Genomic DNA, 55779 nt, shown 5'->3' with positions numbered 1-55779 from the left:
GACGAAGCGGCGCAGCAGCTGGTCCCGGTCCATCTCCTCGCCGACCTTGAGGGGGACCATCCGGTCGACGTACTCCTGCGGGGTGCCGAGGCCGTAGATGCAGGACACGGAGGCGACGACGATCACATCGCGCCGGGTGAGGAGCGAGTTGGTCGCGGAGTGGCGCAGCCGCTCCACCTCCTCGTTGATCGAGGAGTCCTTCTCGATGTAGGTGTCCGACTGCGGTACGTACGCCTCGGGCTGGTAGTAGTCGTAGTACGAGACGAAGTACTCGACGGCGTTGTTCGGCAGGAGCTCGCGGAACTCGTTCGCCAGCTGGGCGGCGAGCGTCTTGTTCGGCGCCATCACCAGGGTCGGGCGCTGGAGCTTCTCGATCATCCAGGCGGTGGTCGCCGACTTGCCGGTGCCGGTCGCACCCAGCAGGACGACATCCTTCTCACCTGCACGGATGCGCTTCTCCAGCTCGGCGATGGCCGCCGGCTGGTCGCCGCTGGGCTGGTAGGGGCTGACGACCTCGAAAGGCGCCACCGTGCGTTCGATCTTCGATACGGGCCGCATGAGTCCACCGTACGACCCCCCACTGACACTCACGCAGCCGCGCGGGTCCGCGGCGCTGTGGCAGGTCCGGCCGGGCGCGTCCGGCGGACGGGGCGGAAGTCCTCCTTTCTGGTCCGTTTGTCGTAGTTCGGTGGCGGCCCGGTGATCTTCAACCGCATGATCGCCGTAGAGGTCCCCCGTGTAGTGCAACGCCGCAACGTCTGCCAGTCCGCACGCGTCTGACGCAGGAACAGGGCTCCCGAACCGAGGAGAACGCACATGTACGTCCGACCCGCCGCCGCGGCCGCCGCCGCATTCCTGGGCTTCACCCTGACCCTGCTGGGCGGAACGGCCTCGTCCGCCGCCACCGGCCCCTCCGCCCCCTCCTCCCCCTTCGGCTCCACGGGCCCGCGCGGCCCCGCCGGCCCCGCCGGCCCCGCGGGATCCGCCGGTGCCCCGGGGCTGCTGGGCCCCGTGGTGTACGCCCACCGGGGAGCTTCGGCGTACGCCCCCGAGAACACGCTCGCGGCGATCGACCTCGCGATGCGGCTGGGCTTCGCCTGGGTCGAGAACGACGTCCAGCGCACCAAGGACGGCGAGCTGGTCGTGGTCCACGACGACACCCTGGCCCGGACCACCGACGTCGAGGAGGCGTTCCCGGACCGGGGGCCCTGGCGGGTCAAGGACTTCACGGCGGCGGAGATCGCCACGCTCGACGCGGGCAGCTGGTTCGGCGACGAGTTCGCGGGCGAGCGCGTCCCGACCCTGCGGGAGTACCTCGACCGGGTGCAGCGCAACCAGCAGCGGCTGCTGCTGGAGATCAAGAAGCCCGAGCTCTACCCCGGCATCGAGAAGCAGACCCTCCAGGTGCTGGACGAAACCGGCTGGCTCGACACGGACCACGTGCAGCGCCGCCTGGTCGTACAGAGCTTCAGCGCCGACTCCGTACGCCTCGTGCACGGAATGCGCCCGGACCTCGTGACGGCGTTCCTGGGCACCCCGACCGTCGCCGACCTGCCGAAGTACGCCCAGTTCACGGACCGGATCAACCCGTGGCACACCACCATCTCGGCCGACTGGGTGGCGGCGGTGCACGGTCTGCTGGGCGCCCACGGCAAGGCGATGGAGGTGGACACCTGGATCGTCGACGACGCGGCGACGGCCCGGAAGGTGCAGGGGATGGGCGTGGACGGGATCATCACCAACGCCCCGGACGTCGTCCACCAGGCGGTGCTCGGGTCCCTCTCTTACTAGGACTGTCGGACCCAGGACTGTCGGACCCTCCCCGTACGGTGGAGGAGTGGACAGCACCGAGCGGCCCCGCGGGCCGCACCTCGAATGGACCGTCGTCCCCAGCGACATCGGCTCCCTGCTCCTGGCCGCGACCCCGGAGGGTCTGGTCCGGGTCGAGTTCCACGCCGGGCCGGACCGGGTCGACAAGATGATCGGCTCGCTCGTCTCCCGGCTCGGCGCCGACGCCTGGCGCCCGCCGCCGGGCCAGGAGGTGCTGCTGGCCGAGCCGATACGCCAGCTGAAGGCGTACTTCGGGGGCACGCTCAAGCGCTTCGAGCTGCCGCTGGACTGGCGGCTCAGCTCCGGCTTCAACCGGCAGGTGCTCCAGGAGCTGGACCGCTCGGTGCCGTACGGGGCGGTCGTCGGGTACGGGGAGCTCGCGGCCCGGGTCGGCCAGCCGGGCGCGGCCCAGGCCGTGGGCAACGCCATGGGGTCGAACCCGCTGCCGCTGGTGGTGGCGTGCCACCGGGTGGTGGAGAACGACGGCGGAATCGGCGGCTTCGGCGGCGGGGTGGAGACCAAGCGCACCCTGCTGGCCCTGGAGGGCGTCCTGCCCCAGCCCCTGTTCTGAGGGGTGTGTCCCCCGTTCCGTCCGGCCGTAAGGGGTGGGAAACTGCCGCGGTGACTACTGCCACCGCCACTGCCTCCGGCCGCACCGCGCCCGTACTCCGCCCTGCGCCGCCGCGACGGGGGTGTACGGCATGACCGCGATACCCGGCACCGACCGCCCGGCCCCGCCCGTGGGCCCGGCCGACCTGCCCCGGCTCCAGCGCCGCGTCTCCGGGGTGCTGATCGCGAGCCAGATGCTGGGCGGCGTCGGCGTGCCGATCAGCATCGCCCTGGCCCCGGTCCTCGCGACGCAGGTCAGCGGCACCGAAGCGCTGTCCGGCTTCGCCTCCACCGCCGCCGTGATCGGCACGGCGGCGGTCTCGCTCCCGCTCGCCGCCCTGATGACCGCGCGCGGCCGCCGGCCGGGTCTGGTCCTCGGGTACGGGATCGGCGCCGTCGGCGCGGGTCTGGTGGTCCTCGCCGCCGCGATCAAGAACTTCCCGCTGCTGATGCTCGGCATGGCCGCTTTCGGAGCCGCCTCCTCCGCCAATCTCCAGGCCCGCTTCGCGGCCGCCGACCTCGCGGCCCCGGACCGCCGGGCCCGGGCGGTCTCCCTCGTGGTCTGGGCGTCGACCCTGGGCGCGGTGCTCGGCCCCAACCTCTCCGCCCCGGCCGGCCGCAGCTTCGCCGGCACCTCCATACCCGAGACGGCGGGCCCCTTCGTCTGGGCCGGCGCCGTCTTCGTCCTCACCGGCACGATGCTCGCCCTGTTCCTGCGGCCGGACCCGCTGCTGACGGCCCGGGCGCTGGCCTCGCCCGCGGAGCAGGCCAAGGGCGGCCGCTCGCTGCGCGCCGGGTTCGCGGCCGTCAAGGCCTCCCCGCGGGCGCGGCTGGCCCTGGTCACCGTCGCGGTGTCACACACCGCCATGGTCTCGATCATGGTGATGACCCCGGTCGACCTGGGACACCACGGGGCCACGCTGGAGCTCGTCGGCCTGGTGATCAGTGGTCACATCGCCGGCATGTTCGCCTTCTCGCCGGTCATGGGCTGGCTCGCGGACCGGGTCGGCCGGCTGGCCGTGATCGGCCTGGCGGCCGGCCTGCTGTCGGTGGCCGCCCTGCTCGCGGGCACCGCCGGGCCGAGCCACGCGCAGAGCGCGATCGGCCTGTTCCTGCTGGGCCTCGGCTGGTCCGCCGGCATGGTCTCCGGCTCGGCCCTGCTCACCGACTCGGTCCCGCAGGCCGCGCGGGCCGCCGTACAGGGCCTGAGCGACCTCACGATGAACACCTGCGCGGGCGTGGGCGGCGCGGCCGCCGGCCTGGTCATGTCCCACGCCGGCTACGGCTGGCTGAACGCGATCGGCGCGGCCCTGCTGCTGCCGATGGCGGCGCTGGCCCTGTTCACCGCGCGCCGCCACCCCGCCGCCCCTGCCGCCCCTGCCGCTAGTAACTGATGTGGTAGGCCTTGCGCAGCGTCTCGTGGACGGTCCAGGTGGTCTTGTCGCCCTCCCGGAGCACGCAGGCGGAGCCGGGGCCCACCTCCAGGGTCTCGCCGCCCTCGACCTCGATGGTGGCGCGGCCGCTGACCACGACGAACAGCTCGTCGGCCTCGGTGTCGGTGACCACGCCCGGGGTGATCTGCCAGATGCCGCGCACCTGCGTGCCGTCGGGGGACTCCCACAGCACCTTGCCCGTCACGACGGGCTCCCCGGAGAGGATCTGGCCGGGATCGAGGTCCTCGACCTCCAGTTCGGCGTCCGGTACGGATACGGCGAACGAGGCGGGACCGTGCTCACTGGTGCTCATGCCGAGTCACCCTAATCCGCCCGTCCGGCGCGGCGCGGTGGCCACAACGTCCATGCTCCGCCCGCCGGACAGGTCAACCTGTCCAGCCGGTCACGGTGCCGCGCCCTGTCGGTTCGCCGTACGGGCAGGCGTTTGAGGTCCGGAATCCCGTGCCATGGATGGGACATGCACACATCACCCGAGATCCCCGTCCTGTCCGAAGAGGTCCGCGAGGCGCTCGACCGGCGCCGTCCCGTCGTGGCCCTGGAGTCGACGATCATCGCGCACGGCCTGCCCCGCCCCCGCAATCTCGCCGTGGGTACGGAACTTGAGGCGCTGGTGCGCGCCGAGGGAGCGGTTCCGGCCACGATCGCCGTCGTCGACGGTGTGGCGTACGCCGGCCTGGACAAGGCGCGGCTGGAGCGGATCGCCGGCGGCGAGGGGGTGCGCAAGCTCGGCCACCGGGATCTGGCGCCCGCGCTCGCCACGGGCGCGACCGGTGCGACGACGGTGTCCGCGACGGCGTTCCTGGCCGCGCGGGCCGGGCTGCGGGTGTTCGCCACGGGCGGGCTGGGCGGCGTGCACCGCGAGTACGCGCAGACGCAGGACGAGTCGGCGGACCTGGCGCTGCTGGCGCGGACCCGGATCACGGTGGTGTGCGCGGGGGTGAAGTCGATCCTGGACGTGCCGGCCACGCTCCAGCGGCTGGAGACGCTCGGGGTGGGGGTGATCGGGTACGGGACGGAACGTTTCCCCGGGTTCTACCTGGCCAGTTCCGGCGAACCGGTCGACTGGACCGTCCACCACCCGGCGGAGGTGGCGGCGGTCATGGCCGCTCAGGACGCGCTCGGCGGCCCCGAATCGGCGCTGCTCGTGGCCAATCCGGTGGCGCAGGCGCAGCAGTTGGATCCGGATCTGCACGACCGGGTCCTGGCCGAGGCCCTGGAGGAGTGCCACGCGCGCGGGATCACGGGGCAGGCGGTGACCCCGTTCCTGCTGGGGTTCCTGGTACGGGCGACGGGCGGGGCCTCGCTGGAGGCCAATCTGGCGGCGGTACGGGGCAACGTGGCGCTCGGGGCCAGGATCGCGGGGGCCTGGGCGGCGCGTCAGTGACGGGGCCCGCATCCGCCGGGAGGAGCGCGGCGGAGTCCGCCGCCGCACCCGGGGCGCTGCTGGTCGTCGGGGACGTGGTGACGGACGTCGTGGCGATACATCCGGAGCCGCTGGCTCCGGCCACGGACACCGCCGCGCGGATCCGGACGCTGCCCGGCGGCGCCGGGGCCAACGCCGCCTGCTGGGCCGCCCACTCGGGGGTGGCGGAGGTGCGCCTCCTGGCGCGGGTCGGCACCGAAGCGGCCCGGTGGCACGAGCAGTGCCTGCGGGATTCGGGGGTACGGCCGCGGCTGGTGATCGATCCGGCCGAGCCGACCGGGACGGTCCTGGCCCTGGTCGACAAGGACGCGGAGCGCACCTTCCTCACCGACAGCGGCGCCTCGCTGCGGCTCACTCCGGAGGACTGGGTTCCGGCCCTGCTGGACGGGGCCGCCCATCTGCACCTGTCCGGCTACCTCTTCTTCGCCGACAGCAGCCGCGAGCTGGCCCTGGTCGCCCTGCGGGCGGCCCGGGCCCGGGGCGTGCCGGTGAGCGTGGACCCCGCCTCGGCGGGGTTCCTGGCCGGGCTGGGTCCGGAGCGCTTCCTCGATGCCGTGGCGGGGATCGGCGTACTGCTGCCCAACGAGGACGAGGCGCGGCTGCTGGCCGGGCTGCCGGAGCCGGCCGGGGCGGACGGGGCGGCCCGGGCGGCGGCGGAACTGAGCCGGCGGGTGCCGCTGGTGGTGGTCACCCGGGGTGCGGCCGGGGCGCTGGTGGCGGAGGGGGGCCGGGTGACCGCCGAGGTGTCCGCGGAGTCGGCGGAGGCGGTGGATTCGACGGGCGCCGGGGACGCGTTCACCGGCGGGTTCCTGGCGGCGCGGCTCGCGGGCGCGGCCCCGGCGGACGCGGCCCGCGCCGGGTGCCGCGCGGCCGCCCGGGCGGTGACCCGGCTGGGCGGGCGCCCGTAGGGGGCGCCCGTGGGTCGCGGGCGCCCGTGGGTCGCGGGCGCCCGTGAGTCGCGGGTGCCCGGGCCCTGGGTCGCGGGCGCCGCGTACGGATCGCTACGAGGTGTACTCCTCCTGGCCGAGGGTGTCGATCACGCCCGCCTTGTTCACGCTGTAGTGGAACACCAGGCCCTTGTTCGGGTGGGTCTCCAGCCACGAGGTGAGCTCGTGCGTGGTGATCGGCTTGTTCATGGAGCCGGAGAGGATCGGGGCGTGGGCGCCGATCTTGGCGTCCTCGGCGATCGGGATGTAGGTCTCCTCGCCCACGGTCTCGAAGGGGGTGGTGCCGCCCGTGACGGGGCAGCCCCAGTGGCCGTGCTTGACGATCAGGCTGTATGCGCCGCCCTCGGGGGTGTAGCGGTAGACGGCGATCTCGTTCGGCGAGACCGCGTCCTTGGAGGCGCAGGCGGGTCCGGGTGCGGGCGGCTTCGGCTTCGCCGGGGTGGTGGCGGTGGGGGCCGGCTTCTTCGAGGGCGCGGCGGCGGACGCGGTCGGCGCCGCTCCCGCGGGCGTGGCGGAGGAGGGGGCCGCGGCCGACGGGCTCGCCGGGCTCGCGCCGGGGCTCGTACCGGCGGCGCCCGCGTCACCGCCGTTGCCGTCGCCGTTGCAGGCCGTGAGGGCCAGGGCTCCGCAGAGCGCCAGCGCGGCGGCCGCGTGCCGTCGCAGCCGTCTCGGACCCTGAACCGCCGTACCGCGTCCGCCCATTGCCGTCTCCCTCTGCCAAGGCGCCACCGGGTGGCCGCCGTCGAAGCGTGGCGTCAACGTAGTGCGCGGCTGCGGCCGGGGGCGATGGCCGGATCCCGTTCGTCACGGGCCCGCGATGGCGTTGTTGCGGATCCCGTACGTCCGTGACGGGACGGGGGCGCGGAGGTCAGCCGGTGGGGCCGGTGAGACCGGTCCAGGCGGGGTGGCGGGGGTCGTCGGCCCGGACCACCGCGTCGGCCCGGGCCGCGGGGTCGGTCTCCTCCTCGTACCGGGCGAAGGCGGGCAGGGTCCAGCGGGCGGACTCCTCGGTGCGGCGGGCCAGCGCCCCCGGGGAGAGCCGGATGTGCACGCTGAGGTCGAAGGGGAACCAGTGGCCCAGCAGCAGCGGGCCGTGCACGATCACGACGCCGCCCGGCGGGAGTTCGGTGTACGGGCTGCGGGTCGCCCGGTCGGTCGCCGGGTCCCAGAGGTCGGGCAGCACCCGGCCGGTGCCTCCGGGGTCGGTCGGGCCGAACACCTCGCGCCACAGGGCGGCGGTGTCGTACCAGCCACCGAGGTAGGAGTCCACGTCCTCGCGGCCGAACTCGAAGCGGAGGGAGGCCGGGCGCAGGAATCCCCCGGCCGGGACCACCAGGACCGGGCGGCTGCGCAGGCGCAGGGCGTCGGCGAGGTGGTCGGCGAGTACGCCGGTGCCGGCGGCGGGCGCGCCGTCGATGCCCACCCGCTGCCACGTCCCCCGTTCCGCCGCTGACTCGTGTTCGTCGAGGTGACCGGCGAGCCGCTCGGCCATCCGCTGCCATGTGATCGCTTCCAGCTGCACGGGCCCATTGTCAGTGGTGGGCCGTAGCGTTTTTCACGAGGGATCACCGGCGGGAAAGAGCCGTTGGCCCGGCCTTGGGGAGGGGTCTGTCATGGCTCGCGAGACGACGTATCTGGAACTGTCGCAGGACGGCGGCGGGGCGCACAAGTTCTACGAGGTGACCGTGGACGGCGCGGCCGTCTCGGTGCGGTACGGACGCATCGGCGCGGACGGCCAGGTGCAGAGCTCCTCGTTCCCGACCGTCGAGAAGGCCCGGGCGGCGGCCGCCAAGAAGATCGGCGAGAAGGTCCGCAAGGGGTACGCGCCGGCGGTGGCGGGAGTGCGCGCGGCCCGGGCGGTGTCGCGCCGGCAGGTCACGTCGGCGCCGTCGACGGCGCGTGCGGTGGCCCCGGTGCTGTGGCGGTTCCGTACGGGCTCCTCGGCGTTCGGGATCCATGTGGACGAGGACCGCTGCTGGGTGGGGAACCAGGCGGGGGACGTCTACACGCTGAGCCACGAGGGCGAGGTGCTGGCCCGGTACTCGCTGCCGGACGGTGTGAAGTGCCTGGTGGCGGACGAGTTCTGGATATACGCGGGCTGTGACGACGGCACGGTGTACGACCTGTCGTCGAAGGTGCCGTTCGGGGCCTACGACATCGCGGCGGACGTGGACATCTTCTGGCTCGACATCCACGAGGGCGTGCTGAGCGTGTCCGACCGCAGCGGCGGGCTGACGGTCATCGACCACGAGGACGAGTTCCAGTGGTCGCGGCGCTCGCCTGGCTCAAACGCGTGGATGGTCCGGGCGGACGAGCGGTCGGTCTACCACGGGCACAGCAAGGGCGTGACGGCGTACGCGGCCGACGGCGGGACGCAGTTGTGGCACACGCCGACCAACGGCTCGGTGCTGTTCGGCTGGCAGGAGGACCACACGGTCTATGCCGCCACCGGGCGCCACACCGTGCAGCGGCTGGCGAAGGCGACGGGCGCCGTGGAGGCCTCGTACCAGTGCGATGCCGCCGTGTACGCGTGCGCGACCTCGCCGGACGGCCGGCACGTGTTCGCCGCCGACTACGCCTCCTCGGTGTACTGCTTCGACGCGGACGGGCAGCGGCTGTGGAAGCTCGGCACGGGCGGGGGTTCGGCCCTGTCCATGCAGTATCTGGACGAGCGGCTGTACCTGGTCACCACGGACGGGTCGCTGATCTGCATGGACGCGAGCGAGGCGGCGATCCTCGCCGCTCAGCGGGGCTCGGTCCCGACGGCCGTGGATGTGAAGTCGGCCGCCGCGCTGCCGGTGTTCACCCCGGCGGCCTCCGCTGCGGCGGTCGCGACCGTCTCGGTGGCGGCGGCCCCGGCCGGCGGCGTGGTGGTGGAGTGCGTGCAGCAGGGCGGCCGGATGCGCGTGCAGGTGGTGTCGGGCGGCTTCGAGCCCTCGTGGAACGTGCAGTTCCCGCGCGGGATCCGGGAGCCGGGTGCCCGGTACGTGGTCGACGGGCTGCACGCGGCCTCGGGCGGGTTCTACCGGGTGCGCGGGGAGATACGCCGCCTGGTCTGAGCGGGAGGGGGCCCGGCGGGCCGGGTCACGGAAGGCGGCCCGGGCAGGCACACGCCTCGGCGCCGGGCGGGGCGTCCGCGGGTATGGAGAAGGCCTCGTCCTCGGCGAGCGTGCAGGTCACGTACAACACGACCGGTACGGTGCCCAGGTTGCGGCCCAGGTGGAGGTGCTCGGCGCCGGGCGGTTCGACGAAGCTGGTGCCGGGGCGGTGCACGACGACCGAGTTGTCGTGCAGGATCCGCGTCAGCGTCCCGGACTTGACGAGCGCGATCAGCGGAACGCGGTGGAAGTGCCAGCCGGTGCAGCCACCGGGCTCTATGACGACCTCTCGGCCCGCGAGGCCCTCCGCACCGCCTTCCACGGCCCGTATGAGCCGTGCCGTCGGCTGCCATCCACCCATGTACGCACTCCTCCCCCATGGGCATCACGGCCTTACCGCAGCCCCAACGGCCCACGGTAGAGGGACATCCGGACATCCAGGAAAGTTGGCGAAACCTCAACCGCCATTTTCGGCAAGGTGATAAGCAGACCGGACAGCGGTATCACCTCGTCATGAGCCTCGTGGTGTTCGAGTCGCTGAAGCAGATCCACTGCGCGGAGTGCCGCCAGGGGCCGCTCCGGCATCTGGTCCGCGAGGCCGGCGTGCCCCGCTGCCTGGACTGCGCCGACCTCGGGCACCTGGTCTACCTGCCGCGCGGGGATGCCGCCCTCACCCGGCGGGCCCGCGAGGCGAGTTCGCTCTCGGCCGTCGTCGTCCGCTTCAACAAACGGCGTCGCCGCTACGAGCGCCTGGGGCTCCTGGTCGAGGACCCCGCCCTGGCCCGCGCCGAGCGCGCCTGCCTCGCGGACGCCGAGGCGCGGGCCCGCCGCCGGGAGCGCGACCGGCTGCGCCGCGCCGCCCAGGACACCCGGTTCACGGCGGCCTTCGCCGCCGAGATCGTGCGGCTGTTCCCGGGGTGCCCGGCCGATCGGGCGGTGGCGATAGCCACCCACGCCTCGCTGCGCGGCAGCGGCCGGGTGGGCCGTACGGCGGCCGGCCGGGCCCTCGACGAACAGGCGGTGTCGGTGGCGGTCCGGGCGGCGGTGCGGCACATCGACACCGAGTACGACGCCCTGCTGATGGCGGGCGTCCCGCGGTTCGCGGCCCGGGCCCGGCTGGCACCCCGGATCGACGCGATCCTGGACGCCTGGCGCACACCCGCGCCCCCGCTGCCGCCCCCCTCTGCGGACGCTCCGCAGCATGAGCGTCCGGGCTGAGAACGGGCGAGGGGACTGCGGCGCGGGTGAACGCGGCTACGGGGCCGTCGTCGGATCCGACGCCACGGCCACTGACGACGAGTCCCGGCAGGAACCGGAGCCCGCCGTCCTGCGCAAAGGATTCGCGCTCGTGCTGACCGCCGAAGAGATCACGAACCGGCTGACCGCAGCCGCACACGTGCCAGATGACGGCGACCGGGCGAGCGTTGCCTGATGCGGCACTAGCCGAGGCGGAAGCGGCGGTACAGCAGCACCCCGCCCAGCAGCAGCGCCCCGCCACCCGGGAGCAGATAGCCGACTCCGTCGGTCCCCGTGTGGGCGAGCGCCGGGCCGTGCTGCGGCTGAGGCGGCGGCGCGGGCCGGGTGACGGGGGGCTCGACGACCGGCGGCTGCGGCGGCTTGCCGCCGCTGGGCTCGTCGGTGTTGCCGGAGGTGTTGCCGGTGGAGCCGTTGCCGAGCCCGACGACGTTCACCGAGTTGCCGCTGATGTTGACCGGGACATCGACCGGAAGCTGGATCCCGTTGCCGGACAGCAGCCCCGGCGAATCCTTTCCTCGCCCATCGGCATGGGCTCCCCCGCCCGAGTGGGACCCCGTACCGGCCGCCGTCCCGGGTTTCGACGGATGCGAGAGCGCCGACCCTGGATGCGCGTCGCCGCCGCCTCCCGTGTTGGCACAGCGGTTGCCCGCGGCCGAGTTGAGCACACCGACCACGCTCACGGTGTTGCCGCACACGTTCACCGGGGTGTGCACCGGCAGTTGCACCAGGTTCCCGGACAGCAGCCCCGGCGAACGCTCGGCCTTCCCGCCCGCGTCCGCGTCGGCGTAGGCGAATCCGCTGACACCCGCGACCGCCAGTCCACCTCCCGCAACCACCGCCGCGATCAAGCCATTCCGACGACTGTGACGCATCAGTTTCCCTGCCTTCCGGAGGAGTTCGCGGGCGCTGCACCCGCACCGGAAACAACGCGGTAAACCCGTTCGGGTTATAGAGCCGGTAGGCATTTCACTCCATCGTGTACTGGGTAATGCCTACTTCATGACCGAACGCCCGCTGCTGCTCCTCGACGTGGACGGCCCCCTCAATCCCTTCCGGTCCCGCCTCGCCGGGCTCCGCGGGTACACGAGTCACCGGATGCGTCCGGCGGACTGGATGTCCCACCGGGACCCCGAATCCCGCAGCGCCCGGCGCGGTCTGCGGGTCCGCCTGCACCCCGCGCACGGGGCCCGTCTGCAGGCCCTGCCGTTCGAACTCACGTGGGCCACCGCCTGGATGCACCAGGCCAACACGATGATCGCCCCGCACATCGGACTCCCCGGCGATCTTCCCGTCATCGAATGGCCGGAACTCTTCGCCGACGACCCCGACGGTCTCTTCTGGAAGACCCGCCCGCTCCTCGACTGGGCCGCGGGCCGTCCCTTCGCCTGGGTCGACGACATGATCACCCCGCAGGACCGCGCCTGGATCGCGGCGCACCACCCCGCCCCGGCCCTCCTCCTCACCATCCACGCGCGCCACGGTCTGCGCGACCGCGACTTCACCACGTTGACGCGGTGGGCGGCGGAGGTCAGTGGCTCAGGGCGGTGAGGGGGTCCGGCGAGGGGGTGCCCGTGGGCCACCAGTCCTCGGTGTCCGGGCGGGACTCGTACGCGTACCAGAGGCCGTCGCGGCCCAGGCGGAGCTGGCGGGTGTGTGCGGTGAGGCGGTTGCGCTCGGGGCGGAAAGCGCCCCGGGAGGCGGCGAGGAGGGCGGGGCGGGCCCGGTCGAAGGGGCCGGCCGGGGGGTCCCAGGGCTCTTCGAGGGCGGCGAGCGCGGGCCGGCCGCCCTGGCGCCAGGCCGCGGCGGCGCGGGCCAGGTCGGTGGTGGTGCGGCCGGTGGCGCGGGCCAGGTCCCGGTAGAGGGTGCGGGCCGCGCCGGTGAGGCCGGCCGTGTGGTGTGCGGAGGCAAGGCGGACGGCGTCCTGCCAGAGCGTGAGACCGGCGATCGGGTCCTCGGCGGTGGTGAGCAGGGCGAAGGCGCGGGCCGCGGCGTCCGTGGCGAGCTGGTCCAGGGCCAGCGGGTCGGGGGCCGACGGGTCCGCCGGGTACGCGGGAGGGAGCCCCACCGCTACGGGCGCGGGCAGCGGGGCCGGCAGCGGCGGCAGGCTGTTGCGGGCCAGGGCCGCGCGGGCCGGGACCCCGGGGAAGTCCGGTGCGGCGTCGGGCTGTTCGCGGGCGGCGTGGGCCGCGTTGCGGCGGGTCAGCTCGTCGAGGAGCTCCCGCTCGCCCCGGCCGCGCAGGAGCAGCAGGACGAACGGGTCCTCGTCGAGGAGGCGGGCCGCCCGGTAGCAGAGGGCCGCAGCGTGCTTGCAGGGCGGCCGAGCGGTGTCCGGGCAGGAGCAGCGCGCGACGAGCTCACCCCCACCGGGCAGGACCGTCCCCGCCAGGGACTGCGGAACCTCCCGCTCCAGCAGGCTCGCGAGGGCCGTGGGGTCCGCGGCCACCGCCTCCAGGAGTTCGCTCCACTCGGCGTCCGGGAAGGGGCTCAGGGCCAGTTCGGTGCGGTACGGGCGGGCGCGGCTGCCCCGTACGTAGGCCACGATCCGGCCCGGGGTGACCGTGACCGCGTCGACATGGCCCTCGTCCGCGTACGCACGGCCCCGGGCCAGGCGGGCCGGGTCGCCGGACACCTCTTCGAGCGCCGACACCCAGGCCCGGCCCCACCAGCTGACGGCCTCCGCCCCGGCGGGCACGGTCTCGAAGGTGCGGCGGCGGTCGTCCCGCGCGGTGATCATGCCGGCCTCCGCAGGGAGACGAGGTCGGCCAGCTCGCGGTCGGTCAGCTCCGTGAGCGCCGACTCCCCCGAGCCGAGCACGGCATCGGCCAGGGCCCGCTTGGCTTCCAGCATCTCGGCGATCCGGTCCTCCACGGTGCCCTCGGCGATGATCCGGTGGACCTGGACGGGCTGCGTCTGGCCGATCCGGTACGCGCGGTCGGTGGCCTGCTCCTCCACCGCCGGGTTCCACCAGCGGTCGAAGTGGATCACATGGCCGGCCCGTGTGAGGTTCAGCCCGGTGCCCGCCGCCTTCAACGAGAGCAGGAAGACCGGGACTTCGCCGGACTGGAAGCGGTCCACGAGCTCCTCGCGGCGCGCCACCGGCGTCCCGCCGTGCAGGAGCTGGTGGGAGATGCCCCGGGCCGCCAGGTGCCGCTCGATGATCCGGGCCATCGTCACGTACTGGGTGAAGACCAGCACCGCGCCGTCCTCCGCGAGGATCGTGTCCAGCAGCTCGTCCAGCAGGGCCAGCTTGCCCGAGCGGTTCGGGATCCGGGGCTGTTCCTCCTTCAGGTACTGCGCGGGGTGGTTGCAGATCTGCTTGAGCGAGGCCAGCAGCTTCATGATCATGCCGCGCCGCTCGATGCCCTCGCTCGCCTCGATCACGGCCATCGCCTCCTCCACCGCGGCCTGGTAGAGGGAGGCCTGCTCGCGCGTGAGGGAGACCGGATGGTCGGTCTCCGTCTTCGGCGGCAGCTCGGGGGCGATCCCCGGGTCGGACTTCTTGCGCCGCAGCAGGAACGGCCGTACGAGCGCGGCCAGCCGGGCCACCGCCGCCTCGTTGCCCCCGTCCTCCTCCTGCTGGTGCTCCACCGGGCGGGCGTGCCGGGCCCGGAACGCCGTCAGGGGGCCCAGCAGCCCGGGCGTGGTCCAGTCGAGCAGCGCCCACAGCTCGGAGAGGTTGTTCTCCACCGGGGTGCCGGTCAGCGCCACCCGGGCCGGCGCCGGGATCGTGCGCAGCGCCTTCGCGGTCGCCGAATGCGGGTTCTTCACGTGCTGCGCCTCATCGGCGACGACCATGCCCCAGGGCTGCTCGGCCAGCCGGGCGGCGCTCGCGCGCATCGTCCCGTACGTGGTGAGGACGAATCCGCCCGCCAGCCCGTCGAGGCTGCGGCTGCCGCCGTGGAAGCGGCGCACGGCGACCCCGGGCGCGAACTTCTCGATCTCCCGCTGCCAGTTGCCCAGCAGCGACGCGGGGCAGACGACGAGCGTGGGCTCGGGGCGGTCCCGGTGCAGGTGCAGCGCGATCAGCGTGACCGTCTTGCCCAGGCCCATGTCGTCGGCGAGGCAGCCGCCGAGACCGAGCGAGGTCATGAGGTCCAGCCACGCCAGGCCGCGGGCCTGGTAGTCGCGCAGGGTGGCCTTCAGCCCGACGGGCTGCGGCAGCGGGGCCAGTTCGCCGGTCAGCCGCTCCCGCAGCGCGGCCAGCGCGCCCACCGGAACCGCCTCCACCGGCTCCCCGTCCACCTCGGCCGTCCCCGTCAGTACGGCGGTCAGCGCGTCCACCGGGTCCAGCAGGCCCAGCTCCCGCTTGCGCGCCTTGCGCACCAGTTCGGGATCGACCCGCACCCACTGGTCCCGCAGCCGCACCACGGGCCGGTGCGCCTGCGCCAGCGCGTCCATCTCCCCCGGGGTGAGCCGGTCGCCGCCCAGCGCGAGCTCCCAGGAGAAGGCGAAGAGGTGGCCGGCGTCGAAGAAGGCGGTGCCGTCGGTGGCGGAGCCGGGCGCGGTGGACCGTACGACCGCGGTCGCGGACAGCGAACGAGCCAGCTCGCGCGGCCAGTGGACCAGGACCCCGGCGGCCGCCAGCCGGCTCGCGGCCCTGCCGAGGAGGTCTTCGAGCTCCGGGTCGGAGAGGGCGAGGACATCGGGGACCGGCTGGTCCAGCAGCCGCAGCAGCGGCGGCCAGACCCGGGCGGCCCGGCGCAGCGCCAGTACGGCGTCGATCCGGGCGCGCGGCCCGAACCCGGCGGCGGCCGCCCCGGCCCACAGCAGTCCGGCGTCGGTGACGAGGGTGGGGTCGGCGAGGCTGTGCACCTGGACGACGGCGGCGCCGGCGCGGCGGGCGCCCGCGCCCTCCGCGCCCTCCACGTCCCCCGTGCCCTCCGCGTCCTCCGGCCCGTCGAAGAGGCGGAACGAGGACAGGTCGAGCCGCAGCGAGATCCCCACGCCGGCATCGGCGCCGGCCGCGACCTGCGCCGCCCAGTCCTGTATCCCGGGCACCCGCTGGGGCTCCTGCGCGGCGAAGGGCCGCCCGGCGGCCAGCGGCGCGGCCGGGGTACGGGGCAGGCTGTCGGCGACGGCATCGAGGAACGCCCGGACCAGCGCCTCCGGTTCGGGCAGCTGGAGGGGGCGCCGGCCGGTCAGGGGGGTGGCGTACCCCTCGTACGGGAGGGCGGCGGCCACCGCGCGGAGGTGGCCCACGTCCTCGGCGTCGAGCGGGCCGGCCCGCCAGGCGTCGACCCCGTCGGGGGTGACCCCGGGGAGGAGCCGGCCGCGGGCGGCGAGCCCGAGCGCGTGGAGGGCGGCGGTCCCCCAGGCACGGGTGGCGGGGTGCGCGGCGGGACTGCGGGGGGCTCGGGCGAGGATCGGGAGGGCGTCGGCGACGGAGAGGGCGAGGGCGGGGACGGTACGGGTGCGGATCCCCTGGCCGTGGGGGCGCACGACGGCCAGCGGGGCCGGGGTGGCGGCCGGGAGCTCGGGGAGGACGTCCCCGTCGGGGGCCCAGAAGACGATGCGGGCCTCGCGGGGGACGGCGGCGGGGAGGAAGACGGCGGCGTGGCGCAGGAGGGCGGCGGCCTGCGCGGGCTGCTGGTGCGGCTGCGGCGTCACGGTGTCGTCTCCTCTCCCCTCGGCGTGGTCCCTGGTGTGGTCGGACCAGACGGATCCCGTCTGCCGTCGAGTCTAGGTGCGGCCACTGACAACGCGGCTGAGCTGGGCAGATGCCGGCTCCCGACCCGCTGCGCCGCTGGCCGCGGCCCCCTTGCGGGGGTCGGCCGGCGCGGGGCGGACCCCACGGCCGGAAAAAGGCGTTTTGGGGTGGCACGGGGTGGGGACGGCTCACAGCACCGCACCACCGCCACATGGGGAGAAACCGCCATGCTCCAGGGCCTCGCCGCCGTGATCGCGCTCGCGCTCACCGCCCCCGGATTCCTCGGCGCCGCCGACCTGCCGCCGCATCCCACCTCGCCCTGGCACGCCGGGAAGGTCACCAAGGGGCTGCCCGAAACGGCGCCGTTCTGCCTGGACGGGGCCCTTCCGGCCGCCGGGAGCTGGCACCGGCAGTTCGGTACCGACCTCGACACCGGCGCCGTACAGGTCTCCGTACGGGCCTCCTCCGACTCGGCTGCCGCCCGGCTGGCCCGGAACCTGGAGCGGCAGGTCGCCGCCTGCGCCGCCGACTGGCTGCGGGAGCACCCGGACGGGACGGCGGGCTCGAAGGACTACGGCGCCCTCCCCGTCGAGGAGGGCGCCCACGTCTACGGCGTGCACACCTCGATCCCGGACTCCGAACCCGGCGTGCACCTCTTCGGCATCGGACGCGACGGTTCCACCGTGACCGTCGTCCGGTGGGGCCAGATGGGCGACCTGAGCGACGCCCCCGTCACCGCCTTCAAGCGGACAACCACGACCGCCGTGAACCGCCTCAATCCATGACATCCGATGACATGAACTGACATACCATGGTGCTGAGGCGATGGTCATGCGTTCCGGAAACGAGCCGGTGACCGCCCGCAGTCCGCTGCGGCTGCGGTTCTGGCTGAGCCTGTGGGGGTTCGTCTGGGCCGCCGCCGGGACCGCCGCGTTCTCCCTGGTCGGCCGTCCCGGGTGGGCGGCCGCCTGCGGGGTGGTCGCCGTACTCGCGCTCGTCGACCTGGCCGTGGTCCTCCACCACATCCACCAGGGCCCCCACTACCAGCCGGGCCCGGACGTCCCCCCGTACGAGCCCCCGCACCAGCGGTGACGCGGCCCGCCGCTCCCCCCACTCGCCGCCGCTACTCCTCGAACCGGGCCGCCGCCAGGTAGTCGGGCCGGGGATCCAGCGCCGCCGCCAGGCGGAAGTGCTTGCGCGCCTGCTCGGGACGGCCGGAGCGCTCGTGGGTGCGGGCCAGGGCGAAGTGCGCGAAGGCGTTGTCCGGCTCCCGCTCCAGCACCAACTCGAACTCCAGCGCCGCCGGACGCAGTTGGGCGGCGGCGAAGAACGCACGCGCCCGCAGCAGCCGGGCCGCCGTGTTCTCCGGGTGCGCGGCGATCACCGAGTCGAGCAGCTTCACCGCGCCCCGCGGGTCGCGCGCGGCCAGCAGCTGCTCGGCGGCCCGGTAGTCGATGACGTGCGTCTCGGGCGAGGACCCGGACGGCGAAGGCGGCTGCGCCGGTATGGACGGCGGCGTGGTGTCGGACACGGTCGGTTCCTTCCCTCTGCGGGGGCGTTCAACGCCCCGCGCCCCGCCTGCTCTTCCCTGCGTACGTCAGGCACCGGCAGCGCCCGCCGCCGCCTCCCGCTCCTTGAGCTCCGCCCACACCTTGCGCACCTGCGGCTCCAGCGCCTCCAGCGGCCCGTCGTTGTCGATCACGAGGGTGGCCACCGCCAGCCGCTGCTCCCGCGCGGCCTGCGCGGCCATCCGGGCCCGCGCCTCGTCCTCGGCCATCCCGCGCAGCGCGGTCAGCCGGGCCAGCTGCGTCTCGGGGGCCGCGTCCACCACGACCACCAGGTCGTACAGCGGCGCCAGGCCGTTCTCAGCGAGCAGCGGTACGTCGTGCACCACGATCGCGTCGGGCCCGGCAGCGGCCTCCAGTTCGGCCGACCGGGCCCCGACCAGCGGGTGCACGATCGCATTGAGGGTCCGCAGCTTCGCCGGGTCGGCGAACACGATCGAGCCCAGCTTCGGCCGGTCCAGCGTCCCCTCGCCGGTCAGCACGGACTCCCCGAAAGCCGCCACGACGGCCGCGAGCCCCGGCGTGCCCGGCTCCACGACCTCCCGCGCGATGCGGTCGGCGTCCACGACGACCGCCCCGTACCCCGCCAGCAGCCGCGAGACCTCGCTCTTGCCGGCACCGATTCCGCCTGTCAGGCCAACCTTCAACATGCCCAGCAGACTAGACCCCGCGCCCAGGCCCCCGTACAGCCCCCCGCCCCGGCCGACCGGGACGAGGACCTCAGCCCTCGCCCTCGCGCTCCGCGAGGAACCGCTCGAACTCGCGGCCGATCTCGTCCGCCGACGGGATCTCCTGCGGCTCCGCGATCATGTTGCCCCGCGTCTCGGCGCCGGCCGCCGCGTCGTACTGGTGCTCCAGCCCCTGGACCAGGGAGACCAGCTCCTCGTCGCCCTCGCGGATCTGCCGGTCGATCTCCGTCTGCGTACGGTGCGCCTCGGTGCGCAGCGCGTGCGCCACCGCCGGCAGGACCAGCCCGGTCGCCGCCGTGATCGCCTCCAGCGCCGTCAGCGCGGCGTCCGGGTAGGCGGAGCGCGCCACGTAGTGCGGTACGTGCGCGGCGACGCCCAGCACGTCGTGCCCGGCCTGGCCGAGGCGGAACTCCACGAGGGACTCCGCGCTGCCCGGCACCTGCGCCTCGTCGAACGGGCTGCGGTGGCCCGGCATGAGGTCGGTCCGGTTGCCGTGCGGGGTGATCCCGACGGGCCGGGTGTGCGGGACGCCCATGGGGATGCCGTGGAAGTTGACCGAGAGCCGGACGCCGAGGCGCTCGACGATCTGCCGGACGGCCACGGCGAAGCGCTCCCACTCCACGTCCGGCTCGGGGCCGGAGAGCAGCAGGAACGGGGCGCCCGTGGCGTCCTGGACGAGGCGCACCTCAAGGCGCGGTTCCTCGAACTCGGTCCAGTGGTCGCGCTGGAACGTCAGCAGCGGGCGCCGGGCGCGGTAGTCGACCAGGCGGTCCGCGTCGAACCGGGCCACGACCTGGTGGGGCAGCGTGTCGAGCAGTCGCTCGACGATCTGCTCCCCGGCCTCACCCGCGTCGATGTACCCCTCGAAGTGGTAGAGCATGACCAGCCCGGCCGAGTCCTGGGCGAGCGCCAGATCCGCCACTGCCAGGCCCTTGGCATCCCATTCGTACAAACCCTGTGGATCAAGCACCGTCACCACTCCTCCTCGCCGCCTACGTTGCCCACAACGTGCAAGGCGGCTGCTCCATTCCCCAGTTGGCGCCTTTCACAGGAATGCAACAAGGCCCGCCCCCCTGAGGGGACGGGCCTTGTCGTTCGGCTCTGCTCGGCTTCTCAGCTCCGCTCGGCTTCTTGGCTACGGCTCACACCGAGGTGCGATGCGCTGCGATCAGCTCTGGCCGCCGGCCAGCTTCTCGCGGAGCGCGGCCAGGGCCTCGTCGGAGGCCAGGGCGCCCGAGGTCTCGTCCGACTCCGAGGAGTAGGAACCACCCGAGATGCCCGCACCGGCGTTGCCACTGGCGGCCGGGGCGGCAGCGCCCTCGGCAGCAGCGGCCTCGTCGGCCTCGCGGCTCTTGATGACCTGGGCCTGGTGCTGCTCGAAGCGGACCTGCGCCTCGGCGTACTGGCGCTCCCACGTCTCGCGCTGGGTGTCGAAGCCCTCGAGCCAGTCGTTGGTCTCGGGGTCGAAGCCCTCGGGGTAGATGTAGTTGCCCTGGTCGTCGTAGGACGCGGCCATGCCGTACAGGGTCGGGTCGAACTCGACCGACGCCGGGTCGGCACCGAAGGACTCGTTGGCCTGCTTCAGGGACAGCGAGATCCGGCGACGCTCGAGGTCGATGTCGATGACCTTGACGAAGATCTCGTCGTTGACCTGGACGACCTGCTCCGGGATCTCCACGTGGCGCTCGGCCAGCTCGGAGATGTGGACCAGACCCTCGATGCCCTCGTCCACGCGGACGAACGCACCGAACGGAACCAGCTTGGTGACCTTACCCGGGACGACCTGACCGATCTGGTGCGTACGGGCGAACTGCTGCCACGGGTCCTCCTGCGTCGCCTTCAGCGACAGGGAGACACGCTCGCGGTCCATGTCCACGTCGAGGACCTCGACGGTGACTTCCTGGCCGACCTCGACAACCTCGGACGGGTGGTCGATGTGCTTCCAGGACAGCTCGGAGACGTGGACGAGACCGTCGACGCCACCCAGGTCCACGAAGGCACCGAAGTTGACGATCGAGGAAACGACGCCGGAGCGGACCTGACCCTTCTGCAGGGTGGTGAGGAACGTCTGGCGGACCTCGGACTGGGTCTGCTCCAGCCAGGCACGGCGGGACAGGACCACGTTGTTGCGGTTCTTGTCCAGCTCGATGATCTTCGCCTCGAGCTCCTTGCCCACGTAGGGCTGGAGGTCGCGGACGCGGCGCATCTCGACGAGGGAGGCCGGCAGGAAGCCGCGGAGGCCGATGTCGAGGATGAGACCACCCTTGACGACCTCGATGACGGTACCGGTGACGATGCCGTCTTCTTCCTTGATCTTCTCGATCGTGCCCCAGGCGCGCTCGTACTGGGCGCGCTTCTTGGACAGGATCAGACGGCCTTCCTTGTCCTCCTTCTGGAGAACCAGGGCCTCGATCTCGTCGCCGACCTTGACGACCTCGTTCGGGTCGACGTCGTGCTTGATCGAGAGCTCACGGCTCGGGATCACGCCTTCGGTCTTGTAACCGATGTCGAGCAGGACCTCGTCCCGGTCGACCTTCACGATGACGCCGTCGACGATGTCGCCGTCGTTGAAGTACTTGATCGTCTCGTCGATCGCGGCGAGGAAGGCTTCCTCGTTACCGATGTCGTTGACCGCTACCTGCGGGGTGGTAGAGGTGGTCTCGGTGCTGCTCGTCATGTGGGAAAGGGCTCCGGTTACGGACAGAAAGTCGTAGGTACTGCTACGCCGGGAGCCCTTATCGGCATCTGCCGAAGAAGCCGGACAGCCAAGGAAGCCCCTACTCCGCCGTGAAGCGGGTCAGGGCCTCGAAAACCGAGGGGACATCAACAGATGCAAGCGCAGCCTGCTAGGTCTGAGGAGCACAGGCTCGCAGCGCAACTTGTAGCATACGGGGGCAGCCGGGCAGGGTCAATGCGCGAAGGCGCACACCCCGGGCGGATCACCGCATAACCGGCACAATTCGTGGGCGGGCGGGCGCTGATGGCCCTTCCCTGCCTTGTTACGACTCTTTCCGACTCTTTCCGCAGACTACGACGACGGGCCCCATGAACCAAGAGGACTACGCCCCCGAAGAAGCGTACGAAGCCGATGGCCCCGGCCACGGTGCCGGCGAGGACGCCGACGACGACGCGGAGGCCACCCGGCGTGACGCCGACGACGCGGAGAGCAGCCGGGCCAGCCGGGGCTGGTGGGACCGCAACGCCGACGAGTACCAGAGCGAGCACGGGGCCTTCCTCGGCGACGACCGCTTCGTCTGGGGGCCGGAGGGCCTCGACGAGGCGGACGCCGCGCTGCTCGGCCCCGCGGACTCCCTGAAGGACAAGGACGTCCTGGAGATCGGCGCCGGCGCCGCCCAGTGCTCGCGCTGGCTGGCCGCCCGGGGCGCCCGCCCCGTCGCCCTCGACCTCTCCCACCGCCAGCTCCAGCACGCCCTGCGCATCGGCGACGGCATCCCCCTCGTCGAGGCCGACGCCGGAAGGCTGCCCTTCCGCGACGGCTCCTTCGACCTGGCCTGTTCCGCCTACGGGGCCGTCCCCTTCGTCGCCGACCCCGTGAACGTCATGCGCGAGGTGCACCGCGTCCTGCGCCCCGGCGGCCGCTGGGTCTTCTCCGTCACCCACCCCATCCGCTGGGCCTTCCCCGACGAGCCCGGCCCGGAGGGGCTGTCGATCGCCGCCTCCTACTTCGACCGGACCCCGTACGTCGAGCAGGACGAGCAGGGCCGCGCCGTCTACGTGGAGCACCACCGCACCCTCGGAGACCGGGTCCGGGACGTGGTGGCGGGCGGGTTCCGCCTGGTCGACCTCGTGGAGCCGGAGTGGCCCGCGTGGAACACCCAGGAGTGGGGCGGCTGGTCCCCGCTGCGCGGCAACCTGATCCCCGGCACCGCGATCTTCGTCTGCGAGCGCCCCTGACGTGATCCGTACCGCCGACCTCGACGCCCTTCCCGTACGGGAGGCCCTGCCCGCGCTGGTCTCCGCGCTGGACGCCCACGGCACGGCGGTGCTCTGCGCGCCGCCCGGCACCGGCAAGACCACGCTGGTGCCGCTGGTGCTGGCGGGGCTGGTGGGGGGTGGGCCGCGCCGCAAGGTGATCGTCGCCGAGCCCCGGCGGATCGCCGCCCGGGCGGCGGCGCGGCGGATGGCCTGGCTGCTGGGCGAGCAGGCCGGCGGCTCGGTGGGCTTCACGGTGCGCGGCGAGCGGGTGGCGGGGCCGGACACGGTGGTCGAGGTCGTGACCACCGGCGTACTGCTCCAGCGGCTCCAGCGGGACCAGGAGCTCGCCGGGGTCGACGTGGTGGTCCTGGACGAGTGCCACGAGCGGCACCTCGACGCGGACACCGTCGCCGCGTTCCTGCTGGACGTACGGGAAACCCTGCGCCCGGAGCTGCGGCTCGTGGCGGCTTCGGCGACGACCGATGCCGCGGGCTGGGCGCACGTCCTCGGCCAAGGGCGTCCCGGGGGCGCGCCGGTGGTGGAGGCCGCGGGGGTCTCGTACCCGGTGGAGACGGTCTGGGCCCCGCCGCCCCGGCCGGTGCGGCCCCCGCACGGCATGCGGGTGGACCCCGCGCAGCTCGCGCACGTGGCCTCGGTGGTGCGGCGGGCGCTGGCGGAGCGTTCCGGTGACGTGCTGTGCTTCCTCCCGGGCGTCGGGGAGATCGCCCGGGTGGCCGGGCAGCTGGCCGGAGTGGAGGCGGAGGTCCTCCAGCTCCACGGACGCGCCCCGGCGGCGGTGCAGGACGCGGCGCTGTCCGCCCAGTCGCGCCGCCGGGTGATCCTCTCCACCGCGGTGGCGGAGTCCAGCCTGACCGTGCCGGGGGTACGGGTGGTCGTGGACTGCGGACTGGCCCGCGAACCCCGGGTGGACCACGCGCGGGGGCTGGGCGCGCTGGCGACCGTACGGGCGTCCCGCGCGGCCGGGCGCCAGCGGGCGGGCCGGGCCGGGCGCGAGGCGCCGGGGGCGGTGTACCGCTGCTGGTCGCAGGCGGAGGACGGCCGCCTCCCGGCGTTCCCCTCCCCCGAGATCCGGATCGCGGACCTGGCGCAGTTCGCGCTCCAGGCGGCGTGCTGGGGCGATCCGGACGCGTCCGGGCTGGCTCTGCTTGACCCGCCGCCGGCCGGGGCGATGGCCGCGGCGCGGGAGGTGCTGGCCGCGGTGGGCGCGGTGGATCCGGCGGGCCGGGTCACCCCGCGCGGTCAGCGGATGGCCCGGCTCGGGCTGCACCCGCGCATGGCCCGCGCCCTGCTGGACGGCTCCGCCGCGCTGGGCCCCCGCCGGGCGGCGGAGATCGTCGCCCTGCTGAGCGAGGAGCCGCCGCGGGAGTACGGGGACGACCTCGCCGCCGCCTGGCGTCGGGCCCGCGCGGGCGGCGACGCGTACGCCGCGCGCTGGCGGGCGGAGGCCAAGCGGCTGGAACGCGCAGCGGGCGCAGCCGAAACCGGGGCTTCGCCCCGGACCCCTTCGGGGGCTGCGCCTGCTGTGCAGCCCGCCCGGCGTTTGAGGGCCGGGTCCGGGCAGAGCCCGGTTTCGGGAAGGGGCGGGGCGGGGGAAGAAGCGCTTTCCGACGACGCCGCCGGGCTCGTCGCGGCCCTCGCGTTCCCGGAGCGCGTCGCCAAGGCCAAGGGCCAGGGCGCCTTCCTCATGGCCAACGGCACGGGAGCCGAGCTCGCCGACGGGTCGGCGCTGCGCAGTGCGCCGTGGGTGGCCGTCGCCGTCGCCGACCGGGGGCCGCATTCCGCCTCCGCCCGGGTCCGGCTGGCCGCCGTCATCGACGAGGACACCGCCCGCGGCGCGGCCCGGCACCTGCTCACCTCCGGCGAGGAGGTCCGCTGGGAGGACGGCGACCTCGTCGCCCGCGCCGCCGAGCGGCTCGGGGCGATCGCGCTGGCCGTCCGCCCGCTCAAGAACCCCGACCCGGAGCTCGTCCGGGCCGCCCTGCTCGACGGCCTGCGCGACGACGGGCTCGGCCTGCTGCGCTGGAGCGCCGACGCGCGGGCGCTCCGGGACCGGCTCGGCTTCCTGCACCGCACGCTCGGCGGCGGCTGGCCCGACGTACAGGACGACGAAGCCCTGCTGGAGCGCGCCGACGACTGGCTGGAGCCCGAGCTGTCCCGGGCCCGGCGCCGCGCCGATCTCGGGCGGATCGACGCCGGGCAGGCGCTGAACCGGCTGCTGCCCTGGGCCACCGGTGAGGCCGCCCGTCTCGACGAGCTGGCCCCGGAGCGGATCGAGGTGCCCAGCGGCTCCCGGATCCGGGTGGACTACTCCGCCGAGCACGGGCAGCCGGTCCTCGCCGTGAAGCTGCAGGAGCTGTTCGGGCTGGCCGAGACCCCGAAGGTGGCCGGGGTGCCCGTACTGGTGCACCTGCTGTCCCCGGCCGGACGGCCCGCCGCCGTCACCGCCGACCTGGCCTCCTTCTGGCAGGGCGGCTACCGCGCGGTGCGCGCCGAGCTCCGCGGCCGCTACCCCAAGCACCCCTGGCCGGAGGATCCGGCGACCGCCGAGCCCACCCGGCACACGAACGCCCGGCTCAGGCGACAGCAGTGAGCCTCGTGGTGAGCCCCTCCCCGTCCGCCGCCCCGCCGCGGCGGCCGCGGGCCTCCAGCCACAGCGCCAGCCCGAGCAGGACGAGGGCGCCGGCCGCCAGTCCGATCGGGGCGTACGTGTGCAGGGCGAGGACCTTCGTGCGGTTCGACGTGACCAGGTCGACGGTGTAGGCGGCGTAGTCCTCGCGCATCTTCACGTGCCCGGCGAAGACGGTGAGCCTGCCGTCGGGCGCGCCGGCCGCGATGCCGCCGCGCATCTCCTGCTCGATGACCTGCTCGGCGTTGACGGGCGCCCCGGTCACGGGGTCGACCCAGAACATCGCCTTGGCCTGGTACCAGAGGCTGGTGCCGGTGCTCTGCTCGAAGGTCTTCGGGTCGATGCCCTCGATCGGCATCTTCTTCGGCAGGGCGACCTTGGTCCACGGCAGGGTCTGCTCGTAGTAGTAGACGTCCATCCCCCGGTACGTGCGCGGGCCGACGTAATGGATGGGCGAGGCGGTGCGGGTCTGCGCGTCGAAGTAGAGGTAGTCGCGCGGCTCGGTGAAGAACGGCCACTTGAACTCGATGCCCTCGCGTTTGACCGGGTCGCCGTCGACCATCTCGCCGGTGGCGTGCACCGGGTCCTGGCTGTGGGCGTCGAAGACGTAGCGCTCGGGGATCTGGGAGACCATCTTCCCGTCCGGGCCCATGATGTAGGTGAGGGTGTCCCAGACGACGACGTCCTTGCCGGCGCTCGCCTCGATCTCCTTCGACGCCTCGACGTTGCCCTTCAGGGTCTGGACGATGGTGACCTTGTCCACCTTCTTGGGCTGCATGCCGGCGGTGTAGTCGAGGAGGGTCGCGTCCTTCGCCTCCAGGACCATCTCCTGGTACTGGCTCGGCGGGATCTTGGCGAGCCTGGGGTACGCGTACCAGCGCAGCAGCGGTGCGAGGGCGGCGAGGAACACGGCGAAGGCGAGCAGGACGAGGCTGGCGGTACGTCTCAAGGCCGGGCCTCCTCTACTGTCCGGGCGCGCTGGGCGCGGTGGTGAGCAGGGGCTTGGGCGAGGTCTTGCCTTCGGGCGCCCCGAACGCCGTGATGGCGAACACGAGGGCCAGCGCGGCGGCAAGCCCGATGGCGGCGGCGAGGAGTGCGCGCATGCCGGGGCCTCCGGAATCTGATGGGACGTCAGGGCGGAGCCCGCACCGTAGCAACGCGGGGCGGAGATGAGAACCGTCTGGACCCCGGATCACGGGGTGGCGTTGGTCCGAATTACCTATGGTCAGGCGTGTTGTGACGCAACGTGACGTCTTCCGGGATCCCAAGGGTCAAGCTCCCCCTGGCATCTCAGTGGAGTTCCCCCCGGAGTCGAGGAGCACGCAGATGAGTACCGAGAAGACGACGGGGGCGCGACCGGATCCGCGCACCCGTCGCTCCCGATGGATGGCCGGCGGCGCGATCGCCCCGCTCGCGCTGCTCCTGGCGGCCGGGCTGACCGTGCCGAACGCACTGGCGGCCCAGGACGCGGGCGGGCGGGTGAGCGCGTACGGCCCCGCTGGCGGCGGCGGAAAGTGCGGGAAGGACCCCCGTACGGGCAAGGAGCGGGCGGACTGCCGGAAGGACCCGCGCCAGGACCCGCGGGGCGGCCCGAAGGGTCCCCCCGGCCCCAGCGGCCCGCCCGGGGACCCCGGCCCGCCCGGCCTTCCGGGACCGAGCGGCCCGCCAGGACAACCGGGTACGGTCGGCCCCAGCGGCCCGGCCGGTCCCAGTGGGCCGCCCGGCCTTCCGGGACCCAGCGGCCCGCCAGGACAACCGGGTACGGTCGGCCCCAGCGGCCCGGCCGGTCCCAGTGGTCTCCCTGGTCCCAGTGGCCCGGCCGGTCCCAGTGGCCCCCCTGGTCCCAGCGGCCCGCCCGGCCCCACGATCGACGTCGGCGCGAGCATCCAGAGCAACAGCGATCAGACCATCCCGGACGACACCCTCACGCGGATCCAGTTCAACAGCGCCGTCTACAACACGGGCATGACGTTCGACGCGATGAACTCGGCCCTGGTGGTCAACACAGCGGGGCGCTACCTGGTCACGGGACAGATCCTCCTGGGGTACACCCCTAATCCGACGGGGACTCGGGCCCTGACACTCGACGTCAACGACGTCGGACGCGCGCTCGACGAGCAGGACACTGCGGACCTCCCGGGCACCGGACACGCCTCGCAGTCCGCGTCCGCGATCCTGCGGTTGGCCGTGGGCGACCGAATCTCGCTCAGCGTCCGCCAAACCACCGGCAACCCAGCCACCTCACGGGTCGAGTTCGGAGCCCTGAGCACGGCCGTGGCTCCGCGACTCACCGCGGAGTTGCTCGTCCCGGCGCCGTAACCGGCGCCGACCGCCCACGCCCGACGGCCCGACGGTTCTCCGTCGGGCCGTCGGGCGAGCGCGCCCTGGCTACGTAGCCTTGGTCCCGCTGCTGGGGGCCGGTGAAGCACCCGGGGACGCCTTGCGCGTGGCCGTGGGGCTCGGGGTGGGCGCAGGGGTCGGCCGCGCGCTCGCCGTCGGAGTCGGAGTCGGAGTGGGCGTCGGACTCGGAGTCGGTGTGGGGCTCGGAGTCGGCGTGGGACTCGGAGTCGGAGTCGGGGTCGGCGTGGGGGTGGGTGTGGGCGTCGGTGTCGGGGTGGGTTTCGGGTCCGGCGTCGGGGACGGGGTGGGCGTCGGCACCGGCGTCGGCGTCGGCGTCGGGCTCGGGGACGGCGTGGGCGTCGGGCTCGGCTTCGGCGTCGGCTTGGGCGGCACCGGGGGCTGGTCCGCGCCCGCGTTCGGGACCTCGTGCGTGCCCTGGAGGTAGTACGTGAACCAGGACTTCACCGTCCGCAGGTACTCCGCGGACTGGTTGTACGAGAGCACCGCGCGGTCCAGGTCAGCGGGTACGCGCAGGTCACGGGTGCCCGCGCAGAGGTAGCGGCCGGCCGCCAGGGCGGCGTCGTACACGTTGTTCGGGTTGCGGCGGCCGTCGCCGTCCGCGTCCTGGCCCCAGGCCGCCCAGGTGGACGGGATGAACTGCATCGGGCCGACCGCCCGGTCGTACGCGGCGTCCCCGTCGTACTCCCCGCCGTCCGTGTCCCGGATGTTCGCGAAGCCGTTGCCGTCGAGTACGGGGCCCAGGATCGGCCGCAGCGTGGTTCCGGCGCCGTCCACGCGGCCGCCGCGGGCCTGCCCGGACTCGACCTTGCCGATCGCCGCGAGCAGTTGCCAGCGCAGTCCGCAGCCGGGGTCGGTCTGCCCCACCTTCTGCTCGGCCAGCCGGTACGCCGCCAGGACCGTCGCCGGGACGCCCTGCGCGCCTTCCCCGCCGCCCATGGCCACCGGTTCGTTGTGCGGCGCCACCGCCTCGCCGGCCGGCTGGGGCGGCTGCGCGGCCGGGGCCTCCTGCGGCAGCCCGGCCGCCGGGGGCGGGAGTTCGGTGAGGAACTCGGAGTCCCCGCCGGATGCGGACGGCTGGGACGGCTGCACGGGCGGGGCGTTCTCGGTGTCCGCCGCGGATATTCGCTCCCCCGGCGGGGCTTGGGACGCCGTGAGCGCTGCGGCGACGAGCGCGCAGACCAGGACCGCGGCCCCACCCCTGCGCAGCCTGCTTCCGATCCGAGCCGACATGAGCCGGGTCCCCTCCCCCTCGACGTCGGCGTGACCTTACGTCAACTCCCTTCAACCTGCACCGATCGGCGCCCGGAATTCACCACTTCCCCACCTGCCGGGCGGCTCACGCATACTGACCGGGACCGTTCGGGGCGCATTGGCCCGAAGTAAGGAAGAGATGTCATGCCGTTCACCCTCAGCCACGCGGCCGCCGTCCTGCCGGCCGTCCGCAGGACGGGCCGAGCCCGCGGACCGCTGGTCGCGTCGGCGCTCGTCCTCGGGTCGTTCGCGCCCGACACCTTCTACTTCGCGGACGCCGTCGTCCCGGGCGTCTGGCAGTACGGCGCGCTCGCGCACTCGCTGCCCGGGGTGTTCACCGCGGACGCCGTGCTGACCGCCGTACTCGCGGCCTGCTGGCTGCTGCTGCGCGAACCGCTGGTCGCGCTCCTGCCGCGCCGCCGCCAGGGCCGGATGCACGCCTTCGTACGGGGAGAGGACTGGCGCAGCCGCGGCCCGGTCCCGGTCGCGCTGTGGTTCTACGTCTGCGCCGTCATCGGCTCCCTCACGCACGTGGTCTGGGACAGCTTCACGCACCCGCACCGGTGGGGGACGGACGCGCTGCCCGTGCTCGGCGAGCCCTTCGCGAACGGGCTCCCCCTCTATACGTACGTGCAGTACGGGACCTCGGCGGTCGCCGCCTGCGCCCTGCTCTGGTTCACGGCGACCGCCGTGCGGCGGCTGCCCGACTCCCCCGCCCCCGCGGCCGTACCGGTGCTCGGGCGGGCGGAGCTGCTGGGCGCGGTCGCGCTGGTCGCGCTGTGCGTGGCCGTCGGGGTGACGCTGCGCGTGCTGCGCTTCTTCACGTTCTTCGACCGGATCCGCACCCCGCTCGACATCATCCCGACCGTCTGCTTCGGCGCGGGCGGCGGGCTCGCCGTGGGCCTGCTGCTGTACGGGGTCCTCGTACGGTTCCTGCACCGCCGCGAGCCGTCGTCCCGTACGGACGAGGAAACGCGGACGCCCGTCCCCGCCGCATAGCGGGGACGGGCGTCCGGCGATCCTGCCTCAGTGCGCGGCCGACTCCCAGTCGGCGCCGACGCCCACCGACACGTCCAGCGGGGCGCGGAGCTCCACGGCGGCGCCCATCTCGCGGCGCACCAGCTCCTCGACCTTCTTCCGCTCGCCCGGGGCGATCTCCAGCACGATTTCGTCGTGGACCTGGAGCAGCATCCGCGACTTCAGGCCGGCCTCGGTGATCGCCTTGTCCACGCGCAGCATGGCCACCTTGACGATGTCGGCCGCGGTGCCCTGGATCGGGGCGTTCAGCGCCATCCGCTCGGCGGCCTCGCGGCGCTGGCGGTTGTCGCTGTTGAGGTCGGGCAGGTAGCGGCGGCGGCCGAAGACCGTCGCCGTGTAGCCGGTGGCCCGGGCCTCCTCGACCACGCGGCCCAGGTAGTCCCGGACCCCGCCGAACCGCTCGAAGAAGGTCTCCATCAGACCGCGCGCCTCGGCGGGCTCGATGTTCAGCTGCTGGGCCAGACCGAAGGCGGAGAGCCCGTACGCGAGCCCGTACGACATCGCCTTGATCTTGCGCCGCATCTCGGCGTCGACCTCGGAGCGCTCCACGCCGAACACCTGGGAGGCGACGGTGGTGTGCAGGTCCTCGCCGGACAGGAACGCCTCGATCAGGCCCTCGTCCTCGGAGAGGTGCGCCATGACGCGCAGCTCGATCTGGCTGTAGTCCGCGGTCATGAGGGATTCGAAGCCCTCGCCGACGACGAAGCCGCGGCGGATGGCCCGGCCCTCGTCGGTGCGCACCGGCACGTTCTGCAGGTTGGGGTCGGTGGAGGACAGGCGTCCGGTCGCGGCGACCGTCTGACTGAAGCTGGTGTGCACCCGGCCGTCGGCGGCGATCGTCTTGACGAGGCCCTCGACGGTGACGCGCAGCTTGGCCTGCTCCCGGTGGCGCAGCATGATCACCGGCAGTTCGTGGTCGGTCTGCGTGGCCAGCCAGGCCAGCGCGTCCGCGTCCGTGGTGTAGCCGGTCTTGGTCTTCTTCGTCTTCGGCAGGTCCAGCTCGCCGAAGAAGACCTCCTGGAGCTGCTTGGGCGAGCCGAGGTTGAACTCGTGCCCGACCGCCGCGTGCGCCTCCTTCACCGCCTGCTGCACGGCTCCGGCGAACTGCTGCTCCATGGCCTCCAGGTGGTCGCGGTCGGCGGCGATGCCCGCCCGCTCCATCCGGGCCAGCAGTTCCGAGGTGGGCAGCTCCATGTCGTGGAGCAGCTCGGCGGCGCCGACCTCGGCGAGCTTGCCGGTGAAGGCCTCGCCGAGGTCGAGGACGGCGCGGGCCTGCGCCATCAGCGCCTCCGCCTCGGCGGTCTCGTCGGCGCCGAAGGCGAGCTGGCCGTCGGCCGCGGCGGGCTGGAGCTCGCGGTGCAGGTATTCGTTGGACAGCACGTCCAGCGCGAAGGAGCGGCGGCCCGGCTTGACCAGGTACGCGGCGAGCGCGGTGTCCATGGTGACGCCGGCCAGGCTCCAGCCGTGCTCGGGGAAGACCCGCATCAGGCCCTTGGCGTTGTGCACCACCTTGGGCTTCGCGGCATCGGCGGCCCAGGCCGCGAAGGCCCGCTCGTCGGCCTCGTCCAGCTCGGACGGCTCGAACCAGGCGGCGGCCCCGCCGGCCGCGGCCAGCGCGATCTCGCTCACATTGCCCTGGCCCAGCGCCCAGCTGTCCACGGTGGAGATGCCGAGCGGCTCGCCGGCGCGGGCCGCCAGCCACGGCGCCAGCTCGCCCGCGCCCAGCACGCTCGCGTCCAGCTCCACGCCGGCGGCCGGAGCCGGGGCGGGCTCCTCGGCGGCGCCCGGGTCCACCGCCAGCAGCCGCTCGCGCAGCGAGGCGTTGCGGATCTCCAGCACGTCCAGCACGCCCGTGACGGCGGAGCGGTCGTACGGCACACGGGCCAGGTCGCCCGCGGCCTTGGGCAGCTCGACGTCCTTGACCATCTCGGTCAGGATCCGGTTCAGCTTGACGGACTCCAGGTGGTCCCTGAAGTTCTGCCCGGCCTTGCCCTTGACCTCCTCGGCGCGCTCGACCAGCTCCGCGAACGACCCGAACTGGGTGATCCACTTCGCGGCGGTCTTCTCGCCGACGCCCGGGATGCCGGGCAGGTTGTCCGACGGGTCGCCGCGCAGCGCCGCGAAGTCCGGGTACTGCTGCGGGGTGAGCCCGTACTTCTCCTCGACCTTCTCCGGGGTGAACCGGGTCAGCTCGGAGACGCCCTTGGTCGGGTACAGCACGGTGGTGTGCTCGGAGACGAGCTGGAAGGAGTCCCGGTCGCCCGTGACGATCAGGACCTCGAAGCCGAGGGCCTCCGCCTGCGTCGCCAGCGTGGCGATCACGTCGTCGGCCTCGAAGCCGTCGACGGCGAACCGCGGCACCTTCATCGCGTCCAGGAGCTCGCCGATCAGCTCGACCTGCCCCTTGAACTCGTCGGGGGTCTTGGAGCGGTTCGCCTTGTACTCGGGGAACTCCGTCGAGCGCCACGTCTTGCGCGAGACGTCGAACGCCACCGCGAAGTGCGTGGGCGCCTCGTCGCGCAGCGTGTTCGCCAGCATCGACGCGAAGCCGTAGATGGCGTTCGTCGGCTGCCCGGTCGCCGTCGTGAAGTTCTCCGCGGGCAGCGCGAAGAACGCCCGGTACGCCAGGGAGTGCCCGTCCATGAGCATCAGGCGGGGGCGGTCCGCTGCGGTCGTCTGGTCGGTCTTCTTCGATGCGTTCTCTGCCACGCCCCCGATCCTAGGCGGCCCCGCTGACAATTCCGGCGTCGGAGATGTCCGCAGGGCGTGACAGGATCGGACGTCTACGCGAATACCCACAGCGGCCGACGCCGCGATGCTCGACTGCTCAAAGGGGAGCGACATGGCCGCCAAGCCGCCCGCAGGTGATCCCGCACAGCACGCGCCGCAGGTGGCGCCCCCCAAGCGTGCCGCCGCCGGCCTGCCCGCGATCGGGCACACCCTGCGGATAGCGCAGCAGCAGATGGGCGTCGCCCGTACCGCACGCACCCTGCTCAAGGTCAACCAGAAGGACGGCTTCGACTGCCCGGGCTGCGCCTGGCCCGAGGGAGACAAGCGGCACACCGCCGAGTTCTGCGAGAACGGTGCCAAGGCCGTCGCCGAGGAGGCCACGCTGCGCCGGGTCACCCCGGACTTCTTCGCCGAGCACTCCCTGGCCGACCTCGCCGACCGCTCCGGGTACTGGCTGGGGCAGCAGGGCCGCATCACCGAGCCGATGTACCTGCCCGAAGGCGCCGACCGGTACCAGGCCGTCTCCTGGGAGCGGGCCTTCGAGATCATCGCCGAGGAGCTGCGCGCCCTCGACTCCCCCGACGAGGCCCTCTTCTACACCTCGGGCCGCACCAGCAACGAGGCCGCGTTCCTCTTCCAGCTCTTCGCCCGCGAGTTCGGCACCAACAACCTGCCCGACTGCTCCAACATGTGCCACGAGTCCTCGGGTTCCGCGCTGAACGAGACCATCGGCATCGGCAAGGGCAGCGTCTCCCTCGAAGACCTCCACCAGGCCGACCTGATCATCGTCGCCGGACAGAACCCGGGCACCAACCACCCGCGCATGCTCTCCGCCCTGGAGAAGGCCAAGTCCGCCGGCGCGAAGATCATCTCGGTGAACCCGCTGCCCGAGGCCGGCCTGGAGCGGTTCAAGAACCCCCAGACCCCGATCGGCATGCTCAAGGGCACCGCCCTCAACGACCTCTTCCTCCAGATCCGCATCGGCGGCGACCAGGCCCTCTTCCGCCTCCTCAACAAGCTCGTCATCGAGACCGGGGGCGCCACGGACGAGGCCTTCATCCGCGAGCACACCCACGGCTACGAGGAGCTGGCGGCCGCCGCCGCGGAGGCCGACTGGGCCGGGACCCTCACCGCGACCGGCCTCACCCGCCCCGAGATCGAGCGGGCGCTGGCCATGATCCTGGCCTCGGAGCGCACCATCGTCTGCTGGGCCATGGGCCTCACCCAGCACAAGCACTCCGTCGCCACCATCCGCGAGGTCGTCAACCTGCTCCTGCTGCGCGGCAACATCGGCCGCCCCGGCGCCGGCGTCTGCCCCGTCCGCGGCCACTCCAACGTCCAGGGCGACCGCACCATGGGGATCTTCGAACGTCCCGCGCCCGCCTTCCTCGACTCACTCGACCGCGAATTTCAGATCACCTCGCCGCGCGGCCACGGCTACGACGTCGTCCGCTCCATCGAGGCCCTGCGCGACGGCAAGGCCAAGGTCCTCTTCGCCATGGGCGGCAACTTCGTCGGCGCCACCCCCGACACCGACGTCACCGAGGCCGCGATCCGCCGCGCCTCGCTGACCGTCCACGTCTCCACGAAGCTCAACCGCTCCCACGCGGTGACCGGCCGGCGCGCCCTGATCCTGCCCACCCTCGGCCGTACCGACAAGGACGTCCAGGCCTCCGGCAAGCAGTTCGTCACCGTCGAGGACTCGATGGGCATGGTCCACGCCTCCCGCGGCAACCTCCCCCCGGCCTCCCCGCACCTGCTCTCCGAGCCCGCGATCGTCGCCCGCATGGCCCGCGCCGTCCTCGGCGCCGCCTCCGCCACCCCGTGGGAGGAGTTCGAGCGGGACTACGCGGCCATCCGCGAGCGGATCTCCCGGGTGATCCCCGGCTTCGAGGACTTCAACGCCCGCGCGGCCCGCCCCGAGGGCTTCCGCCTCCCGCACGCCCCGCGCGACGAGCGCCGCTTCCCCACCAAGACCGGCAAGGCGAACTTCACCGCCGCGCCCGTCGAGTACCCGAAGGTCCCCGAGGGCCGGCTGCTCCTGCAGACCCTGCGCAGCCACGACCAGTACAACACCACCATCTACGGCCTCGACGACCGCTACCGCGGGATCACCGGCGGCCGCCGCGTCGTCATGGTCCACCCCGAGGACGCGGCGGAGCTGGGGCTCGCGGACGGCTCGTACGCGGACCTGGTCAGCGAGTGGAGGGACGGCGTCGAGCGGCGCGCGCCCGGTTTCCGCGTCGTGCACTACCCGACCGCCCGCGGCTGCGCGGCCGCGTACTACCCCGAGACGAACGTGCTGGTCCCGCTCGATTCCACCGCGGACACCAGCAACACCCCCGCGAGCAAGTCCGTCGTCGTGCGCTTCGAACCGGCCTGATAGAACGACCTCAGGACAAGATGGTTAACGAGCGTTGACACACGAACGGAGCCTGCCCATGGGCGAGCAGCACGCTGTGAAGTTCCCGCAGGAGGTCCTCGACGAGTACGCGGCCCTGGGCATCGACCTGCCCGCGCTGTTCTCGGCGGGCGACCTCGGCGAGCGGATGGACGTCCGCATCCTCGAAGCCTCGGCCGAGCGGGTCGTCGGCACCATGCCGGTCGAGGGCAACACCCAGCCCTACGGGCTGCTGCACGGCGGTGCCTCCGCCGTCCTGGCCGAGACCCTCGGCTCGGTCGGCGCGATGATGCACGGCGGCATCACCAAGGTCGCCGTCGGCGTGGACCTGAACTGCACCCACCACCGGGGCGCGCGCTCCGGCCTGGTCACCGGCGTCGCCACCCCCGTACACCGCGGCCGCTCCACCGCCACGTACGAGATCGTCATCAGCGACGAGCAGGACCGGCGGGTGTGCACCGCCCGCCTGACCTGCCTGCTGCGCGACGCGGACCCCGCCGCCGGGGCCTGACCCCCGCCCGCGACGAGCCCCGCAGGCCCGGATCCCGCCCCGTTCGAGGGGCGGGATCCGGGCCTGCGGCGCGTACGGGCCCGGGAACCGCCCGGAATCCGCCAGTCCGCACCCAGCCCCGCGACGACTGTTGTGTCACCGAAGGTGACGGCCTACCTTCCCTTCATGGGGACCCAGCCACGCACCGCGGCCCGCTGCGGTGCCGCCGCACTCCTGGCGGCACTCGCCCTGACCGGATGCTCCACATCCGCCCCACCCGCCCCACGGACCACTCCAACGCCCGTTTCCAGCCCCTCCTCGCCCGCCCAGATCTGCACAAGTCTGGTGTCCTACTGGGCGAAGGAGACCCTCAAGGGCAGCAAGTGGGCCGGGCTCGACTGGGAGCAGAAGGGCCTGTCCAACGACCAGTACACGATCCACGAGGAAGCCGTCGCCGCAGGCCGCGCCGAGGAGCGAACTGCCGGTCTGGACAAGGCACTTGAACTCGTCGACCGGTTCGTGGCGCAGCGCTGCGGTGAACAGAACGGGGCAACCTGGAGCTCCGAGAACTGGCGGCCCCCGAGTCCGCCCGGGTGACCGGAATCCCGCGCGCGCTGTCCGACTTCCGGGCGCCCGGCGGCGTGGACCCGATCCGCAGGTCGGAAGCCCTGCGCCTCCCGGATCAAGATCGATCCGCCCGAAGTGGATCAAGGGGAGAAATTACCCTCAGTAATGGCGACGCCCTACTGAATCCCGCTTTTCCCCTGCGGAATGCCACCCGCCGGATTCTTCCGGGCACAGTCAGCGACATTCGGCCCCTTTTGATCAATGACAGGAGCATGAACCCCTCAAGCCCCTTAGGGAAACAGGGAATTCTCACCATGCGGACATTCTCCGAAGTGGCCAAACGTCCGAATTGTCCGCACTCCCGCCACACATTCTTGGCCTCGGCATAACAAGACAGTCACATCATCCTTTCCCTGCTCCCCGCACTCGCCACCTCGGCCTAGAGTCACGGCCAGTCACCGCGCCGCAGGGCGCAACCCAGCACGGCCGTGGACATCCCAGTGCGGCCCGGCGACCCAACGGCACCTCATATGAGGGGGCCGCGCCAGGGAAAGGAAGAATCGTGCGACACCGTTCTTTGCTCGTCCTCACCACCGTGATCACCACGGGAGCACTGACCCTCACCGCCTGCGGATCGCGCGATGAGGCCAAGACCGGCGGGGACAAGGCCGACGGCGCCAAGACCGTCGTCGTCATCGGCGTTGACGCCCCCCTCACCGGCTCGCTCTCCGCGCTCGGCCAGGGCATCAAGAACTCGGTCGACCTCGCGGCCAAGACGGCCAACAAGAACAACGAGGTCCCCGGCATCGAGTTCAAGGTCGAAGCCCTCGACGACCAGGCGGTCCCCGCCTCCGGCCAGGCCAACGCCACCAAGCTCGTCGGCAACAAGGACGTCGTCGGCGTGGTCGGCCCGCTGAACTCCGGCGTCGCCCAGCAGATGCAGGGCGTCTTCGCCTCCGCCAACCTGGCGCAGGTCTCCCCCGCCAACACCAACCCCGCGCTCAGCCAGGGCGACAACTGGGGCAAGGGCGAGTTCAAGCGCCCCTTCAAGACCTACTTCCGCACCGCCGCCACCGACGTGGTCCAGGGCAAGTTCGCCGCCCAGTACCTCTTCAAGGACGCCGGCAAGAAGAAGGTCTTCGTCGTCGACGACAAGCAGACCTACGGCGCCGGCCTCGCCGCGATCTTCTCCGACGAGTTCAAGAAGCTCGGCGGCGAGGTCGTCGGCACCGACCACGTCACCGTGAAGGAGACCGACTTCTCCTCCACCGCCGACAAGGTCAAGGCCTCCGGCGCCGACTCCGTCTACTTCGGCGGCCAGTACCCCGAGGGCGGCCTCCTCGCCGACCAGATCAAGAAGGCCGGAGCCAACATCCCGCTCATGGGCGGCGACGGCATCCAGGACCCCGCCTTCATCACCGCCTCCGGCGAGGCCAACGAGGGCGACCTCTCCACCTCGATCGGCTACCCGGTCGAGAAGCTGCCCACCGCCAAGACCTTCATCGCCGACTACCAGGCCGGCGGCTACAAGGACCCCTACGCGGCTTACGGCGGCTACTCCTACGACGCCGGCTGGTCCGTCGTCCAGGCCGTCAAGGCCGTCGTCGCCGCCAACGGCGGCAAGCTGCCGAGCGACGCCCGCGCCAAGGTCGTCGAGGCCCTCGGCAAGGTGTCCTTCGAGGGCGTGACCGGCAAGGTCGCCTTCGACGAGTACGGCGACACCACCAACAAGCAGCTCACGGTCTACAAGGTCGAGGGCGGCAAGTGGATCGACGTCAAGAGCGACACGTTCAACCAGTAATCCCGTAGGACCCCGCTCCACCAGCCTCACCTGAACCACACCACCGCGCGAGGGCGCAACAGCGCCCTCGCGCGGAGTCTTATCCGACACGCTCATCGGAGGCCCTGCGGTGCACGAACTGCCGCAACAGCTGGCCAACGGCCTTGCCCTCGGTGCCCTTTATGGCCTCATAGCCATCGGGTACACCATGGTCTACGGCATCGTCCAGCTCATCAACTTCGCCCACGGCGAGATCTTCATGATCGGCGGCTTCGGCGCGCTCACCGCCTACGCCGCACTCCCGACCGGCACCTCCCTGCTGATCGCGATCCCCGTCATGATCGTCGGAGGCGCGCTCGCCTCCGTCGCCGTAGCCACCGCAGCCGAACGCTTCGCGTACCGTCCCCTGCGCAGCGCTCCCCGGCTCGCCCCCCTCATCACCGCAATCGGCCTCTCGATCGCGCTCCAGCAGCTCGTCTGGCAGTTCTACCCGGACGCCAAGAAGGCCGTCAGCTTCCCCGAGTTCAAGGGTGAAGCCTTCAAGATCACCGACAGCCTCGCCATCCAGCGCGCGGACCTCTTCGTCCTCATCCTCGCCCCGCTCTGCATGCTCGCCCTCGGCATCTTCGTCCAGAAGAGCCGCAGCGGCCGCGCCATGCAGGCCACCGCGCAGGACCCCGACACCGCGAAGCTGATGGGCATCAACACCGACCGCATCATCGTCATGGCCTTCGCCATCGGTGCCGCGTTCGCCGCCGTCGCCGCCGTCGCCTACGGCCTCGACAAGGGCCAGATCAACTTCGAGATGGGCTTCATCCTCGGCCTCAAGGCCTTCACCGCAGCCGTCCTCGGCGGCATCGGCAACATCTACGGGGCCATGGTCGGCGGCGTCGTCCTCGGTCTCGCCGAGGCCCTGTCGATCGCCTACATCGAAGACATCCCCGGCATGTCGCAGCTCGGCGGTGGAGCCTGGTCCAACGTCTGGGCGTTCGTACTCCTCATCGTCGTCCTCCTCGTGCGGCCACAAGGCCTGCTCGGTGAGCGCGTCGCGGATCGGGCGTGAGAACCATGACCAACGAAGCAACCCTCCCGATCGAGGCCGAGGCCGCGGCCACCAGTGCCGTCTCCCGCACCGCACTGCTCTACGCGGTCATCGGCGGAAGCCTGCTGACCGTCGTCAGCGCCTTCCTCGCTTGGACCTGGACCGCCGAGTTCCCCGGTGACCTCACCTACTACGGCAGCCCGGCCCCCATCCAGTTCCTGAGCCTCGTCGGCGCCCTCCTCACCGCCGTGTTCGCGCTCTCCGCGCTCGGCGTCAAGGGCCTGCGCTGGCTCACCCCCACCGGCGCCCGCAAGCCCGTGTGGATCCTCTCGCTCGGCACCCTCGCCGGCACCTGGTTCACCGTCATCGCCATCGCCTGGGTCCTCGGCGGATTCGTCCACCTGGAGCCCGGCGCGTACGTCGCCCTCGTCGGCTCGCTCGTACCGGTCCTCGCCGCGTACAAGATCCCCGACGACAGCCACAAGGCGGCCGCCGCCAAGAGGCTGCCCTCCTGGGCCGAGATCCTCGTCATCACCGTCGCCTTCGCCGTCGGCCTCTACGTGGTCACCTTCGGCATCGACACCGACGACAAGGAGCCCCAGCTCTTCGTCACGTACCTGATCATCGTCGGCTTCGCGGCGTTCGCCCTGCTCAAGTCCGGCCTCCTCGACCGGTTCAGCACCATCACCGCGAACAACCGCCAGGTCACGCTGATCGGCACCGCGGCCGCCGCGATCACCTTCCCGTTCATCCAGCAGAGCGGCGACACGTACACGCTCATCGCGGTGAACATCCTGATCTTCGCGACCGTCGCCCTCGGCCTCAACGTCGTCGTCGGCCTCGCGGGCCTGCTCGACCTCGGTTACGTCGCCTTCCTCGGCGTCGGCGCCTACGCCGCCGCCCTGGTCTCCGGCAGCACCGCCTCCGCCTTCGGCTTCCAGCTCCCCTTCTGGGCAGCGGTCATCGTCGGCGCACTCGCCTCGCTGATCTTCGGCGTGGTCATCGGAGCCCCGACCCTGCGCCTGCGCGGCGACTACCTCGCCATCGTCACCCTCGGCTTCGGAGAAATCTTCCGCATCGCCATGGGCAACCTCGACGGCACCTCCGGCCCGGACATCACCAACGGCCCCAACGGCATCCCGAACATCCCCCACCTCGAACTCTTCGGGTGGAACTTCGGGGAGTCGCACGACGTCGGCGGCATCACCCTCGGCGCCTACGCCAACTACTACTTCCTGATGCTGCTCGTGATGGCCCTGGTCATCCTGGTCTTCGCCCGGGCCGGCAACAGCCGCATCGGCCGCGCCTGGGTCGCCATCCGCGAGGACGAGACCGCCGCCGAAGCCATGGGCATCAACGGCTTCAAGGTCAAGCTCATCGCCTTCGCCCTCGGCGCCACCCTCGCCGGCCTGGCCGGCACCGTGCAGGCACACGTCAACAGCACGGTGGTTCCCGAGAACTACGTCTTCGCCGGGCCCGTCCCGCCGAACTCCGCGTTCCTCCTCGCCGCAGTCATCCTCGGCGGCATGGGCACCATCCGCGGCCCCATCCTCGGCGCCGCACTGCTCTTCCTGATCCCGGCGAAGCTGGCCTTCCTCCAGGACTACCAGCTCCTCGCGTTCGGCATCGCCCTCATCCTGCTCATGCGCTTCCGCCCCGAAGGCCTCATCGCCAACAAGCGCGCGCAGCTCGAGTACCACGACGAAGAGACGACTGACCAGGCCCCCGCGGACCTGGCCACCGCCAAGGCGGGTGCGTGAACACCATGACCACCACCACAGACACCACCACGGCGACCACGGTCCTCGAAGCCAGCGGCGTCACCATGCGCTTCGGCGGCCTCACCGCCGTCAAGGGCGTGGACCTCAAGGTCAACGCGGGCGAGATCGTCGGCCTCATCGGCCCCAACGGCGCCGGCAAGACCACCTTCTTCAACTGCCTCACCGGGCTGTACGTCCCCACCGAGGGAACCGTCAGCTACAAGGGCACGGTCCTGCCGCCCAAGCCGCACCTGGTCACCAGCGCGGGCATCGCCCGCACCTTCCAGAACATCCGGCTCTTCCACAACATGACGGTGCTGGAGAACGTCCTCGTCGGACGCCACACCCGCACCAAGGAAGGCCTCTGGTCCGCCCTCCTGCGCGGCCCCGGCTTCAAGAAGGCCGAAGCCGCCAGCGAGGCACGGGCGATGGAGCTCCTGGAGTTCATCGGCCTGGAGAAGAAGGCCCAGCACCTCGCCAAGAACCTCCCCTACGGCGAGCAGCGCAAGCTGGAGATCGCCCGCGCCCTTGCCAGCGACCCCGGTCTCATCCTCCTGGACGAGCCGACCGCCGGCATGAACCCGCAGGAGACCCGCGCGGCCGAAGAGCTCATCTTCGCCATCCGGGACATGGGCATCGCCGTACTCGTCATCGAGCACGACATGCGCTTCATCTTCAACCTCTGCGACCGCGTCGCCTGCCTCGTCCAGGGCGAGAAGCTCATCGAGGGCACCGCGGCCGAAGTCCAGGGCGACGAGCGCGTCATCGCCGCCTACCTCGGAGAGCCCTTCGAGGGCGACCCGGGCGCGGCCGAGGTCGCCGGGGTCGAAGCCGCCGAGGAGCACGCGGCGGCGGCAGCAGCCGAGGCCGAGGCACCGGCGGAAGCCGAAGCCGAAGCACCGGCGGAAGCCGAGGCCGACGCCGACGCCGACGCGGAGCCGGCCGCCGAGCCGGCCGCGGACACCGAAACGGCCGCGGACTCGGACAGCACCACCAGCACGGACGGAGAAGCCAAGTGACCGCACTGCTAGAGGTCCGGGACCTCAAGGTCGCCTACGGCAAGATCGAAGCCGTCAAGGGCATCTCCTTCGAGGTCAACGAGGGCGAGATCGTCTGCCTCGTCGGCACCAACGGCGCCGGCAAGACCACCACCCTGCGCACCCTCTCCGGGCTCCTCAAGCCCGCCGGCGGCACCATCACCTTCGACGGCAAGCCGCTCGCGCAGGTCCCCGCCCACAAGATCGTCTCCCTGGGCCTCGCCCACTCCCCCGAGGGACGCCACATCTTCCCCCGGCTGACGATCGCCGAAAACCTCCAGCTCGGCGCCTTCCTGCGCACCGACAAGGACGGCATCGAGAAGGACGTCGAGCGCGCCTACGAGATGTTCCCCATCCTGGGCGAACGCCGAAAGCAGGCGGCCGGCACCCTCTCGGGCGGTGAGCAGCAGATGCTCGCCATGGGCCGGGCCCTGATGTCCCGACCCAAGCTGCTCATGCTGGACGAGCCCTCCATGGGCCTCTCCCCGCTGATGATGCAGAAGATCATGGCGACCATCGCCGAGCTCAAGGCCACCGGCACCACCATCCTGCTCGTCGAGCAGAACGCCCAGGCCGCCCTCTCGCTGGCCGACCAGGCCCACGTGATGGAGATCGGCAAGATCGTGCTCAGCGGCTCCGGCCAGGAGCTCCTGCACAACGAGGACGTCCGCAAGGCCTACCTCGGCGAGGACTGATCCCCTCGCTGCACACGTGAGGCCCGCCACCTTCCCCCGGTGGCGGGCCTCACGCATGTCCGGTACTACTTCGCGGCGTTCTTCTTCTCCTCGGCGTCCTCGATGACCGCCTCCGCGACCTGCTGCATGGACATACGCCGGTCCATGGAGGTCTTCTGGATCCAGCGGAACGCGGCCGGCTCCGTCAGCCCGTACTGCGTCTGCAGGATGCTCTTCGCACGGTCCACGAGCTTGCGGGTCTCCAGCCGGAGCGAGAGGTCCGCGACCTCCTTCTCCAGCGCCTTCAGCTCCGCGAAGCGCGACACCGCCATCTCGATGGCCGGCACGACGTCGCTCTTGCTGAACGGCTTCACGAGGTACGCCATGGCCCCGGCGTCCCGCGCCCGCTCGACGAGGTCGCGCTGCGAGAACGCGGTGAGCATCAGTACGGGGGCGATGGACTCCTCCGCGATCTTCTCGGCCGCGGAGATCCCGTCCAGGACGGGCATCTTCACATCGAGGATGACCAGGTCGGGCCGGTGCTCGCGGGCCAGCTCGACGGCCGTCTGCCCGTCCCCGGCCTCGCCGACGACGGAGTAGCCCTCCTCCTCCAGCATCTCTTTCAGATCGAGACGGATGAGCGCCTCGTCCTCGGCGATGACGACACGCGTCGTCAGCGGCGGAACGTGCGACTGGTCGGCGTCGGGCGTGGGCGTCGACTCGTGCTCGGCGGTCACGGATGGCTCCTCGTTGCGGGGCATAACAGCTCCCACGAGCCTACCTAGCTCCTGTATGTTTGTGGCACGGAGGGTCTTAGGTATCCTTCGTTTCGAAGGGGCCCCGGTAGCCCAGCGGTAGAGGCGATGGATTCAAAACCCATTCAGCGTCGGTTCGAATCCGACCCGGGGTACTTCTCTTTCAATTCGAAGGTCACGCGATGCTCGCGTGACCTTCACTCGTTTCGGCGAAGGCCGCCGAAATGCACCACGTGAGCGAATTGCACCCGGCAGCGTCGACCGCATGTACGACATCGCCACCCGCTTGCACGCGCTGGACCTGCTCGCCGACGGGCGCAGCATGAACTCCGTCAGCAAGGAGACCGGGATATCCCGGGCCGCGATCCGGGCGTGGAAATCCCGTCTGGAACCCCTTCCCCGCCCGTTCCCCCACGCCCTGCCGTGCGCAGCACCTACCGACAAGGCCTCGTACGCGTACCTCCTGGGCCTCTATCTCGGTGACGGCTGCATCAGCCCGCATTCCCGCGGAGGGCATCACCTCCGGATTGCCTGCGCCGATGCGTGGCCCGGGCTCATCGAGCTGTGCCGCGCGGCGATCAAGGCCGTCCGGCCCGAAGACAAGGTCTACGTGCTGCGAAGGCGGGGCTGCGTGGCCGTCACCAGCTACGGACGGCACTGGACGTGCATGTTCCCGCAGCACGGCCCTGGCAAGAAGCACGAGCGGCGGATCGTCCTTGAGAGCTGGCAGCAAGAGATCGTCGATGCCCATCCGTGGGAGTTCGTGCGGGGGCTGATCCACTCCGACGGGTGTCGGATCACGAACTGGACCGTGCGGAACGGCAAGCGGTACGAGTACCCGCGGTACTTCTTCACCAACAAGTCCGACGACATCCGGAAGCTGTGTACGGACACGCTCACCAAGCTCGGGGTCCAGTGGACGATCCTGGCCCCGTGGGAGCGATCCCTTCAACGTCTCCGTCGCCCGGAAGGGCTCCGTCGCGCTCATGGACGCGCACGTCGGGCCCAAGTACTAGCGGGCCGCAGGCCGTGGCCGCGTCGGGCGGACGGGGCCCGACGCGGGGGTGTTGCCGGGCGGCGTCAGCGGACGGGGTCACCGATGTGGTGGACGCGGACCAGGTTGGTGGAGCCGGTGACTCCGGGGGGCGAGCCGGCGGTGATGACGACGACGTCGCCGCGTACGCAGCGGCCGATGCGCAGGAGCTCTTCCTCGACCTGGGCGACCATGGCGTCGGTGGAGTCGACGTGGGGGCCGAGGAAGGTTTCCACGCCCCAGGTGAGGTTGAGCTGGGAGCGGGTGGCGGGGTCGGGGGTGAAGGCGAGGAGGGGGATGGGCGAGCGGTAGCGGGAGAGGCGGCGGACGGTGTCGCCGCTCTGGGTGAAGGCGACCAGGAACTTCGCTCCGAGGAAGTCGCCCATTTCGGCGGCCGCGCGGGCGACGGCTCCGCCCTGGGTGCGGGGCTTGCTGCGTTCGGTGAGCGGCGGGAGCCCCTTGGCGAGGATGTCCTCTTCGGCGGCTTCGACGATGCGGGACATCGTCTTGACCGTCTCGACGGGGTACTTGCCCACGCTGGTTTCGCCGCTGAGCATGACCGCGTCCGTGCCGTCGATGATGGCGTTGGCGACGTCGGAGGCTTCGGCGCGGGTGGGCCGGGAGTTGTCGATCATCGAGTCGAGCATCTGGGTCGCGACGATGACGGGCTTGGCGTTGCGCTTGGCCAGTTTGACGGCGCGCTTCTGGACGATCGGGACCTGCTCCAGGGGCATTTCGACGCCGAGGTCGCCGCGGGCGACCATGATGCCGTCGAAGGCGGCGACGATGTCGTCGATGTTCTCGACGGCCTGGGGCTTTTCGATCTTCGCGATGACGGGGAGGCGGCGGCCTTCCTCGTCCATGATGCGGTGGACGTCTTCGATGTCGCGGCCGCTGCGGACGAAGGAGAGGGCGATGACGTCGGCGCCGGTGCGCAGGGCCCAGCGGAGGTCGTCGATGTCCTTTTCGGAGAGGGCGGGGACGGAGACGGCGACGCCGGGGAGGTTGAGTCCCTTGTGGTCGGAGACCATGCCGCCCTCGATGACGAGGGTCTGGACGCGGGGGCCGTCGACGCCGGTGACTTCGAGGGTGACGCGGCCGTCGTCGACGAGGATGCGTTCGCCGGTGGTGACGTCGGCGGCGAGGCCCTTGTAGGTGGTGCCGCAGGTGTGGCGGTCGCCTTCGAGGTCTTCGACGGTGATGGTGAATTCGTCGCCGCGTTCAAGGAGTACGGGGCCTTCGGCGAATCGGCCGAGGCGGATCTTCGGGCCTTGAAGGTCCGCGAGGATGCCGACGCTGCGGCCGGTTTCGTCGGAGGCTTTGCGTACGCGCTGGTAGCGCTCCTCGTGTTCGGCGTAGGTGCCGTGGCTGAGGTTGAGGCGGGCGATGTCCATTCCGGCTTCGACCAGGGCTTTGATCTGGTCGTATGAGTCGGTGGCGGGGCCCAGGGTACATACGATTTTTGCTCGGCGCATGGGGCGAGCGTATGCCCCTACCAGACAGTAGGAAATTGGTTCCGGGTGTCCACTCAACAACCTTTGGGCAAAAGCTTGTTGACAATTGTTGAATGTGCATGGGGGTGCTCTGATGAGCACCCCCCGGGGGCCTGCGGGTACGTGTTTTCGATCAGTCGGCGGGGGCCGGCGGGCGCTCGTGGCGGATGCCCGGTCGGCCGTTTAGGCGTCGCCGTGGTCGGGGACGGTGCGGGCGAAGCAGGCCCGGTTGCGCCGCTCGAAGTCGAGCGGGGCGGGGGCGTGGTCGGCGCGGAGGCCCTCCAGGGTCCGCTCGCCCGCCGGGGCGGGGGCGTTCACAGCCGGGGCGGGGTCATGGTGAAGCGGGCGTTCACCTGGGCGTGGACGGTCTGGCGCTGGGGTTCGAGGTCGAGGGGCGGCGCGGTGTCTTCGGAGGCGCTGAAGGCCATGGTGCGCATGCCGCCGCCGGGGGCGGCCTGCGGGTAGGCCTGGAGGGCGTTCTCCGCGCCGAGGTCGGCGAGTTCGACGAGGGCGGCGAGGTCGGCGCCGAGGGCGGCGGCGTATTCGCGGGCGCGCTGGACGGCTTCGAGCACGGCTTGGCGGCGGGCCTCGCCGTGGGCGGGCGAGGTGGGGCGCAGGGCCCACCAGGGGCCGTCGACGCTGGTGAGTTCGAGGTCGGCGAGGCGGGTGGTGAGTTCGCCGAGGGCGGTGAAGTCGCTGAGTTCGGCGGTGACGTGGACGCGGCCGTGGTAGGCGCGGACGCGTTCGGCGCGGCCGTGGCGGGTGAGTTCGGGGTTGATGGAGAAGGCGCCGGTTTCGAGCTTCTCGACGGCGTCGCCGTAGCTCTTGACGAGGTCGAGGACGGTGTTGTTGCGGCGGGTGAGGTCTTCGAGTGCGCTGCGCCGGTCGGTGCCTCGGGCGGTGACGGTGACGCCGATGCGGGCGATTTCGGGGTCGACTTCGAGGCGGGCTTCGCCGCGGACGGCGACGCGGGGGACTTCGGGGGTTCCGTAGGGCTGGGGTGCGGAGTCCTGGGTCATGGTTTCACTGTCGCATTGTCGTCGGGGGTCTGCCGCGTGGGTTCTGCCAGCGCGTCGCGGAGGGCGGCGCGGGAGGTGATGCCGAGTTTCGGGAAGAGTTGGTGGAGGTGGCTGGAGACGGTGCGCGGGGAGAGGTGGAGCCGTTCGCCGATTTGTTTGTTGGTGAGGCCGGCGGCGGCGAGGTGGGCGATTTCCCGCTGTTGCGGGGTGAGTGTGGCGGGTCCGGTGTGGTCGGCGTGCCCTGCGGTCTGCCCTGTTGCCCGGAGTTCGGCCGCGGCGCGGGCGGCCCAGGGGCGGGCGCCGAGGCGCTGGAAGGTGTCGAGTGCGTCGGCGAGGTGGGTGCGGGCCTCGGTGGCGGCCCGGGCCCGTCGGAGGTGTTCTCCGTAGGCGAGCTGGACGCGGGCGCGGTCGAAGGGCCAGCGGTCGCCGCCGGGGGTCGAGAGCGCTCTCCGGAACAGTTCGCCCGCCTGGGGGTCGCGGGCGGTGAGCGCGGCCGATGCTTCCACGGTCATCGTGAGCCGTGCCGAGATGGCGGCGGTGCCTGCCTGCCGTGCGGCGGTGACGTGGGTTGCGGCTTCGGTGCGTCGGCCGGTCCTGACGGCGGCTTCGACGAGGTCCATGACCAGGAAGAGGGCCGTGGGGACGTGGGAGGCGAGTTCGCCCGCGGGGCTGACCGCGCTCGCGTGGCGGTAGGCCTCTTCGTAGCGGCCTTGGCCGAGCGCGGCGAGGGCTTTCGCGTGGTGGGCGCCGGAGAGGGCGGAGCCGACGCGGCGGGGCGTGGCCCAGAGGGTCATCTCGTCGGTGAGGGCTTGGGTGGTGGCGGTGTCTCCGCGTGCGGCGGCGACCAGTGCGCGCTGGTAGAGGTAGTCGGTGGTGAGCAGTTGGTAGCTGTGGGCCGCGCTGAGGCGCCGTCCTTGCTCGGTCAGCTCGTCGAGCTGGTCCCAGGCGCCGGCGGCGAAGGAGTCGCGGCTCAGGAAGACCAGGCCTTGGAGTTCGAGTGTGACGGCGCTGGTGTCGCGGCCGTCGCGCAGGATGCGGCGCAGCGCCGTCCCGCAGTCCGCGAGCCGGTCGACGTATACGGCGGCCATGGCGGTCCGGATGATGCGGACGGGGTCGGATTCCCGGTCGAGGGTGGCGATGGTCTCGTCCAGGAGGGCGAGTGCGGGCGGTGCGGTGCGGGCGGGGTCGGCGATGGTGGCGAGGGTCAGGGTCAGCCGGTCGGGGACGTGGGGTGTCAGCAGGGCGACTGCCCGGTGGAGCGGTTCCCACAGTTCGGGGCGCTGTGCGCCGTGGCAGACCCAGGCGAGGGTGTAGAGCGCGTCGATCATGGTGGCGTCGGTGGCGTCGTACGGCTGGTGCTGCATGTCGATCGCGCCGGTGAGGAGGCGGTGGGCCGTGTCCAGGTCGCCTTCGCCGCTGAGGAGGAGGTGGTGTGCGGCGGCGACGGCTGCGACGAGGGGTCCGGTGCGGCCGCCGTCGGCTCGGCGGGCGTCTTCGAGGAGTTTGGGTACGTCGCGCAGGTCGCCGGTGAGGTCGGCGCCGAGGTAGGCGGCTTCGGCGGTGCGGCGGCTGCGTTCGTGGCCGCGGGGGCTCAGGTCGGCGGCGCGCAGGAGGGCGGCGATGGCGCCGGCCGCGTCGCCGCGCCGCAGGACGGCGTGTGCGGTCTGTTCGAGGAGGGCGGCGACGTGTTCGTCGGGGTCGACGGTGGCTTGGGCGAGTTGCCAGGCGCGGCGTTCCGGGCGGTCCGCGGCGTGTTCGGCGAGGGCGCGGTGGATGCGGCGGCGCTGGTCGCTGGTCGAGAGTTCCACGACGGCGGAGCGGGTGAGGGGGTGGCGGAAGGTCAGCCGGCCGGTGGTGTCGTCGACGTAGACGAGTCCCGCGCGCTCCGCGTGGGCCAGGTCGTCGATGCCGGTGGTGCCGATGGCGGCTTGGAGGGTGTGGAGGTCGCCGGTGCCGTCGAGGACGGCGCACAGGAGCAGGAGCCGGGTGGTGGGCGGCAGTGCCTCGATGCGGGCTGCGAAGAGCGTCTGGAGGCGGCGGCCGAGGGGCAGTACGTCGGGGATGGCGGCGTGGGCGCGCCGGGTGCCGTTGAGGGCGATGGGCAGCTCCAGCAGCGCCAGGGGGTTGCCCCGGGCCTCTGACAGGAGGCGTGTGCGTACGCGGGGTGCGAGGGCGGGGAACCGGTCCCTCACGAGCTCTTCTGCCGCGGCGGGGTCGAGGGGCTTCAGGTGGTGGGTGGTGACGCCTCCGCGGTCGAAGAAGCTGCCGTCGTCGGACCGGTACGCACCGAGGAAGCCGACGTGGCCGGCACCGCCACTTCCGCTGCCGCCACTCCCGCCGCCGCCACTTCCGCTGCCGCCACTTCCGCTGCCGCCACTTCCGCTGCCGCCGCCGCTGAGGCGGCGGGCGACGAGGCCCATCACCACGGCGCTGGCCCGGTCCAGCCACGGCAGGTCGTCGACGATGACGAGCAGCGGGCGCAAGGCCCCGGCGTGGGCGAGCAGGGCCGATACGGCGTTCGACAGCATCAGTTGCCGGGGTGGCGCGCCGTGCTCCAGGCCGAGGGCCACGCTGAGCGCGCCGCGGTAGGGGGCGTTCAGTTCTTCGAGTGCGTCCAGCAGCGGGTGCAGGATCTGGTGGAGTCCGGCGTAGCTGACCGAGCTCTCGAACTCCACGCCCGCCGCTCGCACGACCCGTGTGTCCGCGGCGTGGGCGTGCGCGGCGGCGGCGTCGAGGAGCTCCGTCTTTCCGACTCCGGCCTCGCCCGACAGCAGGAGGGCGCCGCCGGAGAGCCTGGCCCCGTCGACGAAGCCGCGGATCAGTTCGAGGTCGTCGTCACGTCCGATCAGCATGGGTGCCCCCTCCCCCGAAGTCCTGTCACTTTATGTCGCTCCCGCGTCCCCCTAAGTCATTTGACGGAAGCGGTGGGAACGCGGGCCCCCTAGCCTCGACTCGCTCGGGGACAACGGCCATGACACGCAAAGGCGAAGGTGAAGGAAATGAGCGCAGATGCGCCGATCCGAAACGTCGTGCTCGTTCACGGCGGGTTCGTGGACGGTTCGGGCTGGCAGGCGGTGTACGACCGTCTGGTCGGCGAGGGCTACCGCGTGAGCGTGGTCCAGCACCCCACGCTGGGGCTGGCGGGGGACGTGGCGGCCACCCGGCAGGTCATCGACGCGCAGGACGGTCCGGTGGTCCTCGTCGGCCACTCCTACGGCGGTGTGATCATCAGTGAGGCGGGGCGGCACGACGCGGTCGCCCGCCTCGTCTACGTCGCCGCCTTCGCTCCGGACAAGGGCGAGTCGGTGAACAGCCTGATCGCCGATCCGCCGCCGGGTGCTCCGGTGCCGCCGATCCTGCCTCCCCGGGACGGTTTCCTGTTCCTGGACCGGGAGCGGTTCGCCGAGTCGTTCGCGGGCGATCTGCCGCCCGAGCAGGCCCGGTTCATGGCCGACGCGCAGCTTCCGTGGGGCTTGGAGGCGCTCACGGGGGCGGTCACGGAGCCGGCGTGGCGGTCGAAGCCGAGCTGGTACCTGGTGTCCTCGGAGGACCGGATGATCCCGCCGCCGGCGCAGCGGGCGATGGCCGAGCGGATCGGGGCGACGGTGGTGGAGGTCCCGGCGAGCCATTCCGTGTACGTGTCCCGGCCCGACGCGGTCGCCGGTCTGATCAGGCAGGCGGCCGGCGCGTAGCCTCCGCCGCCGGGCCCGCGCCGACCTGCGCGGGCCCGGCGGCGGCCGTTGCGGCGGCCGCTGCGGCGGCCGTCAGTTCGGCGGGAGGTTCCACTTCTGGTTGGGGGTGCCGCCGCAGGTCCAGATCTGGAGGCGGGTTCCGTTGGCGGCGTTGTTGCCGGTGACGTCGAGGCATTTGTCGGCTTGCGGGTTGACGATGTCGCGGGCCGCCGGCAGGGCCCAGCGTTGTGCGGGGCTGCCGTTGCAGTCGTAGAGCTGGACGGGGGTGCCGTCGGCGGTGGCGCCGCCCGTCACGTCGAGGCATTTGCCGAGGGCGCGCAGGGTGCCGTCGGCGGCGGGGGTCCACTGCTGGGCGGGGGTGCCGTTGCAGTCGTAGAGCTGGACGGGGGTGCCGTTGGCGGGGTTGGCGCCGGCGACGTCGACGCATTTGCCCGCGAGGCCGGTGATCGGGCCGGTGCGGCCGGTGCCGGTGTCGGAGGTGGTGACCCGTACGTGGTCGACGACGAGCTGCTGGGGGAAGGCGGTGCCGCCGTCGGGGTCGCCGGGCCAGTAGCCGCCGACGGCGAGGTTGAGGATCAGGAAGAACGGCTTGTTGAAGGCCCAGGTGCGGCCGCCGAGGTCGGCGGGGGTGCGGCGCTGGTAGACGGCTCCGTCGACGGACCAGCTGATGGCGTCGGGGGCCCAGTCGACGGCGAAGGTGTGGAAGGCGTCGGCGAAGGCCTGGCCGCCGGGGAGCGTGTAGGCGGCGCCGATGCCGCCGGATCCGGAGTATCCGGGTCCGTGGAGCGTTCCGTGGATGGTGGAGGGTTCGAATCCGACGTTCTCCATGACGTCGATCTCGCCGGAGTTCGGCCAGCCGACCTGGCCTATGTCGTTGCCGAGCATCCAGAACGCGGGCCACATCCCCTGGCCGCGCGGGACTTTGAGTCTGGCTTCGACGTGTCCGTACGCCTGGGTGAAGCGGCCGGCGGTGTTGAGCCGGGCGGAGGTGTACTCGCACCGCCCGTACCAGCAGGCGTAGTTGCCGGGGTTCTCGCGGCGGGCGGTGATCACGAGGTGGCCCTGGCCGTCGAGGGCGGCGTTCCGGTTGCCCGCCGTGTAGTACTGCCGTTCGTGGTTGTTGACGTTGTCGCCGGTCTCGGTCTGCCATTTTCCGGGGTCGGCGGCGGCTCCGGCCGGCCCGTCGAATTCGTCGGAGAAGGTGGCCGCGGCGGCTGCGGCCGTGGGGGTTTCCGCGGCGCCGGTGGGCGGGGCGGCGAGGCCGCTCCAGCAGAGCAGGGCGAGGGCGCCGAGCGCGGTGCGGTGGCGCCAGGTGGTGCGCATGACCATGCGATCACATCACTTCGGGGTGGGGGGACTCACCTCAACTGCCTTAGTTCAACACTTGATTCAAGGCTCATGACCGTGTCACGTCAAGATATCGGCACCCGGCGGGGCTGTTGCTCCCCCTGGCCCATCGGTCAGAATCTACGCGCGTTGTTCACGCTGATCAGGGGAGATGGCATGGCGTTCGACCGTAGGACGTTTCTGGGTACTTCTGCCGCCACGGGTGCGGCCGTCGCGCTGACGGGGGCCGCCGGTACTCCGGCCGCCGCGGCCGAGGCGACCGCGGCCGGGGCGACCGCCGCCGGGGCGACCGCCCGGCAGCGGACGTACTCGTTCACGGTGATGGGTACGACCGACCTGCACGGAAACGTTTTCAACTGGGACTACTTCACGGACAAGGAGTTCGACGACAAGGCGCACAACGACGTCGGCCTCGCGAAGATCTCGACGCTCGTGAACCAGGTGCGGGCGCAGAAGGGGCGCCGCAACACCCTGCTGATAGACGCCGGCGACACGATCCAGGGCACGCAGCTGTCCTACTACTACGCGAAGGTGGACCCGATCACCGCACGCCGCGGGCCGGTCCACCCGATGGCGCAGGCGATGAACGCGATCGGCTACGACGCGGCGGCGCTCGGGAACCACGAGTTCAACTACGGCATTCCGGTGCTGCGCAAGTTCGAGGAGCAGTGCGACTTCCCGCTGCTGGGGGCGAACGCGCTGGACGCGAAGACGCTGCGCCCGGCGTTCGCGCCGTACAGCATGCACCGGCTGCGGACCCCGCACGGGCGGGACGTGAAGGTGGCGGTGCTGGGGCTGACGAACCCGGGCATCGCGATCTGGGACAAGGCCAACGTGCAGGGGAAGATGACGTTCCCGGGTCTGGAGGAGCAGGCGGCGAAGTACGTGCCCAAGCTCCGCTCCATGGGCGCGGACGTGGTGATCGTGTCCGCGCACTCCGGTTCGAGCGGCACGTCCTCGTACGGCGACCAGCTGCCGTACATCGAGAACGCGGCCGCTCTGGTGGCCGAGCAGGTGCCGGGGATCGACGCGATCCTGGTCGGGCACGCGCACACGGAGATCCCGGAGTACCGGGTGAAGAACAAGGCGACCGGCAAGGACGTGGTCCTGTCGGAGCCGCTGAAGTGGGGGCAGCGCCTGACGCTGTTCGACTTCGAGCTGACCTGGTCGAAGGGCTGCTGGTCGGTGGCGAAGGTGTCGGCGCAGGTGCTGAACTCCAACACGGCCGCCGAGGACCCGAAGATCACCGGTCTGCTGTCGGACGAGCACCGCAAGGTCGTGGCGTACGTGAACCAGGTGATCGGTACGTCGACGCAGGCGATGTCCTCGGCGGAGGGGCCGGTCAAGGACGTCGCGATCATCGACCTGATCAGCCACGTGCAGGCGGAGACGGTGAAGGGCGCGCTGGCCGGTACGGAGTGGGCGGCCCTGCCGGTGCTGTCGCAGGCGTCGTGCTTCTCGCGGACCGCGGCGATCCCGGCCGGGCAGGTGACGATCAAGGACGCGGCGGGCCTGTACCCGTTCGAGAACACCCTTGAGGCACGGCTGCTGACGGGGGCGCAGTTGAAAGACTACCTGGAGTTCTCGGCGCGGTACTACGTGCAGACGGCCGCGGGCGCTCCGGTGGACCCGGCGAAGCTGACGAACGCCGAGAACACCCCGGACTACAACTACGACGCCGTGTACGGGCTGGCGTACGACATCGACGTCGCGCAGCCGGCGGGTTCGCGGATCACGGGGCTGTCCTTCCAGGGGAAGCCGGTGGATCCGGCGCAGCGGTTCGTCCTGGCGGTGAACAACTACCGGGCGGCGGGCGGCGGGAACTTCCCGCACGTGCCGCAGGCCAAGCAGCTGTGGGCGAATTCGGAGGAGATCCGCAACACGATCATCCAGTGGGTGAAGGCGAAGGGCACGATCGACCCGGCACAGTTCGCGTCCGTGGACTGGCGGCTGACCCGTGCCGGGGTTCCGGTGTTCTAGCCGGTCCGAGCGGTGTGCGTACGCCGAGGAGGTGTCCGGCCGGCCCTGCCGGACGCCCCCTACGGGTGTTCGACCAGCGGGAGCAGCTCGACCGTGGGAGCGGGCCGGGTGTGCTCCCGCTGTTCGAGGCCGAAGGTGGTGAAGGCCGTGCGGGCGGGCTGCGGGTAGGGCTCCTTGCCGGTGAGGGTGTTCAGGATGGCGGCGCTGCGCCAGGCGGCGAGTCCGAGGTCGGGGGCTCCGACGCCGTGGCTGTGGCGTTCGCCGTTCTGGACGAAGATGCTGCCGGTGACGCTGGGGTCGAGGATCATGCGGTGGCGGTCGTCGATCCGGGGCCGGCCCGAGGAGTCCTTGCGCAGGTACGGGTCGAGGCCGGCGAGGAGGCCGGTGAGCGGGCGCTCGCGGTAGCCGGTGGCGAGGACGACCGCGTCGGTGGTGAGGCGGGAGCGGGTGCCCTGCTGGGCGTGGTCGAGGTGGAGTTCGACCTTGGTGGTGGCGACGCGGCCGGCGGTGCGGACGCTGACTCCCGGGGTCAGGACCGCGTCGGGCCAGCCCCCGGCGAGGGTGCGCCGGTAGAGCTCCTCGTGGATGGCGGCGATGGTGCCGGCGTCGATGCCCTTGTGGAGCTGCCACTGTGCGGGGACGAGCTGGTCGCGTACGGGCTCGGGCAGGGCGTGGAAGTAGCGGGTGTAGTCGGGCGTGAAGTGTTCGAGGCCGAGCTTCGAGTACTCCATGGGGGCGAAGGACGGGGTACGGGCGAGCCAGGCGAGGCGTTCGCGGCCGGCGGGGCGGGAGCGGAGCAGGTCGAGGAAGACCTCGGCTCCGGACTGCCCGGATCCGATCACCGTCACGTGTTCGGCGCCGAGGATGCGCTGCCGGTTGTCGAGGTACTCGGCGGAGTGGATGACGGGGACGGCCGGTGCCGCGGCGAGCGGGCGCAGCGGTTCGGGGACGTAGGGGGCGGTGCCGATGCCGAGGGCGAGGTTGCGGGTGTAGGTGCGGCCGAGGGCTTCGGCTTCGCCGTCGGTGTCGAGCTGGGTGTAGTCGACTTCGAAGAGGTCGCGTTCGGGGTTCCAGCGGACGGCGTCGACCTGGTGGCCGAAGTGGAGTCCGGGCAGGCGTCCGGCGACCCAGCGGCAGTAGGCGTCGTACTCGGCGCGCTGGATGTGGAACTGCTCGGCGAAGTAGAAGGGGAAGAGCCGTTCCTTGTGCTTGAGGTAGTTGAGGAAGGTCCAGGGGCTGGAGGGGTCGGCGAGGGTGACGAGGTCGGCGAGGAAGGGGACTTGGAGGGTGGTGCCGTCGATGAGCAGCCCGGGGTGCCAGCGGAAGTCGTGGCGCTGGTCGTAGAAGGCGGTGGCGAGTTCGCCGGCTCCTTGGTGGGGGAGGCCGTGGGCGAGGGCGGCGAGGGACAGGTTGGAGGGGCCGATGCCGATTCCGACGAGGTCGTGGGGCGCATCGAGCTGGGCGGTCATCGGTGGCTGCTGCCTTCCAGGAGGGTGACGAGGGTGTCCAGGTCCCGTTCGGTGGTGTGGGGGTTGAGCAGGGTGGCCTTGAGCCAGAGGCGGCCGTCGGCGGTGGCGCGGCCGAGGACGGCGCGGCCGCCGAGGAGGAGGGTGCGGCGCAGGGCGGCGAGGTCGGTGTCGTCGGTGTGGGTGGGGCGGAAGAGGACGGTGCTGATGGTGGGGGGTGCGTGGAGTTCGAAGCGGGGGTGCGCGTCGAGGAGGCGGGCGAGGTGGTGGGCGAGTTCGCAGGTGCGGTCGATGAGGTGGGCGAGGCCGTCGCGGCCGAGTGAGCGCAGGGTCGCGGCGATCTTGAGGGCGTCGGGGCGGCGGGTGGTACGCAGGGAGCGGCCGAGGAGGTCGGGCAGGCCGGCTTCGGTGTCGTCGGTGGCGTTGAGGTAGTCGGCCTGGTGGGCGAGGGGGGCCAGCAGGGCGGTGTCGGGGACGGCGAGGAGGCCTGCGGCGACGGGCTGCCAGCCGAGTTTGTGCAGGTCGATGGTGAGGGAGTGGGCGCGGGCCAGGCCTGCGACGCGGGGCCGGTGGCGGGGGCTGAGGGCGAGGAGGCCGCCGTACGCGGCGTCGATGTGGAGGTCGGCGCCGTACTGCTCGCACAGGTCGGCGAGGGGTTCGAGGGGGTCGATGAGGCCGGCGTCGGTGGTGCCGGCGGTGGCGGTGACGAGGACGGGCCCGGTGGCGGCGGCGATGTCGGAGAGGCCGAGGAGGCCGAGGCC

Annotated in this window: 49 protein-coding genes, 1 tRNA gene and 1 pseudogene (1 of these 51 only partly in view); 27 read left to right on the top strand and 24 right to left on the bottom strand. The window is 72.2% G+C overall.

What is annotated here, in order from left to right:
• On the bottom strand, positions 1-558 hold the 5' portion of the coding sequence (gene uvrB / locus ADK52_RS05325) for an excinuclease ABC subunit UvrB (protein ID WP_053688617.1). The gene continues 1611 nt to the left of window position 1, outside the view; only the first 558 of its 2169 coding nucleotides appear in the window; the start codon lies at positions 556-558; its stop codon lies beyond the left edge, outside the window.
• Positions 559-816: 258 nt separating this feature from the next.
• Here uvrB and ADK52_RS05320 point away from each other — a divergent pair, with 258 nt between their 5' ends.
• From ADK52_RS05320 to ADK52_RS05310, 3 genes are all read left to right on the top strand, one after another.
• The gene (locus ADK52_RS05320) at positions 817-1791 is read left to right on the top strand and encodes a glycerophosphodiester phosphodiesterase (protein WP_053688616.1); all 975 of its coding nucleotides are present in this window, start codon (positions 817-819) and stop codon (positions 1789-1791) included.
• 46 nt (positions 1792-1837) lie between these two features.
• A complete protein-coding gene (locus tag ADK52_RS05315; RefSeq protein WP_053688615.1) occupies positions 1838-2401 on the top strand; it encodes a methylated-DNA--[protein]-cysteine S-methyltransferase in 564 nt (187 codons plus the stop codon).
• A gap of 130 nt (positions 2402-2531) precedes the next feature.
• On the top strand, positions 2532-3833 hold the full coding sequence (locus ADK52_RS05310) for an MFS transporter (protein ID WP_053688614.1): 1302 nt from the start codon (positions 2532-2534) through the stop codon (positions 3831-3833).
• Here the strand turns inward: ADK52_RS05310 and ADK52_RS05305 are convergent.
• Positions 3823-4185: a cupin domain-containing protein gene (locus ADK52_RS05305; protein WP_053688613.1), complete on the bottom strand. Its 363-nt coding sequence runs from the start codon at positions 4183-4185 to the stop codon at positions 3823-3825. The two genes, ADK52_RS05310 and ADK52_RS05305, sit on opposite strands and share 11 nt — an antisense overlap.
• Positions 4186-4350: 165 nt before the next feature.
• Between ADK52_RS05305 and ADK52_RS05300 the strand changes: the two genes are divergently transcribed.
• Positions 4351-5277 carry a pseudouridine-5'-phosphate glycosidase gene (locus tag ADK52_RS05300; RefSeq protein WP_053688612.1) on the top strand — a complete coding sequence of 309 codons (927 nt, stop codon included), beginning with the start codon at positions 4351-4353 and terminating at the stop codon, positions 5275-5277.
• On the top strand, positions 5274-6224 hold the full coding sequence (locus tag ADK52_RS05295; RefSeq protein ID WP_053688611.1) for a carbohydrate kinase family protein: 951 nt from the start codon (positions 5274-5276) through the stop codon (positions 6222-6224). The genes ADK52_RS05300 and ADK52_RS05295 overlap by 4 nt, the downstream gene beginning before the upstream one ends.
• A gap of 93 nt (positions 6225-6317) precedes the next feature.
• Here the strand turns inward: ADK52_RS05295 and ADK52_RS05290 are convergent, their stop codons facing one another.
• Both ADK52_RS05290 and ADK52_RS05285 read right to left on the bottom strand, forming a co-directional pair.
• Positions 6318-6965 carry a hypothetical protein gene (locus ADK52_RS05290; protein WP_053688610.1) on the bottom strand — a complete coding sequence of 216 codons (648 nt, stop codon included), beginning with the start codon at positions 6963-6965 and terminating at the stop codon, positions 6318-6320.
• Between the two features lie 166 nt (positions 6966-7131).
• Positions 7132-7785, bottom strand: a complete 654-nt coding sequence (locus ADK52_RS05285) for a uridine kinase (RefSeq protein ID WP_053688609.1) — start codon at positions 7783-7785, stop codon at positions 7132-7134.
• A gap of 91 nt (positions 7786-7876) precedes the next feature.
• On the opposite strand from ADK52_RS05285, the gene ADK52_RS05280 reads away from it, so the two are divergent.
• Entirely contained in the window at positions 7877-9322 is a 1446-nt protein-coding gene (locus ADK52_RS05280; protein ID WP_053688608.1) for a WGR domain-containing protein, read from the top strand.
• 25 nt (positions 9323-9347) lie between these two features.
• Here the strand turns inward: ADK52_RS05280 and ADK52_RS44745 are convergent, their stop codons facing one another.
• Positions 9348-9722 (bottom strand): cupin domain-containing protein, encoded by a 375-nt coding sequence (locus tag ADK52_RS44745; RefSeq protein ID WP_053688607.1) that lies wholly within the window; start codon positions 9720-9722, stop codon positions 9348-9350.
• A 152-nt stretch (positions 9723-9874) separates the two neighbouring features.
• On the opposite strand from ADK52_RS44745, the gene ADK52_RS05270 reads away from it, so the two are divergent.
• Both ADK52_RS05270 and ADK52_RS05265 read left to right on the top strand, forming a co-directional pair.
• On the top strand, positions 9875-10579 hold the full coding sequence (locus ADK52_RS05270) for a DUF2293 domain-containing protein (protein WP_053688606.1): 705 nt from the start codon (positions 9875-9877) through the stop codon (positions 10577-10579).
• Entirely contained in the window at positions 10563-10793 is a 231-nt protein-coding gene (locus tag ADK52_RS05265) for a hypothetical protein (protein WP_053688605.1), read from the top strand. The genes ADK52_RS05270 and ADK52_RS05265 overlap by 17 nt, the downstream gene beginning before the upstream one ends.
• Positions 10794-10800: 7 nt before the next feature.
• On the opposite strand, the gene ADK52_RS44740 is transcribed toward ADK52_RS05265, so the two are convergent.
• Positions 10801-11454 carry a chaplin gene (locus ADK52_RS44740; RefSeq protein ID WP_053688665.1) on the bottom strand — a complete coding sequence of 218 codons (654 nt, stop codon included), beginning with the start codon at positions 11452-11454 and terminating at the stop codon, positions 10801-10803.
• Positions 11455-11617: 163 nt separating this feature from the next.
• On the opposite strand from ADK52_RS44740, the gene ADK52_RS05255 reads away from it, so the two are divergent.
• On the top strand, positions 11618-12166 hold the full coding sequence (locus ADK52_RS05255) for a hypothetical protein (RefSeq protein ID WP_053688604.1): 549 nt from the start codon (positions 11618-11620) through the stop codon (positions 12164-12166).
• On the opposite strand, the gene ADK52_RS05250 is transcribed toward ADK52_RS05255, so the two are convergent.
• The gene (locus ADK52_RS05250) at positions 12147-13352 is read right to left on the bottom strand and encodes an SWIM zinc finger family protein (protein WP_053688603.1); all 1206 of its coding nucleotides are present in this window, start codon (positions 13350-13352) and stop codon (positions 12147-12149) included. The genes ADK52_RS05255 and ADK52_RS05250 overlap by 20 nt on opposite strands.
• Positions 13349-16225 (bottom strand): DEAD/DEAH box helicase, encoded by a 2877-nt coding sequence (locus ADK52_RS05245; RefSeq protein ID WP_053688602.1) that lies wholly within the window; start codon positions 16223-16225, stop codon positions 13349-13351. The genes ADK52_RS05250 and ADK52_RS05245 overlap by 4 nt, the downstream gene beginning before the upstream one ends.
• Positions 16226-16492: 267 nt before the next feature.
• Here ADK52_RS05245 and ADK52_RS05240 point away from each other — a divergent pair, with 267 nt between their 5' ends.
• Together ADK52_RS05240 and ADK52_RS05235 are read left to right on the top strand one after the other, a co-directional pair.
• Complete coding sequence (locus ADK52_RS05240) at positions 16493-17050, top strand: hypothetical protein (RefSeq protein WP_053688601.1); 558 nt, start codon at positions 16493-16495, stop codon at positions 17048-17050.
• A gap of 46 nt (positions 17051-17096) precedes the next feature.
• Positions 17097-17357, top strand: coding sequence for a DUF6343 family protein (locus tag ADK52_RS05235; RefSeq protein WP_053688664.1), 261 nt, complete (start codon positions 17097-17099; stop codon positions 17355-17357).
• Positions 17358-17388: 31 nt separating this feature from the next.
• On the opposite strand, the gene ADK52_RS05230 is transcribed toward ADK52_RS05235, so the two are convergent.
• The 4 genes from ADK52_RS05230 to rpsA all read right to left on the bottom strand — a co-directional run bounded on the left by ADK52_RS05230 (position 17389) and on the right by rpsA (position 21196).
• Complete coding sequence (locus ADK52_RS05230; protein WP_234318316.1) at positions 17389-17796, bottom strand: tetratricopeptide repeat protein; 408 nt, start codon at positions 17794-17796, stop codon at positions 17389-17391.
• A 66-nt stretch (positions 17797-17862) separates the two neighbouring features.
• Entirely contained in the window at positions 17863-18480 is a 618-nt protein-coding gene (gene coaE, locus ADK52_RS05225; RefSeq protein WP_053688600.1) for a dephospho-CoA kinase, read from the bottom strand.
• Between the two features lie 70 nt (positions 18481-18550).
• On the bottom strand, positions 18551-19489 hold the full coding sequence (locus tag ADK52_RS05220) for a PAC2 family protein (protein ID WP_053688663.1): 939 nt from the start codon (positions 19487-19489) through the stop codon (positions 18551-18553).
• A 198-nt stretch (positions 19490-19687) separates the two neighbouring features.
• Complete coding sequence (gene rpsA / locus ADK52_RS05215) at positions 19688-21196, bottom strand: 30S ribosomal protein S1 (RefSeq protein ID WP_030160280.1); 1509 nt, start codon at positions 21194-21196, stop codon at positions 19688-19690.
• Between the two features lie 368 nt (positions 21197-21564).
• Between rpsA and ADK52_RS05210 the strand changes: the two genes are divergently transcribed.
• The gene (locus ADK52_RS05210; RefSeq protein ID WP_053688599.1) at positions 21565-22434 is read left to right on the top strand and encodes a class I SAM-dependent methyltransferase; all 870 of its coding nucleotides are present in this window, start codon (positions 21565-21567) and stop codon (positions 22432-22434) included.
• Position 22435: 1 nt separating this feature from the next.
• Positions 22436-25066: an ATP-dependent helicase HrpB gene (gene hrpB, locus ADK52_RS05205; RefSeq protein ID WP_053688598.1), complete on the top strand. Its 2631-nt coding sequence runs from the start codon at positions 22436-22438 to the stop codon at positions 25064-25066.
• Here the strand turns inward: hrpB and ADK52_RS05200 are convergent.
• Entirely contained in the window at positions 25050-26051 is a 1002-nt protein-coding gene (locus ADK52_RS05200; protein WP_053688597.1) for a DUF3068 domain-containing protein, read from the bottom strand. The genes hrpB and ADK52_RS05200 overlap by 17 nt on opposite strands.
• 13 nt (positions 26052-26064) lie before the next feature.
• Complete coding sequence (locus tag ADK52_RS41145) at positions 26065-26205, bottom strand: SPW_0924 family protein (RefSeq protein ID WP_107089976.1); 141 nt, start codon at positions 26203-26205, stop codon at positions 26065-26067.
• Between the two features lie 223 nt (positions 26206-26428).
• Here ADK52_RS41145 and ADK52_RS43375 point away from each other — a divergent pair, with 223 nt between their 5' ends.
• Positions 26429-27421, top strand: coding sequence for a hypothetical protein (locus tag ADK52_RS43375; RefSeq protein WP_159045844.1), 993 nt, complete (start codon positions 26429-26431; stop codon positions 27419-27421).
• Positions 27422-27490: 69 nt separating this feature from the next.
• On the opposite strand, the gene ADK52_RS05190 is transcribed toward ADK52_RS43375, so the two are convergent.
• Positions 27491-28693 (bottom strand): lytic transglycosylase domain-containing protein, encoded by a 1203-nt coding sequence (locus ADK52_RS05190; protein ID WP_053688595.1) that lies wholly within the window; start codon positions 28691-28693, stop codon positions 27491-27493.
• A 165-nt stretch (positions 28694-28858) separates the two neighbouring features.
• Here ADK52_RS05190 and ADK52_RS05185 point away from each other — a divergent pair, with 165 nt between their 5' ends.
• Positions 28859-29713, top strand: coding sequence for a DUF4184 family protein (locus tag ADK52_RS05185; RefSeq protein ID WP_053688594.1), 855 nt, complete (start codon positions 28859-28861; stop codon positions 29711-29713).
• Between the two features lie 27 nt (positions 29714-29740).
• Here ADK52_RS05185 and polA read toward each other — a convergent pair whose 3' ends face one another.
• Positions 29741-32461, bottom strand: coding sequence for a DNA polymerase I (gene polA / locus ADK52_RS05180; RefSeq protein ID WP_053688593.1), 2721 nt, complete (start codon positions 32459-32461; stop codon positions 29741-29743).
• 133 nt (positions 32462-32594) lie between these two features.
• On the opposite strand from polA, the gene ADK52_RS05175 reads away from it, so the two are divergent.
• The 8 genes from ADK52_RS05175 (at position 32595) to ADK52_RS05140 (ending at position 42254) form a co-directional block, all read left to right on the top strand.
• Entirely contained in the window at positions 32595-34865 is a 2271-nt protein-coding gene (locus ADK52_RS05175) for an FdhF/YdeP family oxidoreductase (protein ID WP_053688592.1), read from the top strand.
• Between the two features lie 58 nt (positions 34866-34923).
• On the top strand, positions 34924-35394 hold the full coding sequence (locus ADK52_RS05170) for a PaaI family thioesterase (RefSeq protein ID WP_053688591.1): 471 nt from the start codon (positions 34924-34926) through the stop codon (positions 35392-35394).
• A gap of 165 nt (positions 35395-35559) precedes the next feature.
• Positions 35560-35970, top strand: a complete 411-nt coding sequence (locus tag ADK52_RS05165) for a hypothetical protein (RefSeq protein WP_053688662.1) — start codon at positions 35560-35562, stop codon at positions 35968-35970.
• Between the two features lie 532 nt (positions 35971-36502).
• Positions 36503-37741, top strand: a complete 1239-nt coding sequence (locus tag ADK52_RS05160) for a branched-chain amino acid ABC transporter substrate-binding protein (protein ID WP_053688590.1) — start codon at positions 36503-36505, stop codon at positions 37739-37741.
• A 109-nt stretch (positions 37742-37850) separates the two neighbouring features.
• Positions 37851-38783, top strand: coding sequence for a branched-chain amino acid ABC transporter permease (locus tag ADK52_RS05155; protein WP_030155821.1), 933 nt, complete (start codon positions 37851-37853; stop codon positions 38781-38783).
• Between the two features lie 5 nt (positions 38784-38788).
• A complete protein-coding gene (locus ADK52_RS05150; RefSeq protein WP_053688589.1) occupies positions 38789-40522 on the top strand; it encodes a branched-chain amino acid ABC transporter permease in 1734 nt (577 codons plus the stop codon).
• Positions 40523-40527: 5 nt separating this feature from the next.
• Entirely contained in the window at positions 40528-41541 is a 1014-nt protein-coding gene (locus ADK52_RS44370) for an ABC transporter ATP-binding protein (protein ID WP_107089981.1), read from the top strand.
• Positions 41538-42254, top strand: a complete 717-nt coding sequence (locus tag ADK52_RS05140) for an ABC transporter ATP-binding protein (RefSeq protein ID WP_053688587.1) — start codon at positions 41538-41540, stop codon at positions 42252-42254. The genes ADK52_RS44370 and ADK52_RS05140 overlap by 4 nt, the downstream gene beginning before the upstream one ends.
• 65 nt (positions 42255-42319) lie before the next feature.
• Here the strand turns inward: ADK52_RS05140 and ADK52_RS05135 are convergent, their stop codons facing one another.
• A complete protein-coding gene (locus tag ADK52_RS05135; protein ID WP_051696134.1) occupies positions 42320-42994 on the bottom strand; it encodes an ANTAR domain-containing response regulator in 675 nt (224 codons plus the stop codon).
• A 76-nt stretch (positions 42995-43070) separates the two neighbouring features.
• Here ADK52_RS05135 and ADK52_RS05130 point away from each other — a divergent pair.
• Together ADK52_RS05130 and ADK52_RS43360 are read left to right on the top strand one after the other, a co-directional pair.
• Positions 43071-43143, top strand: a tRNA-Leu gene (locus ADK52_RS05130).
• 110 nt (positions 43144-43253) lie between these two features.
• A pseudogene (locus tag ADK52_RS43360) lies at positions 43254-44004 on the top strand (transcriptional regulator).
• Positions 44005-44068: 64 nt separating this feature from the next.
• Here ADK52_RS43360 and pyk read toward each other — a convergent pair.
• The 4 genes from pyk to ADK52_RS05110 all read right to left on the bottom strand — a co-directional run bounded on the left by pyk (position 44069) and on the right by ADK52_RS05110 (position 49385).
• Entirely contained in the window at positions 44069-45496 is a 1428-nt protein-coding gene (pyk, locus tag ADK52_RS05120; RefSeq protein WP_053688585.1) for a pyruvate kinase, read from the bottom strand.
• Between the two features lie 201 nt (positions 45497-45697).
• A complete protein-coding gene (locus ADK52_RS42845; protein WP_420714799.1) occupies positions 45698-45832 on the bottom strand; it encodes a hypothetical protein in 135 nt (44 codons plus the stop codon).
• Complete coding sequence (locus ADK52_RS05115; RefSeq protein ID WP_053688584.1) at positions 45829-46533, bottom strand: SIMPL domain-containing protein; 705 nt, start codon at positions 46531-46533, stop codon at positions 45829-45831. The genes ADK52_RS42845 and ADK52_RS05115 overlap by 4 nt, the downstream gene beginning before the upstream one ends.
• Positions 46530-49385 (bottom strand): AAA family ATPase, encoded by a 2856-nt coding sequence (locus tag ADK52_RS05110; RefSeq protein WP_053688583.1) that lies wholly within the window; start codon positions 49383-49385, stop codon positions 46530-46532. Before ADK52_RS05110 ends, ADK52_RS05115 begins: the two co-directional genes overlap by 4 nt.
• A gap of 147 nt (positions 49386-49532) precedes the next feature.
• Between ADK52_RS05110 and ADK52_RS05105 the strand changes: the two genes are divergently transcribed.
• Positions 49533-50225 (top strand): alpha/beta fold hydrolase, encoded by a 693-nt coding sequence (locus ADK52_RS05105; protein WP_053688582.1) that lies wholly within the window; start codon positions 49533-49535, stop codon positions 50223-50225.
• 72 nt (positions 50226-50297) lie between these two features.
• On the opposite strand, the gene ADK52_RS05100 is transcribed toward ADK52_RS05105, so the two are convergent.
• On the bottom strand, positions 50298-51548 hold the full coding sequence (locus ADK52_RS05100) for a glycoside hydrolase family 16 protein (protein ID WP_053688661.1): 1251 nt from the start codon (positions 51546-51548) through the stop codon (positions 50298-50300).
• 180 nt (positions 51549-51728) lie between these two features.
• On the opposite strand from ADK52_RS05100, the gene ADK52_RS05095 reads away from it, so the two are divergent.
• Positions 51729-53552 (top strand): bifunctional metallophosphatase/5'-nucleotidase, encoded by a 1824-nt coding sequence (locus ADK52_RS05095; protein ID WP_053688581.1) that lies wholly within the window; start codon positions 51729-51731, stop codon positions 53550-53552.
• Between the two features lie 59 nt (positions 53553-53611).
• On the opposite strand, the gene ADK52_RS05090 is transcribed toward ADK52_RS05095, so the two are convergent.
• The gene (locus ADK52_RS05090) at positions 53612-55021 is read right to left on the bottom strand and encodes a lysine N(6)-hydroxylase/L-ornithine N(5)-oxygenase family protein (protein WP_053688580.1); all 1410 of its coding nucleotides are present in this window, start codon (positions 55019-55021) and stop codon (positions 53612-53614) included.
• Positions 55018-55779 (bottom strand): pyridoxal phosphate-dependent decarboxylase family protein (locus tag ADK52_RS05085; RefSeq protein WP_234343443.1); only part of this gene is annotated, 762 nt, incomplete at its 5' end. The genes ADK52_RS05085 and ADK52_RS05090, both read right to left, overlap by 4 nt.

This window comes from Streptomyces sp. WM6372 (assembly GCF_001279655.1).
Taxonomy (GTDB): domain Bacteria; phylum Actinomycetota; class Actinomycetes; order Streptomycetales; family Streptomycetaceae; genus Streptomyces.
This window is presented reverse-complemented; position numbering and strand designations above follow the sequence as displayed.

What these genes read in the sequence shown, in the direction of transcription:
- ADK52_RS05320 (WP_053688616.1), top strand. Translation starts at nt 817, where the DNA reads ATGTACGTCCGACCCGCCGCCGCGGCCGCCGCCGCATTCCTGGGCTTC.
- ADK52_RS05310 (WP_053688614.1), top strand. Translation starts at nt 2,532, where the DNA reads ATGACCGCGATACCCGGCACCGACCGCCCGGCCCCGCCCGTGGGCCCG.
- ADK52_RS05305 (WP_053688613.1), bottom strand. Translation starts at nt 4,185, where the DNA reads ATGAGCACCAGTGAGCACGGTCCCGCCTCGTTCGCCGTATCCGTACCG.
- ADK52_RS05300 (WP_053688612.1), top strand. Translation starts at nt 4,351, where the DNA reads ATGCACACATCACCCGAGATCCCCGTCCTGTCCGAAGAGGTCCGCGAG.
- ADK52_RS05290 (WP_053688610.1), bottom strand. Translation starts at nt 6,965, where the DNA reads ATGGGCGGACGCGGTACGGCGGTTCAGGGTCCGAGACGGCTGCGACGG.
- ADK52_RS05280 (WP_053688608.1), top strand. Translation starts at nt 7,877, where the DNA reads ATGGCTCGCGAGACGACGTATCTGGAACTGTCGCAGGACGGCGGCGGG.
- ADK52_RS44745 (WP_053688607.1), bottom strand. Translation starts at nt 9,722, where the DNA reads ATGGGTGGATGGCAGCCGACGGCACGGCTCATACGGGCCGTGGAAGGC.
- ADK52_RS05270 (WP_053688606.1), top strand. Translation starts at nt 9,875, where the DNA reads ATGAGCCTCGTGGTGTTCGAGTCGCTGAAGCAGATCCACTGCGCGGAG.
- ADK52_RS05265 (WP_053688605.1), top strand. Translation starts at nt 10,563, where the DNA reads ATGAGCGTCCGGGCTGAGAACGGGCGAGGGGACTGCGGCGCGGGTGAA.
- ADK52_RS05255 (WP_053688604.1), top strand. Translation starts at nt 11,618, where the DNA reads ATGACCGAACGCCCGCTGCTGCTCCTCGACGTGGACGGCCCCCTCAAT.
- ADK52_RS05250 (WP_053688603.1), bottom strand. Translation starts at nt 13,352, where the DNA reads ATGATCACCGCGCGGGACGACCGCCGCCGCACCTTCGAGACCGTGCCC.
- ADK52_RS05240 (WP_053688601.1), top strand. Translation starts at nt 16,493, where the DNA reads ATGCTCCAGGGCCTCGCCGCCGTGATCGCGCTCGCGCTCACCGCCCCC.
- ADK52_RS05235 (WP_053688664.1), top strand. Translation starts at nt 17,097, where the DNA reads ATGCGTTCCGGAAACGAGCCGGTGACCGCCCGCAGTCCGCTGCGGCTG.
- coaE (WP_053688600.1), bottom strand. Translation starts at nt 18,480, where the DNA reads ATGTTGAAGGTTGGCCTGACAGGCGGAATCGGTGCCGGCAAGAGCGAG.
- rpsA (WP_030160280.1), bottom strand. Translation starts at nt 21,196, where the DNA reads ATGACGAGCAGCACCGAGACCACCTCTACCACCCCGCAGGTAGCGGTC.
- ADK52_RS05210 (WP_053688599.1), top strand. Translation starts at nt 21,565, where the DNA reads ATGAACCAAGAGGACTACGCCCCCGAAGAAGCGTACGAAGCCGATGGC.
- ADK52_RS41145 (WP_107089976.1), bottom strand. Translation starts at nt 26,205, where the DNA reads ATGCGCGCACTCCTCGCCGCCGCCATCGGGCTTGCCGCCGCGCTGGCC.
- ADK52_RS43375 (WP_159045844.1), top strand. Translation starts at nt 26,429, where the DNA reads ATGAGTACCGAGAAGACGACGGGGGCGCGACCGGATCCGCGCACCCGT.
- ADK52_RS05190 (WP_053688595.1), bottom strand. Translation starts at nt 28,693, where the DNA reads ATGTCGGCTCGGATCGGAAGCAGGCTGCGCAGGGGTGGGGCCGCGGTC.
- ADK52_RS05185 (WP_053688594.1), top strand. Translation starts at nt 28,859, where the DNA reads ATGCCGTTCACCCTCAGCCACGCGGCCGCCGTCCTGCCGGCCGTCCGC.
- ADK52_RS05175 (WP_053688592.1), top strand. Translation starts at nt 32,595, where the DNA reads ATGGCCGCCAAGCCGCCCGCAGGTGATCCCGCACAGCACGCGCCGCAG.
- ADK52_RS05170 (WP_053688591.1), top strand. Translation starts at nt 34,924, where the DNA reads ATGGGCGAGCAGCACGCTGTGAAGTTCCCGCAGGAGGTCCTCGACGAG.
- ADK52_RS05165 (WP_053688662.1), top strand. Translation starts at nt 35,560, where the DNA reads ATGGGGACCCAGCCACGCACCGCGGCCCGCTGCGGTGCCGCCGCACTC.
- ADK52_RS05150 (WP_053688589.1), top strand. Translation starts at nt 38,789, where the DNA reads ATGACCAACGAAGCAACCCTCCCGATCGAGGCCGAGGCCGCGGCCACC.
- ADK52_RS44370 (WP_107089981.1), top strand. Translation starts at nt 40,528, where the DNA reads ATGACCACCACCACAGACACCACCACGGCGACCACGGTCCTCGAAGCC.
- ADK52_RS05135 (WP_051696134.1), bottom strand. Translation starts at nt 42,994, where the DNA reads ATGCCCCGCAACGAGGAGCCATCCGTGACCGCCGAGCACGAGTCGACG.
- pyk (WP_053688585.1), bottom strand. Translation starts at nt 45,496, where the DNA reads ATGCGCCGAGCAAAAATCGTATGTACCCTGGGCCCCGCCACCGACTCA.
- ADK52_RS05115 (WP_053688584.1), bottom strand. Translation starts at nt 46,533, where the DNA reads ATGACCCAGGACTCCGCACCCCAGCCCTACGGAACCCCCGAAGTCCCC.
- ADK52_RS05110 (WP_053688583.1), bottom strand. Translation starts at nt 49,385, where the DNA reads ATGCTGATCGGACGTGACGACGACCTCGAACTGATCCGCGGCTTCGTC.
- ADK52_RS05105 (WP_053688582.1), top strand. Translation starts at nt 49,533, where the DNA reads ATGAGCGCAGATGCGCCGATCCGAAACGTCGTGCTCGTTCACGGCGGG.
- ADK52_RS05100 (WP_053688661.1), bottom strand. Translation starts at nt 51,548, where the DNA reads ATGCGCACCACCTGGCGCCACCGCACCGCGCTCGGCGCCCTCGCCCTG.
- ADK52_RS05095 (WP_053688581.1), top strand. Translation starts at nt 51,729, where the DNA reads ATGGCGTTCGACCGTAGGACGTTTCTGGGTACTTCTGCCGCCACGGGT.
- ADK52_RS05090 (WP_053688580.1), bottom strand. Translation starts at nt 55,021, where the DNA reads ATGACCGCCCAGCTCGATGCGCCCCACGACCTCGTCGGAATCGGCATC.